We start from the raw sequence: 56,189 nt of genomic DNA on the forward strand, positions 1-56,189 counted from the left end.
GTAGCTGTAAATGCCGCGCGTGATGATGGCGCTATTCGGTACGGCAACACCGGTGCCGGTGTCCTGTTGTACGGAGGCGCGGACATACATTTCCGGCAGCAGTTTCGCATCTGGATTGTTCACGCGTGCCCTGACGGTCACACGCCGTGAATTTGGATCGACGGCCTGACCGAGTTGCACGATTTTCGCTGCGAACTGTTCGTTCGGATAAGCATCGCTGGCGATGGATACCGTGCTACCGAGTTTGATTTGCGACAGCAGTTTTTCAGGCACATCGATCATCAGCCACAGACGTTTGGGATCGGTGACGACGAACAGTGGGGAGGACATGCCAGGGCTGACTTCCAGCGATGGCGTTGCGGTACGTTCGGTAACCACGCCATTCATCGGACTGATCACGCTGATGCGCTGGCCGCGTATGACCAAGCCGTTCGGATTCAGGTTTTTCAGGCGCAGTTCGGCGCGTGCAGTTTCTGCCTGGGCCTGCGTGTAGTCGGCCAATGCGTTTTCAACATCCTTGGCAGCGATGGCTTCGCCTTCACCGAGGTCCTTCGCACGTTCGTAGACGCGACGTTTGTGTTCGAGGTCTGCCTTGGCCTTGTTGATATCGGCATAGGCGGTACCGACATCAGGCGAATCGATTTCTGCCAGTACCTGGCCCGCTTTCACAGCGGTGCCGGGTTCGGCCTTGAGGGCGACGATGCGACCGGAGATGCTGACGCCTATGCGCGCAGTGACGTCTTCGTCATAGACCAGATGTGCGCTCAATTGATCGCCCAGCGGTACCGGGGAAGCAGGGATGACTTGCGCTTCTATCATCGTCAATTGTGGTGCGCCATGCGGATAGCGCAGCGAATCGGTGGAATTCTTGACCGCGGATACGGCGGCGCGTGCTTCCTGTACTTCCTGCGACGATGCTCCCTTATCGCCACAGCCAGCCACCAGCAGGCTTGTCCCCATTGCTGCAGCTATCGTTATTTTTTTAATTCCTTGCATGTTCCTTCATCCTTTGAGTCGCGAGTACATGGCATTTTGTTATTTCTGCAGCGGACAGAAAGACGCAGCCTATGCGATACCAATCTTACGAGGACTAGGGGTGAAAGCCGAGGATGTAGGCATTACCATTCGGTAACGTGTTGGCGGGTGGATACATAGCGCCCCGCTGCGGCAACCGCTTTTTACACCGGGTTGGGGGCCAGGGTCATGCGGACGATCAGCCCGGGGTGGGCGTCCGAGAATTCGAGGTTGCCGCCGTGCAGGCGGGCTATTGCCATCACGCTGGCCAGACCCAGGCCATAACCGGGGCGGCTGCGGTCCAGGCGATAGAAGTGGGTGCCTATGCGCGACAACTCGGTGGCGGGGATGCCTGCACCATTATCGCGCACGATGATGGCTGCGCCATGTGCATCTTGCGTGGTGCGGACTTCAACTGCGGCATTTTCTCCGGCATATTTCAGCGCATTGTCGACCAGATTGGCTATCGCGCTGGCCAGTAGTTCGCGGTCGCCATTGGTGACGGGGTCGGCATCGAACACCGAGGTCAGGCGTACGGACTTCTCTTCCGCCACCGGCTCATACAGTTCCAGTACGTCAGCGACGACGTCATTGAGCGAAATCGAGCTGAAGCTCTGGCGGCGGGTACCGGACTCGACTTCGGCCAGATTCAGCAGCTTGTTGAACATGACGCTGAGTTCTTCCATTTCCTGCAGCGCGAACTGGAGTGCTTCGTCGCGCGCCTGGGCACCTTCCCGTTCGCTTTTGCGCAAACGCAGCAAGATACGCGTCATCGGTGTGCGCAGATTGTGCGCGATGGTGTTGGAGATATGACGCACGCCATCCATCAGCCGCTGTTGCTGGTCCAGCATGCTGTTGATGTCGCGGCTGAGGCGGGCGAACTCGTCTTCCTGCGGCTGCAGCGGGATACGCTGGCTGAGGTCTCCGGCTTCGATATGGGTCACGATTTGCTGGATACCGCTCAGACGCAGCCTGAGCTCGCGGCGGAACAGCAAGGCTCCGCCTATCGACATGAAGAGGCCGATCAGCCCTGCGATCAGGCTGGCGCGATCGAACAGCCTCTCGATTTCGAGCTGATGGTTGATGTCGCTGCCGACTACCAGCTTGCTGCCATCCGGTAATTGCTGGATATACATGCGTCCTATCGCTTCGCGGCCACTGCGCATGACGCGGGTTTCGACCATGCCTTCCTTGTTCTTGGCCTTGTGCGGGATGGATGGGATATTGCCTATGACTTTTTCACCATAAGGATTCACCAGTAAATAGATTTCGGTATCCGAATAGACGCCATCACGCAGGATGTCCTTGATTTGCTGGGCGACCGAACCTTCTCCGTTTTCGATGAAGTCGTTCAGCAGGCGTTGCGAGTTGGAGGCGATATGGCGGTCGATCTGGCTTTTCAGCACATTGACCGTCTGCGTATAGAACACTGCCAGCAAGACCAGCATGGATAGCACTAGCAGGGCGCTGTAATTGAACGCCATGCGAAAGGCGACGGAATTCCATAGTTTGAAACCGGGTAGTTTCATGGCGCTGGTTTAGCCGTGTTTTTAGCGTGTTCGTGATCGTCAGGCGTGTCTGCCTGCGGATTGGGGGTCAGGACGTAACCCAGGTTGCGCCGGGTGTGTATCAGCGGCACGGCGTAACCCTTGTCTACCTTGTTGCGCAAACGGCTGATATGGGCGTCGATGACATTGGTTTGCGGATCGAATTGATAATTCCACACCGATTCCAGCAACATGGTGCGGGTCAGTACCTGGCCCTTGTGCGTCATCATGTACACCAGCAGGCGAAATTCGCGCGGTTGCAGGCTGAGCGGACGGCCGCCGCGTTCGACGCTGCGGGTGAGTAAATTGACTTTTAAATCTTCTACGCAGAGTTCGCGTATGACTTCATTGGGCTGCGTCCAGCGCAGCAGGGCCTCGACGCGCGCCGCCAGTTCCGGGAAGGCGAATGGTTTGGTCAGATAGTCATTACAACCGGCTTGCAGGCCACGTACGCGTTCATCGATCGCGGACAGGGCGCTGAGTATCAGCACCGGAGTGCGCTTACCCATTTCGCGGATCGCGGCCAGGATGGACAAGCCGTCTACACCTTGCGGCAACATGCGATCCAGGATGATGACATCCCATTCACCGCTCACGGCCAGCTCCATGCCATCGATACCATCCGCGCAGACGGTCGCATCGTAGCCTATCTCTTTCAGCCCTTTGGCTATATAGAGCGCATTGTGCGTATCGTCTTCTATGATCAGGCAGCGGTGCATCTGGACTCCGGGTTTGCTACGGGATGTGCTGAGTATATACGGACTGGATTCTACGATGGATAGCTTGAGATATTGTGGATATTGAAGGGGCTGGGGTATTGGCTTGCTGGTATTGCGGGACCGGCAGGTAATAAAAAAGGCACCCGAAGGTGCCTTTTTTTGAAGTTCAAACCAAGCGAGCTAGGCTCGCCGGGAATTAGAACTTGTGACGGATACCGACGGTGAATGTCGAAGCGCTTTCGCCAACTGGTGCGGCAGTGACCAAGCCAATACGCGAACCGTCATCATTCGATGTGTACGAGTAACCAGTGTACAGGTTAGTACGTTTCGACAGATCGTAAGTGTACATGACGGATGCTTTTTGAGCATCTGCGTCATTCGTTGTACGGTTTTCGTTGACAGCGTACGAAGCAAACAGGTTGCCTGCTGCGCCCAGTGGTACGCTTACACCAACCAAGTAGTTACGGTATTTAACTTCTGTGGCTGCGGTAGTGTTTTCCAGTTTGGTGTCAGCATATGCACCGTGCAATTTAACTACGCCGAAGTTGTAAGTTGCGCCCAAGAACATCAACTTGTTTTCGTTAGTTTGAACCAGAGCAGCAGTGGAACGGTCTTGATTGTGATACCCGAACTGTACACTTAATGGGCCGTTTGCATAGCCCAAGCCGAGGCCATAGTTGCTGCTAGCGCCAGTATCGCCAGTGGCCTCACCAAAGCCGTATGCTGCGGAAGCTTTGAAGCCGCCGAACGATGGTGTCGAGTATTTAACCGAGTTGGAGATACGACCATAATCGCCAGCTAAAGCGCCATTGAAGAAAATAGTGCTGATAGGAGCAATATTGCCGCCGTCACCGTATGGATCGACGATGTCATACGCGTCTTTGATTACAGAAGTTTGACGACCCAGATTAACAGTACCGAAAGCTTTGCTCTGCAGACCAACGGTAGCGAAACGGTTGAAACCGCCAAAGCCGGCAGCTACACCATTATTTGGGCCGCTAGTCGGAGTTGTGGTTGTTGGAGCTCCAAATGCTGCACCGGTGTCACTTTGCAGCGTAGCTTCCAATTGGAAAATCGCATTCAAACCGCCGCCCAGATCTTCAGTACCTTTGAATCCGATGCGGCTAGTGTTTTGGCCGCCTCCTCTGATGCCGTTTATGCTACCGGCTGGAGCGCCGCTGTCGGTGTTATCAAATCCCAAGTCAACGATACCGTAGACGGTAACCGACGATTGTGCCGATGCTGCACCAGCGAATGCGCCTAAAACGGCAAGAGCCAAAAGCGATTTTTTCATTTAGATGTTCCTCAAATGTTGTTTAGAAATACACCATTGCTAAGAAGGGCGTACATATTCTGCGAAGCTGCCTGTCTTGCTTAACCTCATTGCAAGACGACAGATTGATTGAAACAAAATACGCCAAGGCTGACAATCAAAATATCAAAAGGGCATGGATGAATTGCCGGGAGTGACGTTTTTTTGCAACAGGATAGTGCGTTCAAATTCCAAAATGAGGCGGAGATGTTTGGTATTGATGCATTGCAATGGATTAATAAGATGCGATTTTGATATTTCTCTGGCGTTGTCAAGCAGCCTTCATTTCCTTTGATCGGATTGACGGTCGCCAAGCCTCTTGAAGCCAGTTTGTGTTGCGCCATGTTTTGGATATCAAAACATATGATTGATGCCGATCGATGTTCCGGTCTGCCGTGTTTGTTCGCCAGCCTTTAGCGCGACGATTCCATGCAAGATGGCTTGGTCGATATCTGCATACAGGCTGGTTCGCGATGACAGAGCGTAAGTTGCGCCGACAATGAAGAAATTGCGTCTGGCGATTTCGCCGCGGTCTGATGTCTCTAGTGTGGTGCGGTAATAGCCCGTCGTTACACTGACTATAGACGTGACGTCATAGCGTGCGCCTAGCCAGATATTTTTGGCCTGGTTGGTGACAGCGGTTTCGGTGGTCGTATTTATATAGCCACCGGCAATACGGATCGCGTCTATTTTATATGCGCCACCGAATGTGATTTGGTCCTGATCCCGGTAGTCAGGGGTTCCGGTAGCGGCAACATTTGGTTTTTGCCTAGTGTAGGCGCCACCGATTGTAAATGTGCCGTCTGTATAGCCGAGTCCGACGGCTTTGGCACTTGCATCAGTGCTGCTGCCCGCGACTTCGCCCATCACATATTCAGCGCTGACGGTAAATCCGCCAAATTTCCCCAAATACTGGGCGCCGTTGCTGAAACGGGGACCGTCCACCGTTCCAAACGGTCTGCTGACCTTGCTGTCGATATTGCCGGCGACTGCACCAGCCAAGGGGATGATCTGGACGTAGCGATACTGAAAGGGCTCGTAAGCATAAACAGCTTTGCATGCCACCGATGGTTGCCGGCCAAAGTCAATGGAGCCGAAAGGACCGGCGAAGCCCACCGATGAAATCCGGTTAAAGAAGCGGCCGTCCGTATTATCGAGCGCGCCGGTGCCGGTATTGAAGCCGGTTTCGAGATGGAAGTGGGCATTCATGCCGCCGCCCAGATCTTCTGTCCCTTTGAAGCCGAGGCGATTGTTGTAATACTCGCCGTTCGAACCTATCTTCGTGCGGCTACCGGCTGCCGTCGCATTTGTTAAGTGGCGTATGCCGCCGTCTATCGTGCCGTAAATACTGATCGATGATTGCGGGACTAGAACGGTTTGGCGAAACTGGCTGCCTTCTGGTTCGGCGGATGGCGAACGGGGATCGCGCTCAAAGGTTCCATAGATAGTCATGGAAGGCGCTTGTGCGTATGCCGAGCTAATGAGAGTGCTTGCGATAACGAATGCAATGCGCAGAGGTTTCATCGAAGGGGAAGTGGGGCGTACGGTTCTTTTCATTCTTGTATAACGTCCAGTAAATCAATTTCTGTATGGCAAGCGCAGACTAAACGCAATTCATATAATCTTCTTTTGATGTCGGTTAGCATTTGCCAAATCAGAGCATGTGACGTGATAGTCTGTCGCTCGGATGCAACAATCTTTTAGTTTTGACATGGTTTGAAATTTCATGACACTTTTGGATCAATTTATTCAGCGTTTCGATAGCGCTTTGCGCGTCATCAGCGGCGTTTCCGTCGCGTCGCGCCCTAGTCCTGCCGCCGATCTTGCTGATGGTGCGTTGGCGGATGCCGAGCGTCGTCATAGCGCCGGCTTGATGCGTGTTAATCATGTGGGTGAGGTTTGTGCTCAAGCCTTGTATCAAGCGCAGGCGCAGTTTGCGCATACGGATGCAATACGTCAGCAGTTTTTGATTGCCGGTCGTGAAGAAGAAGATCACTTGGCCTGGACGGCGCAGCGCTTGCGCGAATTGGGTTCGCATACCAGTCTGCTTAATCCGCTTTGGTATGCAGGCGCTTATGCGTTGGGCGCGGTTGCTGGCAAATTAGGTGATGCGCGTAGTTTGGGATTCGTTGTGGAGACCGAACGTCAGGTCGAAGCTCACTTGAATGAGCATTTGCAGAAATTGCCGCCGCAAGATGTCAAGTCGCTGGCGGTGGTTGCGCAAATGAGTGCGGATGAAGTTGCGCACGGCGCGGCAGCGCAAGCCTTGGGCGCGCAAGTGGTGTCGCCTTTGGCGCAAAAAGGCATGCAAGCCATGTCGAAAATCATGACGACTACGGCTTACTATATTTAGTGCTGTAGTTGGTAAGCGAGTTCGCGACTAGCAAGGCAGACGCGAAGTTGTCGTGCTCTAATATATATAAGAAGCAAGAAGCGGCCGCATCTGCCTTAAGGCGATAGCGGCTGTTTTCTATTTAATATCAGATAGCAGCAGGTGCTGACGCTGCGTCATCCACGATTTCGAATGAGTGCGTAATTTCTGCAGTCTTTTCCATCATGATGGACGCTGAACAGTACTTGTCGTGCGACAGCTTGATCGCGCGTTCCACCACGTTAGGTTTCAGGTTGCGGCCGGTGACCGTGAAGTGAAAATGCACTTTGGTGAATACTTTTGGATCGGTTTCTGCGCGCTCTGATTTGAGTGTCACTTCGCAGCCGCGCACGTCCTGACCACTTTTGCGCAAAATCACCACTACGTCGTAGGCGGTGCAGCCGCCGGTGCCGAGCAAAACGACTTCCATCGGGCGCGGCGCCAGATTGCGGCCGCCACCCTCAGGCGCGCCATCCATCGCGACGACGTGGCCGGAGCCGGTTTCAGCCAAAAATGTCATGCCGGACAAGCCGGTCCAGCGTACTGTGCATTCCATGGTTTTCTCTTTGTTTGCGATTAGTTGTGTCATTGTAACTGTTTGGCGAGGACGGGATAAGCGCTAAAAATGTAGAGCAAAGACAGATTTGCCACGGAAAGTAGCTAAATCACAGCGATTAGCCAAGCAAATGGGTGGTTTTTTGTGATTAGGTTTGACGCTAAGTCCTTGAAAAGACTATAATCTGCGGTTCTTTCGTTTGCTCAGGAAGAGATACAAGGCCGAGTACGTGGCATCACTGCACGTAACCACCATTTGAGCGATTTAATTATTTAGGAAGTCATCATGAAAACCTTCTCCGCTAAAGGACACGAAGTCCAGCGCGATTGGTTCGTGATTGACGCGACGGACAAAGTCCTCGGACGTGTTGCCAGCGAAGTGGCACTCCGACTGCGCGGCAAACACAAACCGGAATTTACTCCTCACGTCGACACCGGCGATTTCATCGTCGTGATCAACGCAGGCAAACTGCGCGTGACCGGTACCAAAGCAACAGAAAAAACATACTATCGCCACTCGGGTTACCCAGGCGGTATCTATGAAACCAACTTCCTGAAAATGCAACAGCGTTTTCCGGGTCGCGCGCTTGAGAAAGCGGTCAAAGGCATGTTGCCTAAAGGCCCACTCGGCTACGCGATGATCAAGAAGCTCAAAGTGTACGCTGAGGCAACTCATCCGCACGCTGCGCAGCAACCTAAAGCACTTGAACTCTAAGGAATAGACATGATCGGTAACTACAATTACGGAACCGGCCGTCGCAAGAGTGCAGTGGCTCGCGTCTTCATCAAATCCGGCTCCGGCCAGATCGTCGTCAACGGCAAGCCAGCGAATGAATATTTTTCGCGCGAAACCGGTCTGATGGTGATTCGCCAGCCTCTGGAACTGACCAACAATGTTGAAACATTCGACATCATGGTCAACGTTAACGGCGGCGGTGAATCCGGCCAAGCGGGCGCTGTGCGTCATGGCATCACCCGTGCACTGATCGACTACGATGCAACACTGAAATCGGAACTGTCCAAAGCAGGCTTCGTTACTCGTGATGCACGTGAAGTTGAACGTAAAAAGGTCGGTCTGCGCAAAGCACGCCGCGCCAAACAGTTCTCCAAGCGTTAATCTGCGTTTTCAGAGCATCGAAAAGCCGCCTGGTTTACGCCTGGCGGCTTTTTTTATCCTTGTTTGCAGTTGGAAACGATGGTGGGGCGAGCGTATGCAGCCCATCGCCTGTTAAAATAAAACGAAGTAAATTTTGCTAGGAAGAAACATGATCAAGGTTGGCATCGTCGGCGGGACCGGTTATACAGGCGTGGAATTGTTACGCTTGTTGGCAACGCATCCGGAAGTCAAACTCACCGCGATTACCTCGCGCAAGGAAGATGGTTTGCCGGTGGCAGACATGTTTCCATCGCTGCGCGGACGTGTGGACCTGGCGTTTTCGGCGCCGGAAAAAGCCAAGCTGACCGAATGTGATGTTGTTTTCTTTGCCACGCCGCACGGTGTGGCCATGGCGCAAGCGCCGGAATTGCTGGCCGCTGGCGTCAAGGTCATCGACCTTGCAGCTGACTTCCGTTTGCAAGACATCGCTTCCTTTGAGAAGTGGTACAAGATCCCGCACACCTGCCCGGAGCTGTTGAAAGAAGCTGCTTACGGTCTGGTTGAATTGAATCGCGACACCATCCGCAAAGCGCGCATCGTCGGCAACCCAGGCTGCTATCCGACCACCATGCAACTCGGTCTCGCGCCTTTGTTGCAGGCTGGTGTGATTGATGCGTCGCACCTGATCGCCGATTGCAAATCGGGCGTATCCGGTGCCGGTCGTAAAGCTGAAGTCGCGACGCTGTTCTCCGAAGCGGGCGATAACTTCAAAGCCTACGGTGTGTCTGGTCATCGTCACTCACCAGAGACCCTCGAACGTTTGCGTTTGTTGACCAATGATAAAGTCGGCCTGCTGTTCACGCCGCATCTGGTGCCTATGATACGTGGCATGCATTCGACCCTGTATGCACGCCTGACCAAGGACATAGACAACGCAGCGCTGCAAGCCCTGTTTGAAAAGGCGTATGGCAATGAACCGTTTATCGACGTAATGCCTTTCGGTTCGCATCCTGAAACACGTTCGACACGTGCGTCGAATATGCTGCGTATCGCCTTGCACCGGCCGGATAACGGCGACACCGTCGTGGTACTGGTGGTACAGGACAACCTGGTCAAGGGCGCTTCCGGCCAGGCGGTGCAATGTATGAATCTGATGTTCGGCCTGGATGAAACGGCCGGTTTGATGCACATCCCTGTTTTGCCGTAATGATGCGCATCTGATACATGAGTAAGCCCAAACCGGTATTTAAGTCCCTGCAACGCAAGCTATGGTTGCGTCGCTGGTCGATATCAGCGCCGCGCATGACCATCAAGAATCACCTGCCGTGGCCATTGCGGGCGGTATTCATCGCGATTGTGGTGGGTTTGGGTGGTGCGATGGCGATGTGGGCCTATGACCTGGGGCGCAGTTTTACCGGTTTCAAGCCGGGTGCGACCACAGCTCAACTAGCAGAAGTGCAGGAGCAACTCAAACAAATCACCACTGAGCGCGATAAATTTGAAACCACGGTGAATGCGGCGGAGAGCCAGCTCAATATAGAGCGTTCGCTGCAGTCACAACTGGCGCGCCAGATCAAAATGCTGGAATCGGAAAACACCAAGCTGAAAGAGGACCTGGCTTTCTTTGAAAGCCTGTTGCCGACCGATACCGGGGCACAAGGGATTACGATACGACGCCTGAAGGCGGAAATGCTGGAGCCTACGCAATTGCGTTACCGCTTGCTATTGATGCAGGGTGGCAAGGTAGCCCACGATTTCGCAGGGAATTACCAGCTTATTGTGACGCTGGTGCAGGACGGCAAAAGTGCTATGATGACTTTCCCGAAGCCGGATGAAGCGGATAAATTCAAGCTCTCATTCAGGCATTACCAGCGTATAGAGGGCGTCCTCACGATACCTGCAGGCGCAGTGCCCAAGTCGATCCAGATCAAGGTCCTGGAAAAAGGCACGTTGCGCGCGCAACAGTCTTCAAATTTGTAAAGGAGCGTCATCATGTTTAGCCGTAAAGCAAAAAGTACGATAGATAGCCTGATAGGCGCTTCCACCATCATCACCGGCAACGTCCATTTCAAGGGCGGTTTGCGTATCGATGGTTGCGTCAAAGGCGACGTGATTGCCCAGGCAGATGAAATCAGCATGTTGGTGATTTCCGAGCATGCGCGGGTCGAAGGTGAAGTGCGGGTTGCGCATTTACTTGTCAATGGGGAAATTATCGGACCGGTATTTTCGTCAGAATTGCTTGAATTGCAGCCGAAAGCCCGCATAACTGGTGACGTAAACTACAAAGCGCTGGAAATGCACGGCGGCGCCGTAGTTTCCGGCAAGCTGACCCATGAGGTCGATGAACCGATTTTGAAGTTGGCTGTACCTATACTTGCCGCGAACAATACGTAAAACGCGGCTTAGGTCTATAATGAACTACCGTTTTCCAGCAGGAGCCTGAAATGAATGCAGTTGCCGAAATGCCATCCCCTATCGTTTTCAGCGACAGCGCTGCGCTGAAAGTTGCAGAGTTGATCGAAGAAGAAGGTAATCCAGATCTGAAATTGCGCGTATTTGTGCAGGGCGGCGGTTGCTCCGGCTTCCAGTACGGCTTTACGTTTGACGAAATCGTCAACGAAGACGACACCACCATGACCAAGAACGGCGTGCAGTTGCTGATCGACTCAATGAGCTACCAGTATCTGGTCGGCGCAGAGATCGATTACAAAGACGACCTGGAAGGTGCGCAATTCGTGATCAAGAATCCGAATGCAACAACGACGTGTGGTTGCGGTTCTTCGTTCTCGGCTTAATAGCGTAACGACGCAGCTCGGTCTCCAATAAAAAAGCGCAGAATCTTCTGCGCTTTTTTTACGTCCGTAAACTTTGCGTGTTCAGGCCAGGTACAGCGCGCCCAAGATCCGCAAGCCGCGTGCGCCGGTCACCGATGGCAGGTTACCCGGCTCACGTACAGTGAAGCGTTGCGCCAGCCATGCAAAGGCGAGCGCCTCCACCTGATTCGGCGCCACGCCCAGCGTCACTGTCGACTCTACCTTGATCGTCGCCTGATGCAGCTTCAACGCATAGTGCAATAGCGTCAGCAGATAGTGATTGTAGGCACCGCCACCGCATACATACACCGCCTGGGTGTGTGGCGCATACAGTTTGATCGCATCCGCCAGCGTGGTCGCCGTGAATACTGCCAGCGTGGTTTGGACATCGGCACTCGCGAGTCCCGGGAAGTTGCTTAGTTTTTGCGCCAGCCAGGCTGGATGAAACAAATCGCGTCCGGTGCTTTTCGGTGGTGCAGCCGCGAAGAATGCTTCATCACGCAGTGCTGCCAACAATTCTGTGTGCACATTGCCAGTCTTGGCCCATGCGCCATCTGCATCGTAAGGCTGACCATTGTGTTGTGCTATCCATGCATCCATCAATACATTGCCTGGCCCGGTGTCGAAGCCGATGACGGGCGCGTTTTCATCTTTCGGCAGGATGCTGATGTTGGCGATGCCGCCTATGTTTACCAGCACGCGGTTTTCAGTCGTTGATCCGAACAGTGCTTGATGGAAGGCTGGTACCAGCGGTGCGCCCTGACCACCGGCAGCGATGTCGCGGCTACGCAGGTCGGCGATGACATCGATGCCGGTGAGTTCTGCCAGCAAGGCCGGGTTGTTGGTCTGCCGTGTATAGCCGACCTCGGGCCGATGCCGTATGGTTTGACCATGCACGCCGATGGCGGCTACGCGCGCGGCATCAAGCTGTGTCTGTTGCAGCAGGTCGCCTACGCATTCCGCGTAGTGAGTGACCAGCGTATTGGCGGCGATCGCTTCACGATGAATTTCATCCGGACCTGCGCTTTGCAGCGCCATCAGTTCGGCGCGTAACGCATCGGGAAAGGGCACATAGGCTGCGGCCAGAGTCTGGCGCACGCTGCCGTCTGCAGAGAACTCGGCGAGGATGCCATCGACGCCATCGAGGCTGGTGCCGGACATCAGGCCTATGAAAAGGGAGGAATCAGTAGACATAAAAAAACCGTTCGTCAGGGTAGTTCACTCTACACTGGACGAACGGTTTTGTGGAGCCGGATCAGACAGATCCGGCTCGGAAGCGCTGCTTATTTTGCTGCGAGGCGGACGTTGCTATTTTCCGGTGACAGCAAGGCAAAGCGATGTGTCATGTCGGTGGCGACAGTGCGGAATTTTTGCATTTGCGAAGCGGTCAACGGCTGTGCATTCGGGATATCGACAGACATCGGATCACGTGCTTCATTGTTGACGCGGAACTCATAGTGCAGATGCGGACCGGTCGACCAGCCCGTCATGCCGACATAGCCGATGACTTGACCCTGGCTGACTTTGGTACCTTTGCGCAGGTTGGTGGCAAAGCGGCTCATGTGCGCATAAGCGGTCGAGTACTTGGACCAGTGCTTGATGATGACGACGTTGCCGTAACCGCGCTGGGTGCCAGCGAAGTCGATCACGCCATCGCCGGAAGCACGGATAGGTGTGCCGATCGCTGCTGCGAAGTCGACGCCTTTATGTGCTTTCCACAAACCGGAGATAGGGTGCTTGCGCACCGAGAAGCCGGACGAGATACGCGAGAATTCCAGTGGCGATTTGAGGAAGGCTTTTTTCAGTGACTTGCCGTCAAAGCCATAGTAACCGCCGCTCGAAGCAACGCTAGGATCATCGAACCAGACCGATTGATAGGTTGCAGGGCCATTCATGAATTCGCCTGCCAGTACGCGACCAGCGTAGACGTATTCGCCGTTTTGCCAGAAGGTTTCGTACACTACGTTGAAGCGGTCACCACGACGCAGGTCGGAGCCGAAGTCGATGTTGGTGGAAAACATATCGACGATTTGCGAAGCGACGTTGTCCGGGATTTGTGCGGCGTCAGTGGCAGCAAACAGCGAAGATCTGATTTCGCCGGAGCGCATTTCTATGCGTTTTTCCAGCGCGATGGCTTTTTCGGTAGCCTTGAAACCCTTGCCTTCGCGGCGGATTTCTATGTTCTTCAGGTTGCCTGCACCAGTACCGACGGTGCTGCTGAGCCAATTCAATTCGCCGTCTTCAGTGGTTTGCACCTGTACCCGTTTGCCGGCTTTCAGTTGCATCACATTGCGCGCGATGGCATCGGATTTGATGAAGTTGGCAGCGTCTGCGTCGTCTACACCCAGGCGATTCAACAAAGTGGCGAGGGTGTCGCCCGAGCGCACGCGCTCTTCGCTGATGTAGTTTTGCTGGAGGGTGTCGAGTGCGGCGATCTGGTCGGCCAGATGAGGCAGCTGCAATTCCTGTGTAATGGACTTGATCGGCAAATCATCTGCATCAGGGGCCATAGGGGCCACGCCTGCTGCACCAAACGCGCACACTGCCAACAGCAATGCGGAGGCGGAAACGATGCGGGTTTTACGGGATGATCCGAGTAGTAGTTTCTTACTGGCTGAGCTTGCGCTAAGTAATTTATTTAATGTGAACATGCAATAAGTTAAAATCTGCCGCTTGTTCGGTTTCTCTTTCTTGTGTTTTTATAAGTTGATGAACGGCAAGGTTAGAGTAGCTGGAATTAAATTAAAAAAGCATTGTACCGATTTCTGTTTTTCTTACCCCTTTTTTTACAATTTACTTTTACGATATGGACGTTTCTTCTAGCAGCAAAGCTGATCAATTGCCTCTCTCAGACAAGGTGCAAGAGGCCTTGGCGGTCACTAAGCGCGGCGTTGAAGAATTGTTAATCGAATCAGAGTTCGCGCAGAAGCTCGCGCGGTCTGAACAAACTGGCAAGCCTTTACGCATCAAACTCGGTCTGGACCCGACTGCACCAGATTTGCACCTGGGCCACACCGTCGTATTGAACAAGATGCGTCAGTTGCAAGATCTGGGCCATCAGGTGATCTTCCTGATCGGTGATTTCACCTCCATGATCGGCGACCCGTCCGGCCGTAATATCACCCGCCCGCCGTTGACGAAAGAACAAATCGAAGAAAACGCGAAGACCTACTTCTCGCAAGCCAGCCTGGTGCTGGATCCGGAACGTACCGAGATCCGCTACAACTCGGAGTGGTGCGATCCGCTGGGGGCGCGCGGCATGATCGAGCTGTCGGCCAAATACACGGTGGCGCGCATCCTCGAGCGCGAAGACTTCACCAAGCGCTTCAAGGCGAATACGCCTATCTCGCTGCATGAATTCCTCTACCCGCTGATGCAGGGCTACGACTCGGTCGCCCTGAAATCCGACTTGGAGCTGGGCGGTACTGATCAAAAATTCAACTTGCTGGTGGGTCGCGAGTTGCAAAAAAGCTATGGCCAAGAACAGCAATGTATCTTGACCATGCCTTTGCTCGAAGGTCTGGACGGCGTTGAAAAGATGTCGAAATCCAAAGGAAATTACATCGGCATCACCGAACCGGGTAACACCATGTTCGCCAAGCTGATGAGCATTTCCGATGTGATGATGTGGCGTTACTACGAATTGTTGTCTTTCCGCTCACTCGCTGAAATCGCCCAGTTCAAGCAAGATATCGAAGGCGGCCGCAATCCGCGCGACGTCAAAGTCTTGCTGGCGCAGGAAATCGTCGCACGCTTCCATTCCGTGCAAGCGGCGGAAGACGCGCTGACCGACTTCGTCAATCGCTCCAAAGGCGGTATTCCGGACGACATCCCGGAAGTTGCGCTGACCGGCGCGCCTTTGGGCATAGGCCAATTGCTCAAGCAGGCGAACCTGTGCGCGTCGACTTCGGAAGCCTTGCGCATGGTAGAGCAGGGCGGCGTCCGTATCGACGGTACGGTCATCAGCGACAAGGGTTTGAAAGTGGAAGCGGGTACAGTGGTCGTGCAAGTCGGCAAGCGCAAGTTTGCACGCGTATCACTGGCTTAAGCAGGACTGCATGATTGCACTCTTGCAGCGGGTAGCGCATGCCAGCGTTGTGGTGGATGGCGCAACCGTAGGCGCGATCGATGCCGGGCTGATGGTATTGCTATGTGCAGAGCGCGGCGATACTGAGAAGGAAGCAGATGCCTTGCTCGGCAAATTACTGTCGTATCGCGTGTTTTCGGATGCGGCAGGCAAGATGAATTTGAGCGTGGTTGATACCGCCGGTGGCGTATTGCTGGTGCCGCAGTTCACGCTGGCAGCAGATACGCGCTCCGGCACGCGTCCTTCATTCACGCCCGCGGCAGCACCGGATCTGGCGCGTGCCCTGTTTGATTACTTTGTCGCGCAGGCACGCGGACGACATGCCAATATCGCGACCGGGCAATTCGGCGCAGATATGAAAGTTTCACTCACCAATGACGGACCGGTGACGTTTTGGTTGCAGGTTAAACCGGCGGTTTGAAATATCCATGCGGCATGATTTGCTTGCTGCCGCTACAATGTTTTCAACTAAATTAAACAGTCGAGTGCACGATGAAACTATGGAGTGATTCTTTCAAGGATGGTGCGGCAATCCCGGGCGAGTTCGCTTTTTGCGTGATCGACCCGGCGACGCATGTCACCTTGTCCAGCAATAAAAATCCGCATCTGGCCTGGAGCGGTGTGCCCGCAGCGACCAAATCGCTGGTGCTGGTCGTGCACGATCCGGATGTGCCTTCACGTGGCGATGATGTGAATCAGGAGGGCAAGACCGTGCCGGCCGATTTGCCGCGTGTCGACTTCTTCCACTGGACGCTGGTCGACCTGCCGCCGGACACGCAGCAAATTGCAGCCGGATCTTTTGCACATGGCGTAACCCCACGCGGTAAATCCGGTCCGGCGATTGCGAACTCGCCGGTTCCGGGCGCTCGTCACGGCATCAACGATTACACCGGCTGGTTTGCATCGGATGCCGATATGGCAGGCGCATACTTTGGCTATGACGGTCCATGCCCGCCGTGGAACGATGCGATCGTGCATCGCTATGTATTCACTCTGTATGCGCTGGATATTGCCAGTGTGCCGCTGGATGGTGAATTCACCGGCCAGCAAGTGCGCGCTGCGATCGCCGGGCATGTGCTGGATCAGGCCAGTGTCAGCGGTAGCTACACGCTGAATCCGGCACTGGCACCAGACTAGTAACGAGGAAGATGTGACAGAAATATTATTGATACGCCACGGCGAAACCGAGTGGAATGTCGGCAAGCGTTTGCAGGGGCATACCGACGTTGCGCTGAACAATGAAGGTCGGCGGCAGGCGGCGGCGCTCGGACGCGTCTTGCTGGATGAGCCGCTGGACGCGATTTATTCAAGCGATCTGTTGCGCGCCTACGATACGGCACAGGCAGTAGCGAATCCGCGTGGCATGCAAGTGCAGTCCGAGCAGGGTTTGCGTGAGCGCTGCTTTGGTGCCTTCGAGGGTTTGAACCACCCGGAAATCAAGGAAAAGTTTCCGGAAGATTACGCCGCATGGCAGCGTCGCGATATCGATGCGCGCTATCCGGACGGTGAGCGTCGTGCGGAAACCTTGCGTGAATTTGCAGCACGGGCGGTGGATTGCATTTCCCGCCTTGCGAGTATGCCGGGTAACCGCAAGATTGCGGTCTTTACGCATGGCGGCGTGCTGGATTCGGTGTACCGTCGTGTGAAAAGCATGGGCTATGAGCACCCGCGTGATTTTGACGTGCTGAACGCCAGCATCAACCGTGTGAGCTTTGATGGTCAGAATTTCCAGATCCTGCAATGGGCAGATGTCTCGCATCTGGCGCATGCGTCGCTGGATGAAAATGACAACCCCAAGTAACAGCTGCAAATAAAAAATTGAAATAAGCCAGGCGAAATAGGCAAACTGGCAATAAGTTGCCTGGAAATACAACGTTTGGTGCATTGCTTCATAAGTCACGGGCGGATGCGGCTAAAATAGCGGTTTTCCTCCGCATGCTGCTGTCGTGAACATCGGTCCTTATTCCCTTCCGAACAATGTTTTTGTCGCCCCCATGGCCGGGGTGACGGATCGGCCATTCCGCCAATTGTGCAAACAATTGGGCGCGGGCTACGCCGTATCGGAGATGGCAGCCTCGAATCCAAGGTTGTGGGCCAGCGATAAATCCACGCGTCGTACCAATCACGATGGCGAAGTCGAGCCGAAAGCGGTGCAGATTGCCGGTGCCGATCCGGTTTTGCTGGCCGAGTGCGCCAAATTCAATGTGGATAAAGGTGCGCAAATCATCGATATCAACATGGGTTGCCCGGTCAAGAAAGTGTGCAATAGCTGGTGCGGCTCGGCCCTGTTGCAGCATGAAAGCCTGGTCGCGGAAATCCTGGAAGCCGTGGTCGCATCGGTCAACGTACCGGTCACGCTGAAATTCCGTACCGGCTGGGACCGGGCGCACAAGAATGCGCTGAATATCGCGCGCATCGCTGAACAAAGCGGCATCGCCATGCTGACCCTGCACGGGCGTACCCGTGCCGATGGTTACAGCGGCGACGCTGAGTACGAGATGATTACTGCAGTCAAGGCGTCAGTTTCTATACCTGTAGTGGCGAATGGCGACATCACGACGCCGGAGAAAGCGCGCTATGTGCTGGATGTGACCGGAGCGGATGCCATCATGGTCGGTCGCGCGGCACAGGGGCGGCCGTGGATTTTCCGTGAAATCGAGCATTACCTGCGGACCGGGACTTATTTGCCGCCACCTATGATTGCCGAAGTGCAAGCCCTGATGGATGAGCATTTGCGTGCGCATTATGCTTTTTATGGTGAATATCTCGGGGTACGTACCGCGCGCAAGCATATAGGCTGGTACGTGCGGGAACTGGTTGGTGGCGAAGCATTTCGTCAACAAATGAACAAGCTGGAAGACTGCGAGCAGCAATTGGCTGCCGTAAATACATTCTTTGAAATGCAGTTGGCCCACGGCGAACGGTTACAATATCGTCCGACCGCAGAAAAGTTGGCCGCCTGATACGGGGTTGGTGTCTTGTCATGTAAGTGGCAGAATGCGAGCCCGACAAATTATAAAAACGCGCAATCAACTAAGCACAATGAGCAAAGATAATATCCAAGAAGTCGTCAAGAAAAGCCTCGAGAAGTATTTCAAGGACCTCGGCGAGCAAATGCCATCGAATGTTTATGAGATGGTGGTCTTCACCGTAGAAAAACCCATCCTCGAAGCAGTGATGGAACGTGCTGAAGGCAACCAGTCGCACGCGGCGGACATGCTGGGCATTAACCGCAACACCTTGCGCAAGAAATTGCAGCAGCACGATTTATTGTAATTTCCAACCTTCTTCCCGCACTCGCGGCGGGAAGTGAATAAGCTAAGGGCAGTGGCGTCGCGGCCTGTTTGAACTCTGCTTACGACGCGCCTTTATCTTATTTAATTTACTTCCACTATTTTCATCATGATCAAACAAGCTCTCATCTCGGTCTCCGACAAAACTGGCGTTCTGGAATTTGCCCGCGCCCTGTCAGGCATGGGTGTCAACATCCTGTCGACCGGCGGCACCGCAAAACTGCTGGCTGAGAACGGCATCAGCGTGACCGAAGTGGCCGACTACACCGGCTTCCCTGAGATGCTGGATGGCCGCGTCAAAACCTTGCACCCGAAAGTACACGGCGGCATCCTGGCGCGTCGCGATTTTCCTGAGCATGTCAGCGCACTGGATAAGCACGCGATCCCGACCATCGACATGGTGGTCGTCAATCTCTATCCATTCCAGCAAACCGTGGCACGTGCAGAGTGCTCGCTGGAAGATGCCATCGAAAACATCGACATCGGCGGTCCTGCCATGTTGCGTTCGTCGGCCAAGAATCACAAAGACGTCGTCGTCATTTGCGATCCGACTGACTACAGCCAGGTACTGAGCGAGCTCGGTGCGAATAAGGGCGAAGTCACTTACGAAACCAAATTCACATTGGCGAAAAAAGTATTCGCACACACCGCGCAATACGACGGTGCGATCACCAATTACTTTACTTCGCTGGGTGCAGACAAACAGCACGCCACACGCAGTGCTTATCCGTCTACCCTGAACCTGCATTTCGAAAAAGTGCAGGAAATGCGTTACGGTGAAAACCCGCATCAATCGGCAGCCTTCTATCGCGAAAGCAATCCGCAAGTCGGCGCGTTGGCCAACTACACGCAATTGCAAGGCAAGGAACTGTCGTACAACAACATCGCCGATGCAGATGCAGCATGGGAATGCGTAAAGACTTTCGACGAATCCGCATGCGTCATCATCAAGCACGCGAATCCTTGCGGCGTGGCAGTCGGCATCAGCCCGCTGGAAGCGTATAGCAAGGCTTTGCAAACCGATCCGACTTCGGCCTTCGGCGGCATCATCGCCTTCAATCGCGAGCTGGATGGCAATGCAGCAGAAGCCGTGGCCAAACAATTCGTTGAAGTCCTGATTGCGCCGTCCTTCAGTGAAAAAGCCAAACAGATTTTTGCTGGCAAACAAAACGTACGCCTGCTGGAAATCCCGCTCGGCAATGCAGTCAATGCACATGACTTTAAACGCGTAGGCGGTGGCTTGCTGGTGCAATCGCCGGATGCGAAAAACGTCTTGCTGTCTGAAGTGAAAGTGGTCAGCAAGAAGCAACCGACCCAGCAACAATTGCAAGACCTGATGTTTGCATGGCGTGTGGCGAAGTTCGTTAAATCGAACGCGATCGTGTTCTGCGCAAACGGCATGACCATGGGCGTAGGCGCAGGCCAGATGAGCCGCATCGACTCCGCGCGTATCGCCTCGATCAAGGCGCAGAATGCAGGCTTGTCGCTGGCTGGTACCGCGGTCGCGTCGGACGCGTTCTTCCCGTTCCGCGATGGCCTCGATGTCGTGGTTGCGGCCGGTGCGACTTCAGTCATCCATCCGGGTGGTTCGATGCGCGATCAGGAAGTAATCGATGCAGCGGATGAACAAGGCGTCGTGATGCTGATGACAGGCACACGCCACTTCCGTCACTAATCAGCAAAGTCATGCGACACTAGTCGCGTGACTTGCTTATAGCTACTTCCTACTCCATGAAAATTCTCGGTATCGACCCCGGCTTGCGTACTACCGGCTTTGGCGTGATCGAGAAGCATGGCAACAAGCTCAGCTACATCGCATCGGGCACCATCAAAACGCCCGATGCCGATTTGCCGCAGCGCCTCAAAACCATACTCTCCAGCGTCTCCGAAGTCATTGCGACGTATCGTCCAGATTGCGCGGCGATAGAGAAGGTATTCGTCAACGTGAATCCGCAATCGACGCTCTTGCTTGGACAGGCACGGGGTGCGGCGATATGCGCGCTGGTGCATGCAGATTTGCTGGTGGCGGAATACACCGCGCTGCAAGTCAAGCAAGCAGTGGTCGGGCAGGGCAAGGCGCAAAAAGCACAGGTGCAGGACATGGTGCAGCGCTTGCTGAAGTTGTCGGGTATGCCCGGCACCGATGCCGCCGATGCATTGGGTGTGGCGATCTGCCATGCGCACAGCGGCGAAACCCTGAGCGTGCTCGGTGCATTGGCACCGGAGCTGGCACGCAAAGGTTTGCGCGTGCGCGGCGGCCGCCTGGTCGGTTAGGTCGGTTAGTATTAGTCTTTCCTCTTTTCCCAAGGTCACAGCGAGATGATAGGTCGTCTTTCCGGAGTATTGCTCGAAAAAAATCCACCGCAATTGCTGGTCGATTGCAACGGCGTCGGTTATGAAGTCAACGTGCCGATGAGCACCTTCTACAACCTGCCGGGTTTGGGTGAAAAAGTTGTGCTGCTGACCCATCTGACGGTGCGTGAAGATGCGCACATCCTGTTTGGTTTTGGTACGAACGAAGAACGTAACGTCTTCAAGCAACTGGTAAAAATTACTGGCATAGGCGCGCGCACTGCATTGTCTATCCTGTCGGGCATGTCGGTGGCTGACCTGGCGCAATCGATCACCTTGCAGGAAGCAGGGCGCCTGACCAAGATCCCCGGCATCGGTAAGAAGACCGCTGAGCGTCTCTTGCTGGAACTGAAGGGCAAGTTGGGTGCCGACCTTGGCGGAGCCGGTGCGGTCGCGACCGATGCGACTTCGGACATCCTGAACGCTTTGCTTGCTCTGGGTTATTCCGACAAGGAAGCGATGCTGGCACTCAAACAAGTACCATCCGGTACCGGTGTCTCTGACGGCATCAAGCTCGCGCTCAAGTCCTTGTCCAAGGCTTAAGGCCTGTCCTATTAACTTTCGCCGCCGCCACGCTACAATGCGACCATGAGCATACAAACCGACGATTTCAGCGAACAACGCATCATAGCCGCGACCCCAGCCTCCGCCAACGAGGAGGCGATAGAGCGCGCGCTGCGTCCTAAGCAACTGGACGAATATGTAGGCCAGGAAAAAATCCGTGGCCAGCTGGAAATCTTCATCACTGCAGCACGGCAACGCCACGAAGCGCTGGATCACACCTTGTTGTTTGGTCCGCCGGGTTTGGGCAAGACCACGCTCGCACACATCATCGCACGTGAAATGGGCGTCAACCTGCGCCAGACTTCCGGTCCGGTGCTCGAACGCGCTGGTGACCTGGCAGCACTGCTGACCAATCTCGAAGCCAACGATGTACTCTTCATCGATGAAATCCACAGGCTGTCGCCGGTAGTTGAAGAAATCCTGTATCCGGCGCTCGAGGATTACCAGATCGATATCATGATCGGCGAAGGCCCTGCCGCGCGCTCGGTGCGCCTGGATTTACAGCCGTTCACACTGGTTGGTGCAACCACGCGTGCCGGCATGCTGACCAATCCTTTGCGTGATCGCTTCGGTATCGTTGCACGTCTCGAGTTTTATACACCGCTGGAATTGGCGCGTATTGTTACCCGTAGTTCTTCTTTGCTGAATGCGCCTATCGATGACGATGGCGCATTGGAAATCGCCAAGCGCAGCCGAGGCACGCCGCGTATCGCGAACCGCTTGTTGCGTCGCGTACGTGATTACGCTGAAGTCAAAGGCAACGGCAAGATTACCAAGGCAATGGCCGATGCTGCACTGGTCATGCTGGATGTCGATCCGGTCGGCTTCGACCTGATGGATAGAAAGCTGCTGGAAGCGGTACTGTTCAAATTCAATGGCGGTCCGGTCGGCCTCGACAACCTCGCCGCAGCCATCGGCGAAGAGCGCGACACCATAGAAGACGTGCTCGAACCTTATCTGATCCAGCAAGGCTTTTTGCAACGTACGCCACGCGGACGTATCGCCACGCCGGCTGCCTATACCCATTTCGGCGTGACCGCGCCGCAGACCGGGCCGACTGGCGACTTGTGGGCAGGGCAGTAAACGTCGCATGCAAATCTGGGTTGATGCGGATGCCTGTCCCAATGTGATCAAGGAAGTCTTGTTTCGCGTGGCGGACCGACTGGAAGTGCAGGTCACGTTGGTAGCCAACAAACTACTGCGCACACCGCCCTCGCGTTACATCAAGGCGCTGCAGGTGCCTGCCGGTTTCGATGTGGCAGACAATGAAATCGTGCGCCTGGTGCAGCCTGGCGACCTGGTAATTACCGCCGATATCCCGCTGGCGGCCGATGTGCTGGAAAAAGGCGGACATCCGCTGAATCCACGCGGCGAGTTTTATACCAAAGACAACATCCAGCAACATCTCACCATGCGCAGCTTCATGGATGACTTGCGTAGCAGCGGCGTCGATACCGGCGGCCCGGCCGCCTTCAGTCAGGCTGATACGCGCAATTTTGCCAATCAGCTGGACCGTTACCTTGCGCGCCAGCGCGGCAAAAACTGATCACATTGTTGATAGTAGCCACTGTTGCACTGTGTCATTAGTCAAATGACATGTCCGCATTAAAAAATTTCATCTGATACGGTCGTCCTGAGACAAATTGCTCCTTTTCAGGGCGTAATCCTTGTGTGAGAATGTTGCATCGCAAATAAGGCTTTATTTCCTTTATTCAACTTCTCTGCGCGAGCTAGCCATGTTGATGTCTACCCAAGCCAATCGATACGCGCACCAATTACTGACCGCGCGAGCGGATGCGCAACAAATTCCCTGCCTGACCAAAGACGACAATCTCACGATAGCCGATGGCTATGATGTGGCCAAATGCATCGTCGATATCCGTACCGCGCAAGGCGAGACGCCGATAGGACGCAAGATCGGTTTCACCAATCGCCGTATCTGGCCGAACTATGGTGAGCGCGAACCGATCAACGCACCGATCTGGGCGCATATGTATGACGATACCGTGCGTTATTCAGAAAATAACCACGGTTTGCAGGACTTGACCGGTGCCGTGCAGCCACGCATAGAGCCAGAGATCGTGTTCAAGCTGGCCAAGGCGCCGCCCAAGGATGCCACGCTGGAAGATATTACGGATTGCATAGAATGGATGGCGCACGGCTTTGAGCTGGTGGTCTGTCCGTTTGCAGACTGGAAGTTTGAAGCTGCGGATGCAGTTGCCGCTTTCGGTTTCCACGGCGCACTGATCCTGGGTGAGCCACACGTGTTGTCGTCGGCTACGCGTTTGCACTTGGCAGACATCCTGACTGCGGCCAGTGTTTCGCTGTCGTATAGCGAAGGCGAAGAGTTCCGCTTGCATAGCGCAGGCTTTGGCAGCAATGTGCTGGACAGCCCGGTACATGCTTTGCTGAACCTGCACCAGACCTTGCAGACGCAACCGCAATTCGCACCACTGGCAGCCGGTGAAATTATTGCGACTGGTACTTTGACCGATGCTTATTCAGTCAAGCCGGGACAAACATGGTCGACTGCGTTTTCTGGTGTGGCTTTGCCAGGACTGACTTTATCGTTCGTCTGATCCTGCATTAGTCACATGAAAAAAGCGGCTGACGTATTGCTACGTCAGCCGCTTTTTTATTGCCGACCAGTCTCGCAGGGCGGCTCAGTTTGCACGCTTACAGTTTGGCAAATTGCTCGCGCAGTTTGTTCAGTGTGGCCGAGAAGTTGGCAACGCGTTCCTTCTCCTGTGCCACAACTTGTGCCGGTGCGCGGGCGACGAAACTTTCATTGCCGAGCTTGTTGTTGGCCTTGGTGATTTCGCCATCCAGACGTGCGATTTCCTTGCTCAGGCGTTCGCGTTCTGCAGCCACATCGATTTCCACTTTCAGCATCAGCTTGGCGGTGCCGACGATGGAAACAGGTGCCGGTGATTCCGGCAACTGGTTCGCAACATTCACTTCCGACAGTTTGGCCAGTGCTTGCAGATACGGTGCGAACGACTGCAGGCGTTCGGCCTGGGTGGTGTCGCCTGCTTCCAGGATCAGCGGTACGCGCAGTGCTGGTGACAATTGCATTTCACCGCGCAGGTTACGGCAGGCATCGGTCATCGACTTCAGTTCTGCCATCCAGTTCTCTGCCTGCTCATCGATCTTGCCAGCCTGTGCTTCAGGGTAAGGCTGCAGCATGATGGAATCGCCGGCAGGATTAGCTTTGTAACCTGTCAGTGGCGCCACGGTTTGCCACAAGGCTTCCGTGATGAACGGGATCACCGGATGTGCCAGGCGCAAGATGGTTTCCAGTACGCGCAACAGGGTGCGACGTGTCGCGCGCTGCTGTGCTTCGGTACCGGTCTGGATCTGTACCTTGGCAACTTCCAGATACCAGTCGCAATATTCATCCCAGATGAATTGATATAAGGACGCCGCGATATTGTCGAAGCGATAGTCGGCAAAGCCTTTGGCGATGTCGGCTTCGGTGCGCTGCAGTTTGGAAACGATCCAGCGATCCGCTTGCGAGAAGTCGGTGTAACCACCCGGATCGCAATCACCGGCTGCACATGGCGCATCGCGGAAACCACAATCGTGGCCTTCGCAATTCATCAGCACGAAGCGGGTTGCATTCCACAGCTTGTTGCAGAAGTTGCGATAGCCTTCGCAGCGGCTCAGGTCGAAGTTGATGTTGCGACCCAGCGACGCATAGCTCGCCATCGTGAAGCGCAGCGCATCGGTACCGTAAGCCGAGATACCGGCCGGGAATTCCTTGCGTGTTGCTTTCTCGATGCTGGTCGCCTGCTTAGGATTCATCAGGCCGATGGTGCGTTTGCCTACCAGATCGTCGACGTTGATGCCGTCGATCAGGTCGATAGGGTCCAGCGTGTTGCCTTTCGACTTGGACATTTTTTGTCCGCTGCTGTCGCGTATCAGGCCGTGCACGTACACCGTTTTGAACGGGACTTTGCCGGTGAAGTGCGTGGTCATCATGACCATGCGCGCGACCCAGAAGAAAATAATGTCGAAGCCGGTGACCAGTACTGACGATGGCAGGAAGGTTTTGAAGTCCGGTGTTTCCTCCGGCCAGCCCAGCGTCGAGAACGGCACCAGTGCCGACGAGAACCAGGTGTCGAGCACGTCTTCGTCGCGTGTCAGCGGGCCGTTGTAGCCAGCTGCAGCAGCCTTGGCTTTTGCTTCTTCTTCATTGCGGGCGACATAGACTTTGCCTTCGCTGTCATACCAGGCCGGGATTTGATGGCCCCACCACAGTTGACGCGAGATACACCAGTCCTGGATGTTGTTGAGCCACTGGTTGTAAGTGTTGGTCCAGTTTTCCGGCAGCATCTGGATTTCACCGTTCGCGACTTTTTCCAGTGCGACTTCGGTAATCGATTTGCCCGGGAAGTAAGTGCCTTCCGGTGCCGGTTTGCTCATGGCGACGAACCACTGATCGGTCAGCATAGGCTCGATCACGGTGTTGGTACGGTCACCGCGAGGCACCATCAATTTGTGCGGCTTGACCAGTTCCAGCAAACCTTGTGCATCGAGATCAGCAACGATTTGTTTGCGCGCGGCAAAACGGTCGAGACCCTGATAGGCGGCAGGTGCGTTTTCATTGATCTTGGCATCCAGTGTCAGGATGCTGATCTTGTCGAGGTTGTGACGCTGGCCGACGGCGTAATCGTTGAAGTCATGCGCAGGCGTGATCTTCACGCAACCGGTACCGAATTCCTTGTCGACGTAATCGTCGGCGATCAGCGGAATGTCGCGATCGCACAGCGGCAGCTTCAGCAGCTTGCCGACCAGGTGCTGATAACGGGTGTCGGTCGGATCGACCGCAACGGCAACGTCGCCCAGCATGGTTTCTGGACGGGTGGTGGCGACCACGATGAAGTTGCGCTCTTCCCACTCGGTGGCATTGCCCTCGTCATCAAACGCGATCGGGAATTTGTAGCTGGAGCCATCCGCCAGTGGATAGCGGATATTCCACATCTGGCCGTCTTCTTCTTCCGATACCACTTCCAGGTCGGAAACAGCGGTGCCGAGTACCGGGTCCCAGTTGACCAGGCGTTTGCCGCGGTAGATCAGGCCTTGTTCCACCAGGCGCACGAATACTTCGGTCACGGTCTTGGAGCGTGGCTCATCCATCGTGAAGTATTCACGGCTCCAGTCAGGCGACGCACCGAGGCGACGGATCTGGCCGGTGATGGTGGAGCCGGATTTTTCTTTCCATTCCCACACTTTTTCGACGAATTTTTCGCGGCCGAGGTCATGGCGCGTAATCTTTTGCGCGTCGAGCTGGCGCTCTACCACGATCTGGGTCGCGATACCGGCATGGTCGGTACCCGGGATCCAGGCAGTGTTGTAGCCGCGCATACGGTGGTAGCGCGTCAGGCCGTCCATGATGGTCTGATTGAATGCATGGCCCAGATGCAGGGTGCCGGTCACGTTCGGCGGCGGCAACTGGATGCTGAAAGCGGGTTTGTCTGCGTCGGTGGTGGCGGTGTAGTAACCGCGGTTCTCCCATTCGGTGCGCCAGAACGCTTCAATGTCGGCGGGATCGAAAGACTTGGCTAATTCCATGATTGAGTATGAATTGAATCGAATCAAGCATTATAAGTGACGATGAGGGGGTGTATTGCCTCTGATAGCTCAAATGAAGGTAGAATTCTGGTCTTCTTTGCTGGTCTGAGCCTGTACGCCTCGCCTGAAGTTGAGTTTTAACTGGATGACAAGATGGGCGTCTTCGCCTGTGCGACTGACCGCAACGTCCGTAAACAATTGCCGCACAGCTGCGGCAGCCCGGATGCAAAGCCGTAAGCCTTAAATAAATGACAAGGCAGCCAACGGCACGCAGCCACCATGGAAAATAGTGAAGTGATGCTAGAGATCGAATTGAACGGCGCTGCGCGCCAGGTAAGGGATGGCCAGAACGTGGCCGACCTGATAGAAGAATTGTCACTGTCCGGCAAAGCCGTGGCAGTAGCCATCAACCGTGAAATCGTCCCGCGCGGTGCGTGGGCAGAGCGCCAGTTACAGGCGGCTGATCGTATCGATATCGTGCGCGCCATAGGCGGCGGCTGATCTCGGCCCGTGTCGGCAGCTCAAGCTGCCATGCATGTTAGCCATTGTTTACTTTAATTCCCACGCAGTTTGCCCCATCCTGCACCCACGTACCCGGAACCCATCATGACCAGCGCCCATTTCCCTGACGAACAATTGACGATCGCAGGTACCACTTACCGTTCCCGCCTCCTGGTAGGCAGCGGTAAATACAAAGACCTCGAGCAGACCCGCGCTGCCAGCGAAGCAAGTGGCGCACAAATCGTCACCGTTGCTATCCGTCGCGTCAACATCGGCCAGGACCCGAACGCACCTAGCCTGCTCGACGTGCTGCCACCATCCGAATACACCTTGCTGCCGAATTCGGCTGGTTGCTACAACGCAGCAGATGCCGTTTATACCTTGCAACTGGGTCGTGAAATCCTCGGCGGCCACAAGCTGTGCAAGCTGGAAGTGCTGGGCGATGAAAAGACCCTGTTTCCGAACATGCCGGAAACCCTGAAAGCAGCAGAAACGCTGGTCAAGGATGGCTTTGATGTCATGGTCTATTGCAGCGATGATCCTATCCAGGCGCGCATGCTGGAAGACATCGGTTGTGCCGCCATCATGCCGCTGGCTTCATTGATCGGCTCGGGCATGGGCATCCTCAACCCTTGGAACCTGTCGCTCATCATTGAGCAAAGCAAAGTCCCGGTCATCGTCGATGCGGGTGTTGGTACTGCTTCGGATGCAGCGATTGCGATGGAACTGGGTTGCGACGGTGTGCTGATGAATACAGCCATTGCTGGTGCGCAAGATCCGGTGCGCATGGCGCATGCAATGAAACTGGGCATAGAAGCCGGACGCAACGCTTACCTGGCAGGTCGTATCGCTCGTAAATTCGCCGCTTCCCCATCGTCGCCGATGGCCGGACGCGTGGTTTAAGTTCTTTAGTAAGAAAGCATAGACGCATGGACAAGGTATCTCATCTGCACGGTCTCTATCTCGTTACTCCGGATTGGGACGACACCCGCAAGCTGCTGGAAATCACTGAACTGGCGCTGAAAGGCGGCGTCAGCCTGCTGCAATATCGTCACAAGACCGCGGATGCCGCCTTGCGCCAGGAACAGGCGGAATGCCTGCAGGCTCTGTGCCGTAGCTACCAGGTACCGTTCATCATCAACGATCACATCGACCTGTGCCTGAGCATCAACGCCGACGGCATGCACGTCGGTGGTACCGATAAATCGGTGGCAGAAGTGCGTGCGATTATCGGCTCGGACAAAATCCTCGGTTCGTCCTGCTACGGCGACCTGGCGCTGGCGCATGCAGCACAGGCGGCGGGTGCCAGCTATGTGGCCTTCGGTGGTTTCTATCCATCCAAAGTGAAAAAGTATCCGGTCACCACCGCGCCTACCATCGTCAGCGACTGGAAAGCCCAAGGTAAAGTACCGAGCTGCGTCATCGGCGGCATGAACAAGGAAAATTCTGCGCCACTAGTGGCCAACGGTGCCGATATGGTGGCCGCGATCAGCAGCGTCTACCTGGCGGGCGATCCGCAAGCGGCAGCACGTGCTTTCGTCAATTTGTTCCCGGCCTGATCTGGCACCTCTTGTTTGTTGCTGACCGATCCGGTCGGCAACAAATATCGTTTTCCCTGCATTAATTCCCTTACTATCGGCTGCCATCAGGCAAGAGACGCGTAATCAGCGGCATGTCACCTGCTGTCGCGGCTATAATCGATAGATGCAAAATCTTCTTCACAATCTCAATCCCGAACAACTCGCTGCAGTCACCTTACCCGCGCAACCAGCGTTGATCCTGGCAGGTGCCGGTTCCGGTAAAACCCGTGTACTGACAACGCGCATAGCCTGGCTGATCCAGACCGGACAAGTATCGCCTGCAGGCATACTCGCGGTAACCTTTACCAACAAGGCCGCGAAGGAAATGATGACGCGCTTGTCGGCGATGATGCCCATCAACACACGCGGCATGTGGATAGGGACCTTCCACGGATTGTGTAATCGCCTGCTGCGCGCGCATTATCGCGACGCTGCCTTGCCACAGACTTTCCAGATCCTCGATTCGCAGGATCAGTTATCGATGATCAAGCGTTTGCTCAAGGCAAACAATATTGATGACGAAAAGTATCCGCCGCGTAACCTGATGTACTTCATCAACGGTGCGAAAGACCAGGGTTTGCGTGCGAATGCGGTAGAAGCATTTGATGATTACAACCGCAAGATGGTCGAGCTGTATGACCTATACGACCAGCAATGCCAGCGTGAAGGCGTGGTCGATTTTGCCGAGCTGCTGTTGCGCACCTATGAATTACTGAGCCGCAACCAGCCGCTGCGCGAACACTATCAATCGCGCTTCCGTCACATCCTGGTCGACGAATTCCAGGATACCAATGACTTGCAATACAACTGGCTGAAGCTGATGGCTGGTACGCAAGGTGCGGTGTTTGCAGTCGGCGACGACGATCAAAGTATCTATGCATTCCGTGGTGCCAACGTCGGCAACATGAGTGCCTTCGAGCGCGAATTCAAAGTCGAGAACCTGATCAAGCTGGAGCAAAACTATCGCTCGCATGGCCACATCCTCGACACGGCGAATACGCTGATCGCGAACAACAGCAAACGCCTGGGCAAGAATTTGCATACCGATGCCGGTCACGGTGAGCTGGTGCGCATCTATGAAGCGACCAGCGATTTGCAGGAAGCGCAGTGGATCATCGAAGAAACCAAGAGCCTGATCGCAGAAGGTGCGGCGCGTAGCGAGATCGCTGTACTGTATCGCTCGAATGCGCAATCACGTGTGATCGAACACGCCTTGTTCTCTTCCGGCATTCCTTATCGTGTGTATGGCGGCCAGCGCTTCTTCGAGCGCGCTGAGGTCAAGCATGCGATCGCGTATCTGCAGTTGATGGACAATCCGCATAACGATTCCGCTTTCTTGCGCGTGGTGAATTTCCCGACGCGCGGCATAGGCGCACGTTCGCTCGAGCAATTGCAGGATGCGGCCAAACAATATGGCATCTCCTTGTATGCAGCCGTGCCCTATGTCACAGGCAAGGCCGGTTCGGCACTGGGCGCGTTCATCAAATTGATAGAAGCCACCCGCTTCGAAACACAAAATCTGCCCCTGCCGGAAATGGTGCAGGTCGTGATCGAAGCCAGTGGTTTGATCACGCATTACCAGAATGAAAAAGAAGGCGCTGATCGGATAGAGAATCTGGAGCAGGTAGTCAGTGCGGCGACCCTGTTTGTATCGGAAGAAGGTTTTGGCATAGATGCGCCTGCCTTGCTCGGACCAAGCAGCCAGCAAATGGCGGGCCCTGCCATCGTCACGCAGGATGGCGTCGAAGTGCTGGATGCTGATGCGCCTTTGCCAGTCGTGATGTCGCCGTTGTCGGCCTTCCTGTCGCACGCGTCGCTGGAAGCAGGTGACAATCAGGCGCAGGCTGGCCAGGATGCTTTACAACTGATGACAGTGCACTCGGCCAAAGGTCTGGAATTCGATGCCGTATTTATTACCGGCCTCGAAGAAGGTTTGTTCCCGCACGAAAATTCGCAGAAAGAAGAAGGCGGCGTGGAAGAAGAGCGACGCCTGATGTATGTCGCGATTACCCGTGCCAAACGCCGTCTCTATATCAGCTTCTCGCAGACGCGCATGTTGCACGGTCAGATGCGCTTCAACCTGAAATCGCGCTTCTTTGAAGAGATGCCGGAAGATTCATTGAAGTGGCTGTCGCCCAAAGTGCAGCAGCATCACTGGACGGCGCAGCCGAAAGCGGCGTGGGAAGATGCACTCGGTGCCGGTACCAATCAGATCGCGCAAAACATCACGAAAAAAGATATAGGCTGGCGCATAGGCGAATCTGTCGCACATGCGAAGTTTGGTGAAGGCGTCATCGTCAATATCGAAGGCAGTGGTGGCAATGCACGTGCGCACATCAACTTTGGCCGACATGGCATGAAGTTGCTGGATTTGAGTGTCGCCAAGCTCGAGAAGGTGTGAGTGGCAGGGTAGGACAGCAAGCGCAGATATTCTGCGCTTGCCGTTGATGGTCAGAACGACAGATTTTCCGGCGGTTCACCGAACAGGTGGGTGTAAGTCGGGAAAAACGAGCAATACATAATCACGGTCAGTACCAGCGACAGCGGCAGCAGGATAAAGATGGACGCTGAAGCCGAGTTCAGCAAGATACCCAGTATCGAGCTCACCACGACCGGGAAAATCATCCCTATGCTGACCCAGGCCAGGCCGTAAATCAGGAAGGCTTTGCCAGCGCGGCGTACTGCAAAGAAGCTGTAAAAAATCGCTTTGCCCACGCCCATGCCTTGCCATGCGATCAGCGGTGCGGCGTACCAGAACGCCATCGCCGCAGGAATATATACCAGAGCAGCAAAGAACATCGCCGAGGTCATGCTGGAGCCACGTACGGTTTCTGCATCGAGTACGATCTGGCCGGTAATTGCCTGCCAGAACACGCCGCCGTCGATCAGGCTGGAAGCACCGATCGCGACGATGGCTGCTACCAGGTACAAAGTCCCCAGTTTGATCAGCGTGCGTTTCGCAGGTGAGCGGAAGCCGACCAGCAGCAGGTTCGGATACACCCGTTTACCCGCTTTGACGTAAGCACATGCGTGCATGAAAGTCATCGAAAACAGCGGTACCAGGATCAGCGGCAGCAATTGCCCGATCACAGGAATGATGCCTACGCCCAGCATCAGGAACATATAGGCAAAGAAGAGCGTCGATAATTCAGCCGGTTGTTTGCGGAAGATGGCAAAGCCTTCCTTGACCCAAATCCAACCGGTTATTGCAGGCAGTTTTTCCATCATCCAGCCGAAGTAAAAAGAGGGGGAGTCGCTTGTTCGATGCGCAAGCGCAAGATACGTTCAAAATGCCCCGGGTCATGCGGCGTCAGCATTTCTGCATCGCGCGGCATGTGGAAATCATATAAGCGTGACAGCCAGAAGCGCAAGGCACCAGCGCGCAGCATAGGCTGCCAGGCCGCTTGCTCAGCGTCTGTGAACGGACGCACGTGGTGGTAAGCATCCAGCATCGCGCGCACGCGTTCCAGATCCAGCACGCCAGTCTCTACATCGATACACCAGTCATTCACGGTCACTGCGACATCGAACAGCCAGGTATCGCAACCGGCGAAATAGAAATCAAAGAAGCCGGTCAGGTGATCGCCGTTGAACATCACATTGTTGCGGAACAGGTCGGCGTGTATCGGGCCGTTCTGTAATTGGCGATACGTATCCGATTCAGCGAACGCGTTCTGGAATGCCATTTCTTCTGTCAGCAGCTGTTTATTGCTGTCGGACAGGTAAGGCATGACCAGTGGTGCGGTTTCATTGCGCCATGCCAGGCCACGCAGGTTAGGCTGACGGATAGGGAAGTTCTCTGCGGCGATATGCATGCGTGCCAGCATTGCACCGACGGCGGCGCAATGAACGGCTTGCGGGTCCATCTGCGAGCTGCCTTCCAGCTTGCTGACGATCGAAGCCGGTTTGCCGTGCAAGGCATTGATCAGGTCACCCTTGTGATTCGCGATAGGAGCAGGCACCAGCACGCCGCGCTCGGCCAGATGACGCATCAGGTTCAGGTAGAACGGCAGCTGCTCGAAGCTCAGGTTCTCGAATATGGTCAATACATATTCGCCGAACTCGGTCGTGATGAAGAAGTTGGTGTTTTCTATGCCGGATGGAATGCCCTTGATCGCGAGCGCTTTGCCCAGATCGAATTGGGTGATCCATTGAGAGAGGTCATCCAGAGTGACCGGGGTAAATACTGCCATGAGGAAATATGAAAGAAATACGTATCATCAAAAAACAAAAAATAACGCACCGGGGTGCGTTATTGGGAGACAGTTGCGCTAACTAAGTAGCTTACTTGCCAGCTGGTGCCAGGGTTTGTACTGGCTCAGCTCCTGGCTGGCTTTTCGGTGGGCCGAATTCGCCGATCTGGAATTGCACCGGACGCGAGCTATCGCTTTGACCATCGCCGCGCATCGCGCTGCCAGCCGGATCGTTAGGATGGGCATAGTAAGTGGTGCGACCAGTTTGTACTTTTACTTCGGTGACGCGACCCTGGGAGCGCTTTTCGGTAATCTTTTCTTTGGTGTCCGGTTGACGGATAGTCACCTCCGGTGCCGCACCTTCTTCCAGGCGTTGCATTTGCGGTGGCGGCGGAGCGGTGTCATTGCCAGGTGCATTTTGTGCGTTTACAACCATAGGCGTAGCGAAGACTGCCGCGGTAATCGTGATGAGGGACCAGATTTTGGATGTGCGCATGATGTATGTATGAGCCCGTCGTTAAAAGGAAGTTAAATAAGATAGTTCATTGTAACAAACAGGGCTAAGCCTGCTGAAAATAGTTCATTTTGTGAGGAAACGTTCCATAAATACAATTTGCCGTGGCCAGACGCAGAATTTGCCTGCCGAAACTCTGCCATAATCGTAGCCGTTTGCCATCAGATGCTAGCTGTGTGGCCCGCTTTATCCGGCAGCCTGATTGCTGCCCCTGTTTCCCTGACTAAATTCCTATGAATAAAACCCTGTTGTTAGTTGATGGTTCCAGCTATTTGTATCGTGCTTTCCACGCGATGCCGGACTTGCGCGGCCCGAACGGTGCGCCGACCGGAGCCATCTACGGCATGATTAATATGCTGCGCCGCCTGCGCAAGGACTATCCGGACGCGGAATACATGGCCTGCGTGTTCGATGCCAAGGGTAAAACCTTCCGTGATGATTTATATGCCGAGTACAAGGCGCAGCGTGCGTCCATGCCGGATGACCTGGTCAAGCAGATCGAACCTATCCATGAAGCAGTGCGCGCAATGGGTTGGCCCATCCTGATGGTGGAAGGCATAGAAGCAGACGATGTGATCGGTACGCTGGCGGTGGAAGCGGTCAAGCATGGTATGAACACCGTGATCTCGACCGGTGACAAGGATCTGGCACAACTGGTGAATGACCACGTCATGCTGATCAATACCATGAGTAATGAAAAGCTGGATCGCGACGGTGTGATTGCCAAATTCGGTGTGCCGCCGGAGCGCATCATCGATTACCTGACGCTGATAGGCGACACCGTGGATAACGTGCCGGGTGTAGATAAGGTTGGACCGAAAACTGCGGTCAAATGGCTGACCCAATACGGCACGCTGGACGGCATCGTTGAGCATGCCGCAGAAATCAAGGGCGCGGTCGGTGACAACCTGCGCCGTGCACTCGACTGGCTGCCCCAAGCGAAGACCCTGATCACGGTCAAAACGGATTGCGACTTGTCCGACCACATGGAAGGCATCATCGAATCGCTGACACAGCGCCCGGAAGACAAGGACGCGATGGTCGACTTCTTCACGCGCAATGGTTTCAAAACCTGGTTGCGTGAGTTGACCGATAAGCCAGAAGCAAGTGAGACCAGCGCAGCTGCCACGGGTGGCGATAGTGCACCACAAGGAGCCTTGTTTGCCGATGATGCGCCGGAAGTCGAAAAGCACTACGAAACCATATTGACCGAAGCTGATCTCGAACGCTGGTTGCAGAAGATCGATGCGGCTACATTGACTTCCATCGATACTGAAACCACCTCGCTGATTCCGATGCAGGCGCAACTGGTCGGCATCTCTTTGTGTTGTGAGCCTGGCGTCGCTGCCTACATACCAGTCGCGCATCATTATCAGGATGCACCGCTGCAGTTATCACGTGAATACGTGCTGGGGAAAATGAAGGCATGGCTGGAAGATGCGGGCAAAGCCAAGGTCGGGCAAAACCTCAAATACGATAGTCACATCTTTGAAAATCATGGCGTTCATCTGCGCGGCATCGTGCACGACACCCTGCTGGAATCCTATGTATTCGAATCGCACCGCAGCCACGATATGGATAGCCTGGCCTTGCGTCATTTGAATCGCAAGACCATCAGCTTCCAGGATGTGTGCGGTAAGGGCGCATCGCAGATAGGTTTTGACGAAGTTGAAATTGATCGCGCCACAGAGTATGCAGCGGAAGATGCGGACATCACCTTGCAATTGCATCAACGCATGTGGCCGCAAGTGGCAGAAGACAAAGGCCTGACCTTTGTTTATGAAAACATCGAATTGCCGACTGCGGTCGTACTGCAAAAGATAGAGCGCAACGGTGTCCTGATCGATCCGGATTTGCTGGCCAAGCAATCGAACGAGCTGGGCAAGCGCATGCTGGAAATAGAGCAGAATGCGTATGAACTTGCAGGCCAGCCATTCAATCTGAATTCGCCGAAACAGTTAGGTGAAATCTTCTTTGAAAAACTCAAGCTGCCGGTCGTCAAAAAGACGCCATCCGGCTCACCATCCACCGATGAAGAAGTGCTGCAAAAACTGGCAGAGGATTATCCATTGCCTAAGGTGTTGCTTGAGTATCGCAGTTTGTCGAAACTGAAATCGACCTACACTGACAAGCTGCCGAAGATGATAGACCCGACCACTGGTCGCGTGCATACCAACTATGCGCAGGCAGTCGCAGTAACCGGTCGCCTCGCATCCAATGATCCAAATTTACAAAACATTCCTATCCGTAATGCTGAAGGTCGTCGCATCCGCGAAGCCTTTGTCGCAGCACCGGGCAATGTGATTGTCTCTGCCGATTACTCGCAAATTGAGCTGCGCATCATGGCGCATATTTCCGGCGATGAAAACATGCTGCAAGCCTTTGCCGATGGCGAGGATATCCATAGGGCGACCGCTGCTGAAATTTTCGGTATAGAGCGTGCTGCGGTAGATAGCGAACAGCGTCGTTATGCCAAGGTAATTAACTTTGGCCTGATCTATGGCATGAGTGCTTTCGGCCTGGCTGGCAACCTCGGCATAGAACGCTCGGCTGCACAAAGCTATATCGAGAAATACTTCTATCGTTTCGCTGGCGTGAAGCGCTATATGGATGAGACGCGCCTGGAAGCAAAAGCGCGTGGTTATGTGCAGACTGTTTTCGGTCGTCGCTTATGGCTGCCGGAAATCAATTCGCCGAACGGCCCGCGTCGCCAGGGAGCCGAGCGTGCTGCGATCAATGCTCCTATGCAGGGCACAGCCGCTGACCTGATCAAGCTGGCGATGATCGCGGTGCAAGGCTGGCTGGAAACAGAAAAGCTGCAATCCAAAATGATCATGCAAGTGCACGATGAATTGGTGCTGGAAGTGGCGGAAACCGAGTTGGCACTGGTTCGTGAGAAACTGCCAGAGCTGATGCGTAATGTCGCACAATTGAAAGTGCCGCTGATCGCGGAAGTTGGCGTCGGCAAGAACTGGGATGAAGCACACTAAGTACGCATTAAGGCAAAGCATCGCCGCTGTACGAGTTTCGCCGTTTGCTGTCGATATGCAGGGCAGCAAGTATTTTTTCAATTGAGATGCAATCACTATCTACTGGAGGATGGGAATGGATAATTTGAAAGAGGACTTCGCTAGCCTGGTCGCAAAAACACCGATCTCGGATGGCGTCGACAGACGTGGTTTTTTGAAGACGGCTTTGGGTAGTGGTTTTGCTGCAGCGGTATTGCCTATCGCTGCGCACAGCGCAGTGGCGACCGATAGCAAGGGTTTGACGGTAGGCGAAGTCACCGTCAATGTGAATGGCCAGGCAGTGCCGGTATATCGTGCGCAGCCCGCAGGCAAAACCAATCTGCCGGTGGTGCTGGTGATTTCTGAAATCTTTGGCGTGCATGAATACATCGCCGACGTCGCGCGTCGTTTCGCCAAGCTGGGTTATCTGGCGCTGGCACCGGAATTGTTTGTGCGTCAGGGTGACCCGGGTTCATACGGCACCATCGCCGAACTGCAAAAAGAGATTATTTCCAAAGTGCCGGATGCGCAGGTCATGACCGACCTTGATGCAGTCGTGGCCTGGGCCAAGGCGAATGGCGGCAATACCGATAAGCTCGGCATCACCGGTTTCTGCTGGGGCGGTCGCGTGACCTGGTTGTACTCGGCGCACAATCCCAAGGTTAAAGCTGGCGTGGCCTGGTATGGCCGCCTGGTCGGCAATAACAATGAATTGACGCCCAAGAATCCGGTCGACATTGCTGCCAAACTGAAAACCCCGGTATTGGGTTTGTACGGCGCGCAGGATGGCGGCATTCCGGTTACGACCGTCGTGCAGATGCAGGATGCCTTGTCCAAGGGCAGCAGCAAGTCGGAATTCGTCCTGTTCAAAAATTCCGGTCATGCTTTCCACGCCGACTATCGCGCCAGCTATGTAGAAGCGGATGCGAAAGAAGGCTGGCAACGTTGCTTAGACTGGTTTAAAACCCACGGCGTGAGCTAACCCCCCCTAAGCCACATCTGTGGCAAAGACGCGACGGTGGATGTATTTATACCGTCGCGTTTTTATTTGCTGAAATAGCCGGGATATGTTTTAATTTGCAACCTTGTTGCATTAAGCCCGGAGCCTAAAATTAATTCCACGCTCGTTTCTATTCTGTTGACCACCGCCATTTCGGGCGTCTTCAGCATTTCTGCCGCGGCTTTGTTTTCGTTCTCGCTGCTGTCCAAACTGGTCGATCGCATGGTCAGCCTGTCGGTCGGTATCCTGCTGGCGACTTCGCTGCTGCATGCCTTGCCGGAAGCGTTTGAGTCAGGTGCCGATACGCATGCGCTGTTCGCGCTGCTGCTTGCTGGCTTGCTGGGCTTTTTCCTGCTGGAGAAGTTTGCCATCCTGCGCCACTCGCACCACCACGAAGACGACGGTCACGGTCATGAGCATGGACATGATGCGAAAGAGGCGGGTGCTGCTGGCTGGATGATCCTGGTCGGCGACAGCCTGCATAATTTCACCGACGGTATCCTGATTGCCGCAGCTTTCCTGGCTGATCCGCACCTCGGCATCCTGACCGGCCTCGCTATCATTGCGCATGAAATCCCGCAGGAAATCGGCGACTTCATCGTCTTGCTGAATGCCGGTTTCAGTCGTAAACGCGCATACGCCTACAACATTATTTCGGGTTTGACGGCAGTAGTCGGCGGCCTGGTTGGTTACTTCATGCTGGATCGTTCGCAGGAATGGATACCGTATGTATTGGTATTCGCTTCATCCGGCTTTATCTACATCGCCGTCAGCGACCTGATGCCGCAGATGCAGCGTCGTGCATCGATGCGAGAAACCATACCGCAGATCGTGTTGATCGCACTGGGTGTGGCTATCGTCTTATTCCTGACAGGACATGCGCACGCTCATTGAGCGTAGTCGTGCGCATTAGTCCTTCATAAGCCCCTCATGCCCGGTGCGCCTCAGGCAACCGGGCGTGCCGGATCGGCACACCATTCACTCCATGATCCCGGATACAGTGCAGCGCCTCGCAGGCCTGCGATTTCCAGTGCCAGCAGGTTGTGGCAGGCTGTTACGCCGGAGCCGCATTGCATGACGGCTTGCGTCGGATCTGCGACGACAGCACTGAATTCCTGACGTAATTGCTCGGCTGACTTGAAGTTACCGTCGGCTTGCAGATTCTCTTTGAAGAAACGATTTTTCGCACCGGGGATATGGCCGCCGACCGGATCTATCGTTTCATTTTCGCCGCGGAAGCGATCCGCTGCGCGTGCATCTACCACGGTCAATTTTTCATTCGACAGATTCGCCAGCAAGTCATTTGCGCTGACGGTAGTGACCAGGCTGGTACGTTCAGTCAGTGCGCCCAGTACACGTGGCGACTCTTCGGTCGACAGCCACATGCCGCTGGCCAGCCATGCGGGCAGGCCACCATCCAGTACTGCGACTGATTCATGTCCAACCCAGCGCAGCATCCACCACAGACGTGCGGCAAACATGCCGCCTTGCGCATCGTAGACCACGACTTGCGTATCGTTATTGATGCCCCAGCGTTGCAGGGTAGCGATGAAGGCAGCGCGATCCGGCAACGGATGACGACCACGGAAGACGCCATCGGCGCCGACTTTCTCACCTGCCAGGTCTTTATCCAGATGGGCGAATTGCGCATTCGGCAAATGACCTTCTGCATACGCACGTGCGCCTGCTTCCGGGTTCGCCAGATCATGGCGGGTATCGAGGATGACCCAGCCAGGTTCAAAAATATGTTTGGATAAATCAGCTGCTGAAATGATGGTGCTATAGCTCATGTCGGTTTCCTGTCGCTGCTGGTTTAGAGTTCGGTCGAAATCGGATCGGCGGGGGTTACCGTTTTTACGGTCGCCGAATTGCGAATATTGTAGAACGTGGCGACGATACCGCTGACCAGTATGATCGCGATCCCGAGCCAGCTCAAAAAGCCGAGGATATCACTCCAGATCAATACACCCCAGATACTGGAAAATACGATGCCGGTGTATTGCAGGTTGGCAGTCACCAATGTGTTGCCGAGGCGGTAAGCACGTGTCATCGCCATCTGCGCGATGGCTGCCAATACACCTATGCTTAGCAGCAGGAACAAGCCGTAGGTCGAGTGCGCGCGTGCCAGGGTGATCGCTTCTCCATTCAGGCCCGGACCGAACAGGCAGCCACCCAGGCCTGCGATGAAGCCGGTTGCAGAGAAATAAAACACGACGCGCGATTCCGGTTCGCCCAATTGTCCGAGGTGACGCACCTGGAGATAGGCAAGGGCCGACAGCGCACCCGAGCACAGGCCGAGGAAGCCGCCCAGCCATTGGTCTGCATGTATCGATGGACGCAGCAATAAGGTCACACCGACGAAGCTGGCCGTAATCGCCAGCACCAGGCCCCATTCAAAACGCCGTTTGCCGGCACGCCACGCAGCCACGAAAAGGATGCCGGAGATCCAGATCGGTGCCATGTAATTGAGCGTCATCGCTGTTGCCAGTGGCAGCAGGCCAATCGCGCAAAACCAGAGCCACAGCGCAGTCACGCCAACCACGCAACGCCATAAGTGTTGCCAGATCAGGTGTGTGCGCAGGCTGCCGCCTTGCTGCAGGATCAGGATGTAGATAAAGATCACGCCTATGAAGCCGCGATACATGATGATTTCTGCGACCGAGTAGGTTTCGGATGCGAGCTTGACGCACACGCCCATGATGGAAAACATCAGCGTTGCGACAAGCATCCAGAGTGATTGCATGAGAAGTGAAGAGTGTTACTGCGGGTTGATGCTGCGGGATCTTACTAAACGGAGGTTACTAAACTAAAACTGCATGCCGGGACCGCAGCTGTGCAGTCCCGGCTGGTGATACTGGTTAAACGTCGAGCTGACGGCGATACCATTCATGGAAGTGCTGCATGCCGTCTTCCATCGGTGACTGGTAGGGCCCGACTTCGTTTTCGCCGCGATCGAGCAGGATCTTGCGACCTGCATCCATGCGCAGCGCGATTTCATCGTCCTCTTCGCAGGTTTCCATATACGCCGCACGTTCCGCCGCGACGAATTCGCGTTCAAACAAAACGATTTCTTCCGGATAGTAGAACTCGACCACGTTACGTGTTTTTTGCGGACCGTTAGGCCAGACCGTGGATACCACCAATACATGCGGGTACCACTCGACCATGATGTTCGGATAAATGGTCAGCCAGATCGCGCCGTAAGGTGGAGCTTCACCGTTGCGGAATTGCAGGATTTGTTCCTGCCATTTTTGATATTTTTCCGAGCCGGATTTGGCCAGCGCGTGGTGCACGCCCACGGTTTGTACGCTGTACTCGTCACCGAACTCCCACTTCAGGTCGTCGCAGCTGACAAAGCTGCCGAGGCCAGGGTGGAAGGGCTCGACGTGGTAATCCTCCAGATAGACTTCAATGAAAGTCTTCCAGTTGTAATCGCACTCGTGGACTTCGACGTGGTCCAGCATATAGCCGCTGAAATCCAGGTCTTTGGTCACACCGAGCTTGCTCAGGATTTTGGCGACGTTGACGCCGTTTTGTTCAAACAGCAAACCGTTCCAGCTTTGCAACTGCGTGTTGGACAGGTTCAGGCAAGGCGTTTCACCGAAATGCGGTGCGCCTATCAACTCACCCTTGAGGTCATAGGTCCAGCGATGCAGCGGACAGACGATGTTTTTCGCATGGCCGCGACCATTGAACATTTTCGCCTGGCGATGACGGCAGACGTTAGAAAGCAACTCTATTCCCTGCTGACTGCGGACCAGCATGCGGCCTTCGTTTTCCCACGCGAGCGTGGCAAAGTCGCCGACATTCGGCACCATCAGTTCATGCCCTGCGTAACGCGGGCCTGCACGGAACAACTGCTGGATTTCCTGCTTCAACAGTGCTTCGTCGAAATAGACGTTGACTGGAAGCTGCGCGTTAGAACGCGCGAGTTTGGCGAGATTAGCCAGATCGGACATCCCCACCCCCAAATTAATTTGCACCCCCTGTAATCCCTGTAGGGAGGGAGCATCCGCTTGCAGGCGGACGCTGTTACGCAGGCGATGAGCATGCTCATCGAATTATCTGCTGCACCCTAAGAGGAAAGAATCCGCAAAAACCTAAATCAAACGAGATAAAGAGGCAATTTTGGACAGAACCGAGGATTATACCCCAGACTTTTATGCGCCGACGAGCCGCTAGAGCCAACTGCCATGCGATGATTTCAATTGTTGGTAAAAGGAAAATATTTCTTTGCCCATGGTGGCCCGTCAGCACGAAAATCGCCGGTTGAGGCCATATATGCCCGTTTTCTGCCCAAAAATGCAGATTTTCCGTATGGGAAACCGACGGATATGCTGCGTTTATCCACCGTGCAGAGTGGTTTGCTCTAAAATAACGGGCTAAACCTTTTTCCTGCTCTTATGTCAAAAAAACCTACCTCTGCCGCTTTGCCTTCGTCGTTTGAAGAAGCGATGGCAGAACTCGAACAACTGGTCGCGCGCATGGAAGCGGGCGAACTGCCGCTGGAAGCATCGGTCGCGGCCTATAAGCGCGGCTCCGAGCTGGTCAAGTACTGCGCCGCGCAACTCGAAAAAGTCGACAATCAGGTCAAGGTACTGGAAGGCGATATGCTCAAACCGTTCAACGCAGATCGTGCGATCGAGGCGGATGAATGACGACTATGCAATCGTTTGATGTCTGGATGAAATCCACGCAGGCTGAAATGGAAGTGGCACTGGTGCAGCATTTGCCGCCGGTGGCTGTCACGCCTGCACGCCTGCATGAAGCCATGCACTACGCTGTGCTGGATGGCGGCAAGCGTGTACGTCCGTTGCTGGTGTATGCCGCTGGTGCGTTGTTCGATGCAGATGCCGCTGAACTGGCGCGTGCCGCCGCCGCAGTTGAAATGATCCATGCGTATTCGCTGGTGCATGACGATATGCCGTGCATGGATGATGATGCCTTGCGTCGCGGCAAGCCGACCGTGCATGTGAAGTATGACGAAGCATGTGCGTTGCTGGTCGGTGATGCCTTGCAGTCGCAGGCTTTTGAAGTATTGGCTGATGGTGGCCTCGATCCAGTACGACAACTGGCGATGGTGCGCTTGCTGGCAAAAGCATCCGGTTCGCTCGGCATGTGCGGCGGACAGGCGATCGACTTGGCGAGCGTAGGACTGAGCTTGTCCTTGCAGGAATTGGAACAGATGCACCGTTTGAAAACTGGTGCGCTGTTGCGCGTTTCGGTTTTGCTGGGCGCACTCGCCGGCAAGGCTTTGAGCGAGGAAGAAACAGAGGCGCTGGATACTTATGCGGCCGCTATCGGCCTCGCATTCCAGGTCGTCGATGATGTGCTGGATGCGACTGCGGATTCAGCCACGCTGGGTAAAACCGCGGGCAAGGATGCGGCAGACAACAAGCCGACCTATGTATCGATACTCGGTCTGGAGCAATCGCAGGCCCTGGCAGAAAAATTGCGCAACGATGCCCATCGTGCGCTTGAGCAGTTTGGAGAAAAAGCACGACGCTTGCGAGAACTCGCAGATTTGATCGTGCAGCGGAAGGCTTAGTATGAATTTGCTGAATACCATTAATGACCCGGCCGAAATACGGCACCTGACACGTCCGCAGCTGAAGCAGCTGGCCGACGAGTTGCGCGCGTTCGTGCTGGAATCCGTGTCGGCTACCGGCGGCCATTTGTCGTCGAATCTCGGTACGGTAGAACTGACGATCGCCTTGCATAACGTTTTTAATACGCCGGAAGATCGCATCGTCTGGGACGTCGGTCACCAGACCTATCCGCACAAGATACTGACTGGTCGTCGTGACCAGATGCACACCTTGCGTCAGATCGATGGCATCTCCGGTTTTCCGCAACGCGCTGAAAGCCCTTACGATACTTTCGGTACCGCACACTCATCGACCTCCATCTCTGCTGCACTGGGTATGGCACTCGCTGCCAAGACCAAAGGCGAGGATCGTCATGCGATCGCTGTGATCGGCGACGGTGCAATGACCGCAGGCATGGCGTTTGAAGCGATGAACAATGCCGGTATCCATGACGACATCAACTTGCTGGTCGTGCTGAACGATAACGATATGTCGATCTCGCCGCCGGTGGGTGCGTTGAATCGCTATCTGGCGCGCCTGATGTCCGGACAGTTTTATGCAGCAGCGAAGAACGTCGGCAAAACAGTATTGCCGGCGCCTATGCGCGAACTTGCCAAGCGCATAGAAGAACACGCGAAGGGCATGATCGTTCCGGCGACCATGTTTGAAGAATTCGGTTTTAACTACATCGGCCCTATCGATGGTCATGACCTCGACTCGCTGATTCCGACGCTGCAAAACCTCAAGCATTTGAAAGGCCCGCAATTCCTGCACGTGGTCACACGTAAAGGCCAGGGCTACAAACTGGCGGAAGCCGATCCGGTGCTGTATCACGGCCCGGGTAAATTCGATCCGGCTGAAGGCATCAAGCCTAGCACCGCCAAGAAAGTGACCTACACCAGTGTATTCGGCGACTGGCTGTGCGATATGGCCGCTGCAGACAAGCGTCTGGTCGGCATTACACCGGCGATGCGCGAAGGTTCCGGCATGGTGGAGTTTGAGCGTCGCTTCCCGGATCGCTACTACGATGTCGGCATCGCTGAACAACATGCAGTGACTTTCGCTGCTGGTATGGCGTGCGAAGGTTTGAAACCAGTCGTCGCCATCTATTCGACTTTCCTGCAACGCGGTTACGATCAACTGATACATGATGTCGCTTTGCAAAACCTGGATGTGACTTTCGCGCTGGATCGCTCCGGCCTGGTCGGTGCCGATGGTGCAACCCATGCCGGTAACTACGACATCGCCTTTTTGCGCTGCATCCCGAATATGGTCATCATGGCCGCATCCGATGAAAACGAATGCCGTCAAATGCTCTCGACCGGCTTCCAGTATCAGGGCCCAGCTGCCATACGCTATCCACGCGGCGGCGGTATAGGTGCGACAGTCGGCACCGATCTGGCGACGATACCGCTGGGTACCGGTGAAATCAAACGTGAAGGCAAGGGCATCGCCATCCTCGCGTTCGGCACCATGGTTGCGCCTAGTGTGCAGGCAGGGAATGAGCTGGATGCAACGGTTGCAAACATGCGTTTCGTCAAACCGCTGGATGTGGAATTGCTGAAACGCCTGGCAACAACGCATGACGCCATCGTCACGGTAGAAGAAGGTTCCATCATGGGTGGTGCCGGTGCAGCAGTCGCGGAAGCGATGGCAGCAGCAGGCATCGTCAAACCATTATTGAATCTCGGCTTGCCGGATGAATTCATAGACCACGGTGATGCACCTACCTTGCTCGCATCGTGCGGCCTGGATGCCAAGGGCATCGCTGCATCTATCCGCAAACGCTTTGGCAAGGATCAGCCACGTCTGGTCGTGAATCAGTAAGCAGCAGATTTCGTATGTAAAAATGCCTTTCAGTTGTAAGACTGAAAGGCATTTTTTATTGCGCGCCTGGCAGGTGTCGAACGCGACTCAATGTTGATGGCCTGGCGCTGCGTGATCATGCTCATCAGTGTGTGGCGCAGTCGTTTGCAGGCTGCACGCATTCTCATCAACATCCGAATTCCAGTCTATCCCTATCGTTGCGTGTTCTATGCTGAACTGGTCACGTAGTGCCTGCTCGACGCGTTTGACGACAGCGCGTGCTGCATCATCCGTGTCCGGGCGTATATGCAGCGTCGCCATGGTGCGACCGGAAGTCAGTTGCCACACGTGTACATGGCTGACTGCTGCGAGGCCGCGAACGGCCTGCATCAAACCTTGTTCGACTTTCTCTGGCGTTGCATGATCGGGCGCACCTTCCAGCAAGATGTGAATGGACTTAAGCAGCAACTTCAATGCGCTGCGCAAGATCAATGCAGCGACAAAGACCGAGAGTATCGGATCGATAGGCGTCCAGCCGGTGTAGTAGATGACGATGGCTGCGACGATGGCGCCGACCGAGCCCAGCAAGTCACCCATCACGTGCAGGATCGCGCCTTTCACATTGACATGTTCAGTCTCGCCGCGCGTCATGATCCACAGCACCAGCATGTTGACCAGCAGGCCGAGCACGGCGACGATGAACATGGGGCCAGCCAGGATGGTGGGTGGGGAAGATAAGCGTACCCATGCTTCGTAAGCGATCCACACCACGATGCCCAACAAGGTCAGTGCATTGACGAAGCCGGCGATGACTTCGAAGCGCAGATAACCAAAGGTACGCTTGCTGTCGGCGGCACGACGGCCGAAACGGAATGCGGCATAGGCCAGTGCGAGCGCTACGGCATCGGTCAGCATGTGACCGGCATCAGCCAGCAATGCCAGCGAGCCGGACAGCACGCCACCTACCGCTTCCACTAGCATGAAGCTAAAGGTCAGGACGAAGGAGAGGAGTACCTTGCGTTCGTTATCGCTGGTTACGGTAGGCGTGTGTTCATGATCGTGATCATCGCCATGTGCGTGTTCGTCGCCTGATGTATGTGCAGTCATTTTTCTATCATTTCTGCGCTGGTGAAATCAGGATGCGATATCCCGCACCCTATCTTTTTCCCACCACACGTCCGTGCCACCCGCATAGCGATTCAATATGCGGGACAGGACAAACATCAAATCCGACAAGCGATTCATATACTGGCGCGGATTGTCATTAAGTTTTTCCGCTTTGCCGAGGCTGACGATAGTACGTTCCGCGCGGCGGCAGACTGTACGGCAAATATGCGCTTGCGCTGCTGCACGTGAACCTGCAGGCAGGATGAATTCCTTCAGCGCAGGCAGGGTGCTGTTGTACTTCTCCAGCAAGCCGTCCAGGCGCGCGACTTGTTCATCATGGATCAGCGTGTAGTCGGGTATGCACAGCTCGCCACCGAGGTCGAACAAGTCGTGCTGGATCGAGATCAATTCTTCACGCAAGGCAGCAGGCAGGTCTTCGCACAGCAACAAGCCTATGTGTGAATTCAATTCATCGACGTCGCCCATCGCATGTACGCGTAGCGCATCCTTGTCGACACGGCTGCCATCGCCGAGGCCGGTGGTGCCTTTGTCGCCGGTGCGTGTTGCGATTTTTGAAAGTCGGTTGCCCATGAGATCAGTAGTGAGTAGAGGAGAGTTGTGAGGATACGGTAAAACCGGCAGGCGGAATCCGGCCCGGCGGCGCTGATTTGTTTATTTTGCAGTGCAAAAGAGTTTAAATATTATCAAAATAATACTTTTAATGAGCTCGGCATGCTTTAAAACAAGCACTAGTTCGATAAGAAAGCGGTGAAAACGGTAAAATCATGCCTTGATAACCGAAGATTGATTGACGCAATGGCAATAAGACTTCCTCCTGTGCACGCACTGTCCGCTTTTGAAGCCGCTGCACGCCACGGTTCATTTGCGATTGCAGCAGAAGAGCTGTGTATCACGCCATCGGCGTTTTCCCATCGTATCCGCCTGCTGGAAGAGTTCGTCGGCGAACGCCTGTTCCTGCGTGACGGGCGCAGCGTCAGCCTGACCGAATTTGGCCGTCGTTATCTGGATGTGGTGCGTGATGCCTTGCGTTCACTGGCAGACTTTCCTTTGCCGCATCGGCATCCGCTGGCGCAGCCACGCGTCAAGATCACGGTGCCACCAACTTTTGCGCGTTATCTTTTCCTGCCGCACCTGGCCGATTTCACAGCCTTGTATCCGGATATCACGATAGAGGTTTTCCTTTCGGTCCCGCTGTACGACATGGCGCTGTCGGAGACCGATCTGGAGATACGTTTTGGGGCTGGCAAATATCCGGACACTACCACCGAGAAGCTGTTTGAAGAACCGGTATTTCCGGTCGTCAGCCCGGCTTACCTGGAAAAAATCGGTGGCCTGAAAACCCCGGCCGACCTGCAAAAAGCGCAACTGCTGCGTTCTGCGCTCGAACCCTGGCAGGCATGGTTTGAAGTGGCTGGGCTGGACTGGCCGGAACCTGCGACCGGCTTGCGCATCGATGACCTCGGCTTGCTGCTGGAAGCGGTGCGCCACGGCTATGGCGTGGCCCTGACGCGCAAGCATTTTGCCGAAGAAATGATCGATAAAGGCGAAGTCGTTCCCTTGTTCGATATCCAATTAACGACACCACAACATGCTTACTACATGGTCTATGAACAAAGTGTGCGCGAGCGCCCGGAAGTCGTATTGTTCATGAACTGGATGATGGAGCGTTTCAATATGCAAAGGATGGCCTAGCCGTTCTCGCGCACGCAATGCTGCATCGCAGTATGGTGCGCAGCAGTTTGCTGCAGTATTGTGTGAATTACTGCATTTTTCTCATCACTTGAATAATTTTCACCCCGGCGGCTAAAGCTTTCAGTCCAGCCGGGGCGTGGTTTAGTTACACTCTGATCAGACCTTGTGCGTCTCTCAATTTGTTAACCGACGCGAAAATTGCAATCAGGATTGATGATGAATACAACTTCGGCACCTCCATTTACAGCGGCGTATCAGCGCACGGTAGTGGACGCATTGCGTGCCGTACTCCCTGAACGTTGCGTGCTCTTCAATGAAGAAGATACGCGGCCTTACGAGTGCGATGGTCTGGCTGCTTATGCCCAGTTGCCCATGGTGGTGGTCCTGCCTGACACCGAGGCGCAAGTCATCGCTGCCATCAAGGTATGCCATGCATTGAAGGTGCCTATCGTGCCGCGCGGTGCCGGTACCGGTTTGTCCGGCGGCGCATTGCCGATCGCCGATGGCATCGTCCTCTCCACCGCACGTCTCAACAAAATCGTGAAAGTCGATGCATATGCGCGTACCGCAGTGGTACAGCCTGGCGTACGCAATCTGGCTATCTCGGAAGCGGTTGCACCGCTGGGCCTGTACTACGCACCAGATCCTTCTTCACAGATCGCCTGCACCATAGGCGGCAACGTCGCGGAAAACTCCGGCGGCGTGCATTGCCTCAAATACGGCCTGACCGTACACAACGTGATGCGCGTGCGCGTCGTCACGATAGAAGGCGACGTGGTCGAACTCGGTAATGCCGCACTTGATGCACCTGGACTCGATTTGTTGTCGGTGTTCGTCGGTTCCGAAGGCATGCTCGGCATGGTGACGGAAGTCACCGTCAAACTGATTCCTAAACCTAAACTCGCACGCGTGATCCTGGCTTCCTTCGATGACGTAGTGAAGGGCGGTAACGCCGTCGCCAGCGTGATCGCCGCAGGCATTATCCCGGCCGGTCTGGAGATGATGGACAAGACTTCGTCGCGCATGGTCGAGCCGTTTGTTAAAGCAGGTTACGACATTGATGCGGAAGCATTGCTGTTGTGTGAATCGGATGGCATACCGGAAGAAGTCGACGAAGAAATCGCGCGCATGACCGAAGTGCTCAAGCACTCAGGCGCAACTGCGATTGCCGTTTCGCAAAACGAAGCAGAGCGCCTGCGCTTCTGGTCTGGTCGCAAGAATGCATTCCCGGCCGCAGGCCGTATCTCCCCTGATTACTACTGTATTGACGGCACGATTCCGCGTCGTAGCCTGGCGGATGTGTTGCTCGGCATCGCCGAGATGGAAGTCAAATACGGCTTGCGTTGCGCCAACGTATTCCACGCCGGTGACGGTAATTTGCACCCGTTGATTTTGTTCGATGCCAACCAGGAAGGTGAATTCCACCGTGCCGAATTGTTCGGCGCAGAAATCCTCGAGATGTGCGTCGCAGTTGGCGGGACGATCACCGGTGAACACGGTGTCGGCCTGGAAAAAATCAACCAGATGTGCGTGCAGTTTTCACGTGCCGAGATCGATGCTTTCCTCGCAGTCAAACGCGCTTTCGACCCGGTCTCGTTGCTGAATCCGACCAAGGCTATCCCGACGCTCCAGCGCTGTGCCGAGTACGGCAAGATGCACGTCAAACGTGGCATGCTGAAGTTTCCTGATTTGCCGCGCTTCTAATTTTCTCAAGGCCAGTATGGAACAGGTAATCGAACAATTTAAAGAGCGCATCCTTGCGGCTGCTGCCAACAAGCAGCCTTTGCGCATACGCGGCGGCGGTACCAAGGATTGGTACGGCCAGACTCCGGTCGGTGAGTTGCTGGATACACGCGCATACAGCGGTGTAGTTGCCTACGACCCGACCGAGCTGGTGATCACGGTACGGGCCGGGACGCCATTGGCGGAAGTGGAAGCCATCCTGGCAGAACAAAACCAGATGCTGGCTTTCGAGCCGCCGCATTTCGGTCCGGGTGCAACTGTCGGCGGTATGGTCGCCAGCGGCTTGTCCGGTCCTGGTCGTGCCGCAGTCGGTGCGACCCGCGACTTCGTACTCGGCGTGGTGCTGATGGATGGCAAGGGCGAGTCCCTGCACTTCGGCGGCCAGGTCATGAAGAACGTGGCGGGCTACGATGTCTCGCGCATGCTGGCAGGTTCGCTGGGCACGCTGGGTTTGTTGCTGGAAGTCTCGCTCAAGGTATTGCCCAAGCCGTACGCACAAACCAGTTTGCGTCTCGAGATGGATGAGAAGGATGCGATACGCCGTCTGAATGAATGGGGCGGTCAGCCTCTGCCTATCTCCGCCAGTGCATGGTGTGACGGTGCGCTGATGTTGCGCTTGTCCGGTGCCAAAGCAGCGCTGGCGGCAGCTCAGCAAACCATAGGTGGCGAAGAAATAAATGCTGATGATTTCTGGATTGCGATGCGTGAGCAAAGCAATGAATTCTTCACGCAATCCGATGTGTTGTGGCGTTTGTCAGTGCCTTCCACCACTGCACCTATCGCGCTGCAAGGCCAGCAACTGATCGAGTGGGGCGGCGCACAGCGCTGGCTGCGTACCAACGAAAGCGCAGACACCATACGCACAGCTGCTGCGGCGGCTGGTGGCCACGCGACCTTATTCCGTGGCGGTGACAAGGAAGTCGGTGTGTTCCATCCGCTGGCACCAGCGCTGGGTCGCATTCATCAAAACATGAAAAACAATTTTGACCCTGACGGTATTTTCAATCCGGGTCGTATGTACGCGCAGTACTAAGCTGCCGCAAGCGCGGTGCTACTTTCAGAAGAGTGTAGGAATCAATGCAAACCAACTTAGCCGATTTCATCAAAGATACCCGCGAAGGCCACGAGGCTGACGCGATTCTGCGCAGCTGCGTGCATTGTGGCTTTTGTACCGCCACATGCCCGACCTATCAGTTGCTGGGCGATGAGCTGGACGGCCCGCGTGGTCGTATCTATCTGATCAAGCAAGTATTGGAAGGCAAGACACCTACCGCGAAAACCCAGTTGCATCTGGATCGCTGCCTGACTTGCCGCAATTGCGAAACGACTTGCCCGTCCGGCGTGAAGTATGGTCGGCTGGTTGATATCGGCCGCAAGGTGGTCGAGGATCGCGTACCGTATTCGTTCTCGCAAAAACTGAAACGTACCGCGCTGAAAGAAATACTGCCGCGCAAATGGTTGTTTACACCTGCCATGAAAACCGGTCAGCTGTTCCGCCCATTGCTGCCGCAGGCGATCAAGAACAAAGTACCACGCGCAGAAAATGCAGGGACCTGGCCAGCACGTGCACATGAGCGCAAGATGCTGCTGCTTGATGGTTGTGTGCAGCCCGCGATGTCGCCCAATATTAATGCCGCGACGGCACGTGTGCTGGATGCACTCGGTGTGCAATTGGTCGTGGCACCGAAAGCCGGTTGCTGCGGCGCTATCCGGCATCACCTGAATGACCATGACGGTGCGCTGGATGATATGCGTCGCAATATCGACGCATGGTGGCCGCTGGTATTGGCTGGTGCTGAAGCGATCGTCATGACCGCTTCCGGTTGTGGCGCGACGGTCAAGGATTACGGACATTTGCTGGCGGCAGATCCTGCTTACGCAGAGAAAGCGACAGTGATTTCCAACATGACCAAAGACTTGAGTGAAATCATGCCTGCGTTTGAAGCTGAGCTGGAAAGCAAGCTGAACGGCAAGATTTCCAAACGCGTGGCCTATCATCCGCCTTGCACGCTGCAGCACGGTCAGCAGATACGCGGCAAGGTTGAAGGTGTGTTGCGTGCGGTGGGCGTCGATGTGCAATTGTGCGGTGACAGCCATCTGTGCTGTGGTTCGGCTGGTACTTATTCGGTGATGCAGCCTGAGTTGTCCTATCAGCTGCGCGATAACAAACTGGCCAAGCTGGCTGAGACCAAGGCAGAGATGATCGTATCGGCCAATATCGGCTGCCTGACCCATCTGCAATCGGGTACTGATACTCCGGTCAAGCACTGGATAGAATTGATAGACAGCGCATTGAGCGCAGCGCACTAAGCAAACTGCCTGCAATAAAAAACGCTGGCTTACCTGAGGGTATCGCCAGCGTTTTTATTTGTGCGGTGTGTTTATTCGGCGAGCAGCTTCTTGATGTCGTCTGTTAACTCTTCCGGCTTGGTTTGCGGTGCATAGCGCTTGAAGACAGTGCCATCCTTGCGGATCAGGAATTTGGTGAAATTCCATTTGATGCCTTCGCTGCCGAGCAGGCCGGGCGCTGCGTGCTTCAGGTATTTGTACAAAGGATCGGCGTTGTCGCCATTCACGTCTATCTTGGCAAACAGCGAGAAGCTGACGCCATAATTCTTTTCACAGAATGCGCCTATCTCGGCTGCATCGCCAGGTTCCTGGCTGCCGAACTGATTGCACGGGAATCCGAGTACTTCTACGCCCTGATCGCGGAACTGCTGGTACACCGCTTCCAGTCCCTGGTATTGCGGCGTGAAGCCGCATTTGCTGGCGGTATTCACAATCAGCAGTACTTTGCCGCGATACTGTGCGAGATCGACCGGCGAACCGCCCAGGCTATTCGGCGTAAAATCATAAACGGTGCTCATACTATCCCCAGGTGTTCAGTGCCTTTGCTCAAATCGCGGTGTTTGGCTTCCTTGCCATTGAGCTTGATCGACAGGCGCAAATCATTGACCGAATCAGCATTGCGCAATGCGTCTTCGTAAGAAATCTTGCCGCCTTCATACAAATCGAACAAAGCCTGGTCGAAGGTTTGCATACCGAGCTCGCGCGACTTCTTCATGATCTCTTTGATTTCATGCACATCGCCTTTGAAGATCAGGTCGGACACCAGCGGCGAGTTCAGCATGATCTCGACAGCGACGCAACGGCCCTTGGTTTCTTTCAAAGGAATCAGGCGTTGCGAAATCATCGCTTTCAGGTTTAGCGACAAATCCATCAGCAATTGCTGGCGACGTTCTTCCGGGAAGAAGTTAACGATGCGATCCAGTGCCTGGTTGGAGCTATTGGCGTGCATGGTGGCCAGGCACAGGTGACCAGTCTCGGCAAAGGCAATTGCATAGTCCATGGTTTCACGGTCGCGTATCTCGCCGATGAAGATGACGTCCGGCGCCTGGCGCAAAGTATTCTTCAGTGCCACGCCCCAGCCTTCAGTATCGACGCCGATCTCACGTTGGGTGATGACGCAGTTTTTATGCGGATGGACGTACTCGACCGGATCTTCGATGGTGATGATGTGGCCGTAGCTGTGTTCGTTGCGGTGACCTATCATCGCTGCCAGCGTGGTCGACTTGCCAGAGCCGGTAGCGCCGACCATGATGACCAGGCCGCGCTTGGTCATGACGATATCTTTCAGCGTCTCAGGCACGCCCAGGTCTTCCATGCGTGGGATAGCGGTGGTGATGGTACGTACCACCATGCCGACCTTGCCTTGCTGTACGAAAGCAGAAACACGGAAGCGACCGATGCCGCCCGGGCTGATCGCGAAATTGCATTCCTTGCTGGCTTCAAATTCCGCCGCCTGCTTGTCGCTCATGATGGCGCGCGCCAGTTCGATGGTGTGCGCAGCTGTCAGCGGCTGGTTGGACACTTGTGTCATCTTGCCGTCGATCTTGAATGCAGGTGGAAAGTCGGCAGTGATGAAAAGATCGGAGCCGTTCTTGCTGAGCATCAGGCGCAGCAAGTCGTACATGAATTTGGTGGCTTGATCGCGTTCCATAGTGACTCTCTCTTGGTCTGTTTTTTACACCAGCGTAACTTGTACTGCATTTCCACCTCGCAGCTTGCAAGCTGCTCCGATTCAGGCGGCGCAAAGCATGCTTTGCGCAAGCCCGCCTTCATCCTGGGAAGTTGTCCGGCGTCTTGGCAGCAGCACGTGCAGCAGCATTGGAAATCACATTGCGTTTTACCAGCTCGGTCAGATTGCTGTCCAGCGTTTGCATGCCGACATTTGCACCGGTCTGGATCGCCGAATACATTTGCGCGATCTTTGCTTCGCGGATCAGGTTACGAATCGCCGGAGTGCCGAGCATGATTTCATGCGCAGCGACGCGACCACTGCCATCCTTGGTTTTGAGCAGGGTTTGCGAAATCACGGCTTGTAGTGATTCGGATAACATCGCGCGCACCATTTCCTTTTCATCGCCCGGGAAGACGTCGATGATACGGTCGATAGTCTTGGCGGCGGATGAGGTGTGCAGGGTGCCGAATACCAGGTGACCGGTTTCCGCCGCAGACAGTGCCAGGCGTATGGTTTCCAGGTCACGCAATTCGCCGACCAGCACCACATCCGGATCTTCACGCAGCGCCGAGCGCAAGGCGTTTTCAAAGGAGTGGGTGTGTGGGCCGACTTCGCGCTGGTTGATCAGGCACTTCTTCGAGTCGTGTACAAACTCGATAGGATCTTCGATAGTCAGGATGTGTGCGTATTCGTTTTCATTGACGTGATTCACCATCGCCGCCAGTGTGGTCGATTTGCCGGAGCCGGTCGGGCCGGTCACCAGCACCAGGCCGCGTGGTTTCAATGCGAGATCGGCAAAGATCTTGGGCGCATTCAAATCTTCCAGGCTGAGGATTTTCGATGGAATGGTACGCAGTACTGCGGCGGCACCCCGGTCCTGGTTGAAGGCATTGACACGGAAGCGGGCGAGGCCGGGGATGGCGAAGGAAAAATCGATTTCCAGTCGTTCTTCATATACTTTGCGCTGGCCGTCATTCATGATGTCATAAATCATGCCGTGCACATCCTTGTGCTCCAGTGGCGGCAAATTGATGCGGCGGACATCGCCATGTACACGGATCATCGGCGGCAGCCCGGCTGATAAATGCAGATCGGATGCTTTATTCTTGACGGAGAACGCGAGTAGTTCTGAAATGTCCATTTATAATCCCTGAGCCTGCTGCAAAAAGGCGTAACGCCCTGTTTGCGTACCGATGTTATGGTGACGCTTTATTGATGCTTTAAAGAACTTTGATTATGTCTGTAATAGGCCAAAACTTGCAAGCTGTGCGTCAGCGGATCACCGACGCCGCGAACAGTGCGCAACGCGATGTGCACGGCGTGGAATTACTGGCGGTATCCAAGACGTTTGGTGCCGATGCCGTGATCGCCGCGGCCGAGGCCGGACAGGGTGCTTTTGGCGAAAACTACCTGCAGGAAGCGCTGGAAAAGATCGCTGAAGTAAAGGCAACACGCCCGGATTTGCAGCTGGAATGGCACTTCATAGGCCCCATCCAGAGCAACAAGACCCGTCCCATCGCCGAGCACTTCGACTGGGTACACTCGGTAGATCGCCTGAAAATCGCGCAACGTTTGTCAGAACAACGTCCGGACGGACTGCCGCCGCTGAATGTTTGTTTGCAGGTGAATATCAGTGGCGAAGCCAGTAAAAGCGGTGTTTTGCCGGAAGAAACGCTGGCGGTAGCGCAGGCGATTGCCGCTTTGCCGCGCCTGCAGCTGCGCGGCCTGATGGCGATACCCGAGGCGACCGGTGATGCAGAACAACAACGCGCACCGTTCAGGCAAATGCATGCTTTGCTTGATCAATTGCGCGAGCAGGGATTAAAACTGGATACTTTATCCATGGGGATGTCTGGCGACATGGCGGCAGCCATCGCCGAAGGCGCAACTATAGTGCGGATAGGTTCCGCAATTTTTGGTACAAGGGAATATGCAAAATAATTTGAAAATCAGTTTCATCGGTGGCGGCAATATGGCTGCTGCCCTGATCGGTGGTCTCGCAGGCAAATTGACTGCGGCGGCCAATATTCACGTAGTTGATATCAACGCCGATTCGCTGGCGAAATTACAGCAGCAGTTCCGTGTCCGCACTTCGTCCGATATCGATGCCACGCTGGC

Annotated in this window: 55 protein-coding genes (2 of these 55 cut by a window edge); 35 read left to right on the forward strand and 20 right to left on the reverse strand. The window is 54.9% G+C overall.

The genetic code is table 11. The annotated features are described in order from the left end of the window. From IXC47_RS06935 to IXC47_RS06955, 5 genes are all read right to left on the reverse strand, one after another. Nucleotides 1-996 carry the 5' portion of an efflux RND transporter periplasmic adaptor subunit gene (locus tag IXC47_RS06935; RefSeq protein WP_195875117.1) on the reverse strand. 171 nt of this gene lie to the left of the window's left edge, so the window shows 996 of its 1,167 coding nt (coding positions 1-996); the start codon lies at nt 994-996; its stop codon lies off the left edge, out of view. Between the two features lie 182 nt (nt 997-1,178). Next, nucleotides 1,179-2,543, reverse strand: coding sequence for a sensor histidine kinase (locus tag IXC47_RS06940; protein ID WP_230089443.1), 1,365 nt, complete (start codon nt 2,541-2,543; stop codon nt 1,179-1,181). Further along, nucleotides 2,540-3,280 carry a response regulator transcription factor gene (locus IXC47_RS06945; RefSeq protein WP_195875118.1) on the reverse strand — a complete coding sequence of 247 codons (741 nt, stop codon included), beginning with the start codon at nt 3,278-3,280 and terminating at the stop codon, nt 2,540-2,542. The genes IXC47_RS06940 and IXC47_RS06945 overlap by 4 nt, the downstream gene beginning before the upstream one ends. A 196-nt stretch (nt 3,281-3,476) precedes the next feature. After that, nucleotides 3,477-4,574: a porin gene (locus tag IXC47_RS06950; RefSeq protein WP_195875119.1), complete on the reverse strand. Its 1,098-nt coding sequence runs from the start codon at nt 4,572-4,574 to the stop codon at nt 3,477-3,479. Between the two features lie 372 nt (nt 4,575-4,946). After that, nucleotides 4,947-6,044 (reverse strand): porin, encoded by a 1,098-nt coding sequence (locus IXC47_RS06955; protein ID WP_195875120.1) that lies wholly within the window; start codon nt 6,042-6,044, stop codon nt 4,947-4,949. Nucleotides 6,045-6,318: 274 nt separating this feature from the next. On the opposite strand from IXC47_RS06955, the gene coq7 reads away from it, so the two are divergent. After that, a complete protein-coding gene (gene coq7, locus IXC47_RS06960; RefSeq protein ID WP_195875121.1) occupies nt 6,319-6,945 on the forward strand; it encodes a 2-polyprenyl-3-methyl-6-methoxy-1,4-benzoquinone monooxygenase in 627 nt (208 codons plus the stop codon). A 127-nt stretch (nt 6,946-7,072) separates the two neighbouring features. On the opposite strand, the gene IXC47_RS06965 is transcribed toward coq7, so the two are convergent. After that, nucleotides 7,073-7,519, reverse strand: a complete 447-nt coding sequence (locus tag IXC47_RS06965) for an OsmC family protein (protein WP_195875122.1) — start codon at nt 7,517-7,519, stop codon at nt 7,073-7,075. Between the two features lie 285 nt (nt 7,520-7,804). Here IXC47_RS06965 and rplM point away from each other — a divergent pair, with 285 nt between their 5' ends. The 6 genes from rplM to erpA all read left to right on the forward strand — a co-directional run bounded on the left by rplM (nt 7,805) and on the right by erpA (nt 11,409). Further along, complete coding sequence (rplM, locus tag IXC47_RS06970) at nt 7,805-8,233, forward strand: 50S ribosomal protein L13 (protein WP_012078159.1); 429 nt, start codon at nt 7,805-7,807, stop codon at nt 8,231-8,233. A 9-nt stretch (nt 8,234-8,242) separates the two neighbouring features. Beyond that, the gene (gene rpsI / locus IXC47_RS06975) at nt 8,243-8,635 is read left to right on the forward strand and encodes a 30S ribosomal protein S9 (protein ID WP_012078160.1); all 393 of its coding nucleotides are present in this window, start codon (nt 8,243-8,245) and stop codon (nt 8,633-8,635) included. Nucleotides 8,636-8,783: 148 nt separating this feature from the next. Beyond that, entirely contained in the window at nt 8,784-9,821 is a 1,038-nt protein-coding gene (gene argC / locus IXC47_RS06980) for an N-acetyl-gamma-glutamyl-phosphate reductase (RefSeq protein WP_175626925.1), read from the forward strand. Between the two features lie 17 nt (nt 9,822-9,838). Then, complete coding sequence (locus IXC47_RS06985) at nt 9,839-10,594, forward strand: DUF6776 family protein (RefSeq protein ID WP_195875123.1); 756 nt, start codon at nt 9,839-9,841, stop codon at nt 10,592-10,594. Between the two features lie 12 nt (nt 10,595-10,606). After that, entirely contained in the window at nt 10,607-11,008 is a 402-nt protein-coding gene (locus tag IXC47_RS06990; RefSeq protein ID WP_124574676.1) for a bactofilin family protein, read from the forward strand. A gap of 50 nt (nt 11,009-11,058) precedes the next feature. Then, complete coding sequence (gene erpA, locus IXC47_RS06995) at nt 11,059-11,409, forward strand: iron-sulfur cluster insertion protein ErpA (protein ID WP_124574675.1); 351 nt, start codon at nt 11,059-11,061, stop codon at nt 11,407-11,409. An 81-nt stretch (nt 11,410-11,490) separates the two neighbouring features. Here erpA and IXC47_RS07000 read toward each other — a convergent pair whose 3' ends face one another. Both IXC47_RS07000 and IXC47_RS07005 read right to left on the reverse strand, forming a co-directional pair. Continuing rightward, on the reverse strand, nt 11,491-12,621 hold the full coding sequence (locus tag IXC47_RS07000) for an anhydro-N-acetylmuramic acid kinase (protein ID WP_195875124.1): 1,131 nt from the start codon (nt 12,619-12,621) through the stop codon (nt 11,491-11,493). A gap of 89 nt (nt 12,622-12,710) precedes the next feature. Further along, the gene (locus tag IXC47_RS07005; protein ID WP_175626928.1) at nt 12,711-14,078 is read right to left on the reverse strand and encodes a M23 family metallopeptidase; all 1,368 of its coding nucleotides are present in this window, start codon (nt 14,076-14,078) and stop codon (nt 12,711-12,713) included. A 155-nt stretch (nt 14,079-14,233) separates the two neighbouring features. Between IXC47_RS07005 and tyrS the strand changes: the two genes are divergently transcribed. The 12 genes from tyrS (at nt 14,234) to IXC47_RS07065 (ending at nt 24,302) form a co-directional block, all read left to right on the forward strand. Further along, nucleotides 14,234-15,475 (forward strand): tyrosine--tRNA ligase, encoded by a 1,242-nt coding sequence (tyrS, locus tag IXC47_RS07010; RefSeq protein WP_195875125.1) that lies wholly within the window; start codon nt 14,234-14,236, stop codon nt 15,473-15,475. 10 nt (nt 15,476-15,485) lie between these two features. Next, the gene (dtd, locus tag IXC47_RS07015) at nt 15,486-15,935 is read left to right on the forward strand and encodes a D-aminoacyl-tRNA deacylase (protein WP_195875126.1); all 450 of its coding nucleotides are present in this window, start codon (nt 15,486-15,488) and stop codon (nt 15,933-15,935) included. A gap of 71 nt (nt 15,936-16,006) precedes the next feature. Next, nucleotides 16,007-16,651, forward strand: coding sequence for a YbhB/YbcL family Raf kinase inhibitor-like protein (locus IXC47_RS07020; RefSeq protein ID WP_195875127.1), 645 nt, complete (start codon nt 16,007-16,009; stop codon nt 16,649-16,651). 13 nt (nt 16,652-16,664) lie between these two features. Next, on the forward strand, nt 16,665-17,315 hold the full coding sequence (locus IXC47_RS07025; protein WP_175626931.1) for a histidine phosphatase family protein: 651 nt from the start codon (nt 16,665-16,667) through the stop codon (nt 17,313-17,315). 145 nt (nt 17,316-17,460) lie between these two features. Beyond that, nucleotides 17,461-18,477, forward strand: a complete 1,017-nt coding sequence (gene dusB, locus IXC47_RS07030; protein WP_195875128.1) for a tRNA dihydrouridine synthase DusB — start codon at nt 17,461-17,463, stop codon at nt 18,475-18,477. A gap of 79 nt (nt 18,478-18,556) precedes the next feature. Then, nucleotides 18,557-18,790 (forward strand): Fis family transcriptional regulator, encoded by a 234-nt coding sequence (locus tag IXC47_RS07035; protein WP_041296317.1) that lies wholly within the window; start codon nt 18,557-18,559, stop codon nt 18,788-18,790. A gap of 126 nt (nt 18,791-18,916) precedes the next feature. Further along, nucleotides 18,917-20,482: a bifunctional phosphoribosylaminoimidazolecarboxamide formyltransferase/IMP cyclohydrolase gene (gene purH, locus IXC47_RS07040; protein ID WP_195875129.1), complete on the forward strand. Its 1,566-nt coding sequence runs from the start codon at nt 18,917-18,919 to the stop codon at nt 20,480-20,482. 56 nt (nt 20,483-20,538) lie between these two features. Next, complete coding sequence (gene ruvC, locus IXC47_RS07045; protein WP_124574666.1) at nt 20,539-21,081, forward strand: crossover junction endodeoxyribonuclease RuvC; 543 nt, start codon at nt 20,539-20,541, stop codon at nt 21,079-21,081. Between the two features lie 45 nt (nt 21,082-21,126). Further along, nucleotides 21,127-21,702: a Holliday junction branch migration protein RuvA gene (gene ruvA / locus IXC47_RS07050; RefSeq protein ID WP_195875130.1), complete on the forward strand. Its 576-nt coding sequence runs from the start codon at nt 21,127-21,129 to the stop codon at nt 21,700-21,702. Between the two features lie 45 nt (nt 21,703-21,747). Further along, on the forward strand, nt 21,748-22,806 hold the full coding sequence (gene ruvB, locus IXC47_RS07055) for a Holliday junction branch migration DNA helicase RuvB (RefSeq protein ID WP_124574664.1): 1,059 nt from the start codon (nt 21,748-21,750) through the stop codon (nt 22,804-22,806). Nucleotides 22,807-22,813: 7 nt separating this feature from the next. Beyond that, on the forward strand, nt 22,814-23,269 hold the full coding sequence (locus IXC47_RS07060; protein WP_175626934.1) for a YaiI/YqxD family protein: 456 nt from the start codon (nt 22,814-22,816) through the stop codon (nt 23,267-23,269). Nucleotides 23,270-23,459: 190 nt separating this feature from the next. Next, entirely contained in the window at nt 23,460-24,302 is an 843-nt protein-coding gene (locus IXC47_RS07065; protein WP_175626935.1) for a 2-keto-4-pentenoate hydratase, read from the forward strand. A gap of 97 nt (nt 24,303-24,399) precedes the next feature. Here the strand turns inward: IXC47_RS07065 and IXC47_RS07070 are convergent, their stop codons facing one another. Continuing rightward, a complete protein-coding gene (locus IXC47_RS07070; protein WP_195875131.1) occupies nt 24,400-27,297 on the reverse strand; it encodes a valine--tRNA ligase in 2,898 nt (965 codons plus the stop codon). 297 nt (nt 27,298-27,594) lie between these two features. Between IXC47_RS07070 and thiS the strand changes: the two genes are divergently transcribed. From thiS to IXC47_RS07090, 4 genes are all read left to right on the forward strand, one after another. Beyond that, on the forward strand, nt 27,595-27,798 hold the full coding sequence (gene thiS, locus IXC47_RS07075) for a sulfur carrier protein ThiS (RefSeq protein WP_195875214.1): 204 nt from the start codon (nt 27,595-27,597) through the stop codon (nt 27,796-27,798). Between the two features lie 105 nt (nt 27,799-27,903). Continuing rightward, nucleotides 27,904-28,701, forward strand: coding sequence for a thiazole synthase (locus IXC47_RS07080; protein ID WP_195875132.1), 798 nt, complete (start codon nt 27,904-27,906; stop codon nt 28,699-28,701). A gap of 26 nt (nt 28,702-28,727) precedes the next feature. After that, entirely contained in the window at nt 28,728-29,357 is a 630-nt protein-coding gene (gene thiE / locus IXC47_RS07085; protein ID WP_195875133.1) for a thiamine phosphate synthase, read from the forward strand. A gap of 145 nt (nt 29,358-29,502) precedes the next feature. Then, nucleotides 29,503-31,779: a UvrD-helicase domain-containing protein gene (locus IXC47_RS07090; RefSeq protein WP_175626938.1), complete on the forward strand. Its 2,277-nt coding sequence runs from the start codon at nt 29,503-29,505 to the stop codon at nt 31,777-31,779. A gap of 50 nt (nt 31,780-31,829) precedes the next feature. Here IXC47_RS07090 and IXC47_RS07095 read toward each other — a convergent pair whose 3' ends face one another. The 3 genes from IXC47_RS07095 to IXC47_RS07105 all read right to left on the reverse strand — a co-directional run bounded on the left by IXC47_RS07095 (nt 31,830) and on the right by IXC47_RS07105 (nt 34,067). Beyond that, nucleotides 31,830-32,603, reverse strand: coding sequence for a BPSS1780 family membrane protein (locus IXC47_RS07095; RefSeq protein ID WP_175626939.1), 774 nt, complete (start codon nt 32,601-32,603; stop codon nt 31,830-31,832). Continuing rightward, entirely contained in the window at nt 32,603-33,571 is a 969-nt protein-coding gene (locus IXC47_RS07100; RefSeq protein WP_195875134.1) for a homoserine kinase, read from the reverse strand. Before IXC47_RS07100 ends, IXC47_RS07095 begins: the two co-directional genes overlap by 1 nt. Before the next feature lie 91 nt (nt 33,572-33,662). After that, nucleotides 33,663-34,067, reverse strand: a complete 405-nt coding sequence (locus IXC47_RS07105) for a DUF2782 domain-containing protein (protein ID WP_195875135.1) — start codon at nt 34,065-34,067, stop codon at nt 33,663-33,665. A 251-nt stretch (nt 34,068-34,318) separates the two neighbouring features. Here IXC47_RS07105 and polA point away from each other — a divergent pair, with 251 nt between their 5' ends. The 3 genes from polA (at nt 34,319) to IXC47_RS07120 (ending at nt 38,987) form a co-directional block, all read left to right on the forward strand. Continuing rightward, nucleotides 34,319-37,075: a DNA polymerase I gene (gene polA, locus IXC47_RS07110; RefSeq protein WP_195875136.1), complete on the forward strand. Its 2,757-nt coding sequence runs from the start codon at nt 34,319-34,321 to the stop codon at nt 37,073-37,075. Between the two features lie 115 nt (nt 37,076-37,190). Continuing rightward, a complete protein-coding gene (locus tag IXC47_RS07115; protein ID WP_195875137.1) occupies nt 37,191-38,075 on the forward strand; it encodes a dienelactone hydrolase family protein in 885 nt (294 codons plus the stop codon). A gap of 153 nt (nt 38,076-38,228) precedes the next feature. Continuing rightward, entirely contained in the window at nt 38,229-38,987 is a 759-nt protein-coding gene (locus IXC47_RS07120; RefSeq protein ID WP_175627110.1) for a ZIP family metal transporter, read from the forward strand. A 50-nt stretch (nt 38,988-39,037) separates the two neighbouring features. Here IXC47_RS07120 and IXC47_RS07125 read toward each other — a convergent pair whose 3' ends face one another. From IXC47_RS07125 to IXC47_RS07135, 3 genes are all read right to left on the reverse strand, one after another. Continuing rightward, nucleotides 39,038-39,883 (reverse strand): sulfurtransferase, encoded by an 846-nt coding sequence (locus IXC47_RS07125; RefSeq protein WP_195875138.1) that lies wholly within the window; start codon nt 39,881-39,883, stop codon nt 39,038-39,040. Between the two features lie 23 nt (nt 39,884-39,906). Further along, complete coding sequence (locus tag IXC47_RS07130) at nt 39,907-40,836, reverse strand: DMT family transporter (RefSeq protein ID WP_195875139.1); 930 nt, start codon at nt 40,834-40,836, stop codon at nt 39,907-39,909. Nucleotides 40,837-40,951: 115 nt separating this feature from the next. Next, nucleotides 40,952-42,052, reverse strand: a complete 1,101-nt coding sequence (locus IXC47_RS07135) for an aromatic ring-hydroxylating oxygenase subunit alpha (protein WP_175626945.1) — start codon at nt 42,050-42,052, stop codon at nt 40,952-40,954. Between the two features lie 444 nt (nt 42,053-42,496). Between IXC47_RS07135 and IXC47_RS07140 the strand changes: the two genes are divergently transcribed. From IXC47_RS07140 to dxs, 3 genes are read left to right on the forward strand one after another with little or no spacing between them, the layout of a single operon-like run. Continuing rightward, entirely contained in the window at nt 42,497-42,751 is a 255-nt protein-coding gene (locus IXC47_RS07140; protein WP_195875140.1) for an exodeoxyribonuclease VII small subunit, read from the forward strand. 5 nt (nt 42,752-42,756) lie between these two features. Further along, nucleotides 42,757-43,641, forward strand: a complete 885-nt coding sequence (locus IXC47_RS07145; RefSeq protein ID WP_195875215.1) for a polyprenyl synthetase family protein — start codon at nt 42,757-42,759, stop codon at nt 43,639-43,641. A 1-nt stretch (nt 43,642) separates the two neighbouring features. Further along, the gene (dxs, locus tag IXC47_RS07150; RefSeq protein WP_195875141.1) at nt 43,643-45,508 is read left to right on the forward strand and encodes a 1-deoxy-D-xylulose-5-phosphate synthase; all 1,866 of its coding nucleotides are present in this window, start codon (nt 43,643-43,645) and stop codon (nt 45,506-45,508) included. A gap of 87 nt (nt 45,509-45,595) precedes the next feature. On the opposite strand, the gene IXC47_RS07155 is transcribed toward dxs, so the two are convergent. Together IXC47_RS07155 and IXC47_RS07160 are read right to left on the reverse strand one after the other, a co-directional pair. After that, complete coding sequence (locus IXC47_RS07155; RefSeq protein WP_195875142.1) at nt 45,596-46,594, reverse strand: cation diffusion facilitator family transporter; 999 nt, start codon at nt 46,592-46,594, stop codon at nt 45,596-45,598. A gap of 27 nt (nt 46,595-46,621) precedes the next feature. Continuing rightward, nucleotides 46,622-47,185, reverse strand: a complete 564-nt coding sequence (locus tag IXC47_RS07160) for a cob(I)yrinic acid a,c-diamide adenosyltransferase (protein ID WP_195875143.1) — start codon at nt 47,183-47,185, stop codon at nt 46,622-46,624. A 225-nt stretch (nt 47,186-47,410) separates the two neighbouring features. On the opposite strand from IXC47_RS07160, the gene IXC47_RS07165 reads away from it, so the two are divergent. The 4 genes from IXC47_RS07165 to glcF all read left to right on the forward strand — a co-directional run bounded on the left by IXC47_RS07165 (nt 47,411) and on the right by glcF (nt 52,360). Next, entirely contained in the window at nt 47,411-48,307 is an 897-nt protein-coding gene (locus tag IXC47_RS07165; protein WP_175626950.1) for a LysR substrate-binding domain-containing protein, read from the forward strand. 216 nt (nt 48,308-48,523) lie between these two features. Beyond that, nucleotides 48,524-50,011: an FAD-linked oxidase C-terminal domain-containing protein gene (locus tag IXC47_RS07170; protein WP_175627112.1), complete on the forward strand. Its 1,488-nt coding sequence runs from the start codon at nt 48,524-48,526 to the stop codon at nt 50,009-50,011. Between the two features lie 16 nt (nt 50,012-50,027). After that, nucleotides 50,028-51,083, forward strand: coding sequence for a glycolate oxidase subunit GlcE (gene glcE / locus IXC47_RS07175; RefSeq protein ID WP_195875144.1), 1,056 nt, complete (start codon nt 50,028-50,030; stop codon nt 51,081-51,083). A gap of 44 nt (nt 51,084-51,127) precedes the next feature. Continuing rightward, nucleotides 51,128-52,360 (forward strand): glycolate oxidase subunit GlcF, encoded by a 1,233-nt coding sequence (gene glcF, locus IXC47_RS07180; protein WP_195875145.1) that lies wholly within the window; start codon nt 51,128-51,130, stop codon nt 52,358-52,360. 71 nt (nt 52,361-52,431) lie between these two features. Here glcF and IXC47_RS07185 read toward each other — a convergent pair whose 3' ends face one another. The 3 genes from IXC47_RS07185 to IXC47_RS07195 form a co-directional block, all read right to left on the reverse strand. Then, nucleotides 52,432-52,917 carry a glutathione peroxidase gene (locus IXC47_RS07185; RefSeq protein ID WP_195875146.1) on the reverse strand — a complete coding sequence of 162 codons (486 nt, stop codon included), beginning with the start codon at nt 52,915-52,917 and terminating at the stop codon, nt 52,432-52,434. Continuing rightward, a complete protein-coding gene (locus IXC47_RS07190; RefSeq protein ID WP_124575636.1) occupies nt 52,914-54,050 on the reverse strand; it encodes a PilT/PilU family type 4a pilus ATPase in 1,137 nt (378 codons plus the stop codon). Before IXC47_RS07190 ends, IXC47_RS07185 begins: the two co-directional genes overlap by 4 nt. A 118-nt stretch (nt 54,051-54,168) precedes the next feature. After that, entirely contained in the window at nt 54,169-55,212 is a 1,044-nt protein-coding gene (locus tag IXC47_RS07195) for a type IV pilus twitching motility protein PilT (protein WP_124575635.1), read from the reverse strand. Between the two features lie 95 nt (nt 55,213-55,307). Between IXC47_RS07195 and IXC47_RS07200 the strand changes: the two genes are divergently transcribed. Both IXC47_RS07200 and proC read left to right on the forward strand, forming a co-directional pair. Next, nucleotides 55,308-56,012 (forward strand): YggS family pyridoxal phosphate-dependent enzyme, encoded by a 705-nt coding sequence (locus tag IXC47_RS07200; RefSeq protein WP_175626954.1) that lies wholly within the window; start codon nt 55,308-55,310, stop codon nt 56,010-56,012. Beyond that, nucleotides 56,002-56,189, forward strand: partial view of a pyrroline-5-carboxylate reductase gene (gene proC / locus IXC47_RS07205; protein ID WP_195875147.1) — the 5' portion only. 637 nt of this gene lie beyond the right edge of the window; the window shows 188 of its 825 coding nt (coding positions 1-188); the start codon lies at nt 56,002-56,004; the stop codon falls past the right edge of the window. The genes IXC47_RS07200 and proC overlap by 11 nt, the downstream gene beginning before the upstream one ends.

The sequence above is a fragment of the Herminiimonas contaminans genome, assembly GCF_015645465.1.
GTDB lineage: Bacteria > Pseudomonadota > Gammaproteobacteria > Burkholderiales > Burkholderiaceae_D > Oxalicibacterium > Oxalicibacterium contaminans.

Excerpts from the sequence above, each read along its gene's own strand:
- tyrS (WP_195875125.1), top strand. The coding sequence starts at position 14,234 with ATGGACGTTTCTTCTAGCAGCAAAGCTGATCAATTGCCTCTCTCAGAC.
- IXC47_RS07125 (WP_195875138.1), bottom strand. The coding sequence starts at position 39,883 with ATGAGCTATAGCACCATCATTTCAGCAGCTGATTTATCCAAACATATT.
- IXC47_RS07200 (WP_175626954.1), top strand. The coding sequence starts at position 55,308 with ATGTCTGTAATAGGCCAAAACTTGCAAGCTGTGCGTCAGCGGATCACC.
- IXC47_RS07195 (WP_124575635.1), bottom strand. The coding sequence starts at position 55,212 with ATGGACATTTCAGAACTACTCGCGTTCTCCGTCAAGAATAAAGCATCC.
- ruvB (WP_124574664.1), top strand. The coding sequence starts at position 21,748 with ATGAGCATACAAACCGACGATTTCAGCGAACAACGCATCATAGCCGCG.
- IXC47_RS06940 (WP_230089443.1), bottom strand. The coding sequence starts at position 2,543 with ATGAAACTACCCGGTTTCAAACTATGGAATTCCGTCGCCTTTCGCATG.
- IXC47_RS07170 (WP_175627112.1), top strand. The coding sequence starts at position 48,524 with ATGAATACAACTTCGGCACCTCCATTTACAGCGGCGTATCAGCGCACG.
- IXC47_RS07130 (WP_195875139.1), bottom strand. The coding sequence starts at position 40,836 with ATGCAATCACTCTGGATGCTTGTCGCAACGCTGATGTTTTCCATCATG.
- glcE (WP_195875144.1), top strand. The coding sequence starts at position 50,028 with ATGGAACAGGTAATCGAACAATTTAAAGAGCGCATCCTTGCGGCTGCT.
- coq7 (WP_195875121.1), top strand. The coding sequence starts at position 6,319 with ATGACACTTTTGGATCAATTTATTCAGCGTTTCGATAGCGCTTTGCGC.
- argC (WP_175626925.1), top strand. The coding sequence starts at position 8,784 with ATGATCAAGGTTGGCATCGTCGGCGGGACCGGTTATACAGGCGTGGAA.
- IXC47_RS06955 (WP_195875120.1), bottom strand. The coding sequence starts at position 6,044 with ATGACTATCTATGGAACCTTTGAGCGCGATCCCCGTTCGCCATCCGCC.
- IXC47_RS07185 (WP_195875146.1), bottom strand. The coding sequence starts at position 52,917 with ATGAGCACCGTTTATGATTTTACGCCGAATAGCCTGGGCGGTTCGCCG.
- IXC47_RS07140 (WP_195875140.1), top strand. The coding sequence starts at position 42,497 with ATGTCAAAAAAACCTACCTCTGCCGCTTTGCCTTCGTCGTTTGAAGAA.
- IXC47_RS07065 (WP_175626935.1), top strand. The coding sequence starts at position 23,460 with ATGTTGATGTCTACCCAAGCCAATCGATACGCGCACCAATTACTGACC.
- IXC47_RS07060 (WP_175626934.1), top strand. The coding sequence starts at position 22,814 with ATGCAAATCTGGGTTGATGCGGATGCCTGTCCCAATGTGATCAAGGAA.
- IXC47_RS06950 (WP_195875119.1), bottom strand. The coding sequence starts at position 4,574 with ATGAAAAAATCGCTTTTGGCTCTTGCCGTTTTAGGCGCATTCGCTGGT.
- IXC47_RS07160 (WP_195875143.1), bottom strand. The coding sequence starts at position 47,185 with ATGGGCAACCGACTTTCAAAAATCGCAACACGCACCGGCGACAAAGGC.
- dtd (WP_195875126.1), top strand. The coding sequence starts at position 15,486 with ATGATTGCACTCTTGCAGCGGGTAGCGCATGCCAGCGTTGTGGTGGAT.
- IXC47_RS06985 (WP_195875123.1), top strand. The coding sequence starts at position 9,839 with ATGAGTAAGCCCAAACCGGTATTTAAGTCCCTGCAACGCAAGCTATGG.
- IXC47_RS07035 (WP_041296317.1), top strand. The coding sequence starts at position 18,557 with ATGAGCAAAGATAATATCCAAGAAGTCGTCAAGAAAAGCCTCGAGAAG.
- IXC47_RS07135 (WP_175626945.1), bottom strand. The coding sequence starts at position 42,052 with ATGTCCGATCTGGCTAATCTCGCCAAACTCGCGCGTTCTAACGCGCAG.
- rplM (WP_012078159.1), top strand. The coding sequence starts at position 7,805 with ATGAAAACCTTCTCCGCTAAAGGACACGAAGTCCAGCGCGATTGGTTC.
- polA (WP_195875136.1), top strand. The coding sequence starts at position 34,319 with ATGAATAAAACCCTGTTGTTAGTTGATGGTTCCAGCTATTTGTATCGT.
- IXC47_RS07165 (WP_175626950.1), top strand. The coding sequence starts at position 47,411 with ATGGCAATAAGACTTCCTCCTGTGCACGCACTGTCCGCTTTTGAAGCC.
- IXC47_RS07000 (WP_195875124.1), bottom strand. The coding sequence starts at position 12,621 with ATGTCTACTGATTCCTCCCTTTTCATAGGCCTGATGTCCGGCACCAGC.
- IXC47_RS06945 (WP_195875118.1), bottom strand. The coding sequence starts at position 3,280 with ATGCACCGCTGCCTGATCATAGAAGACGATACGCACAATGCGCTCTAT.
- IXC47_RS06990 (WP_124574676.1), top strand. The coding sequence starts at position 10,607 with ATGTTTAGCCGTAAAGCAAAAAGTACGATAGATAGCCTGATAGGCGCT.
- ruvC (WP_124574666.1), top strand. The coding sequence starts at position 20,539 with ATGAAAATTCTCGGTATCGACCCCGGCTTGCGTACTACCGGCTTTGGC.
- IXC47_RS07070 (WP_195875131.1), bottom strand. The coding sequence starts at position 27,297 with ATGGAATTAGCCAAGTCTTTCGATCCCGCCGACATTGAAGCGTTCTGG.
- IXC47_RS07115 (WP_195875137.1), top strand. The coding sequence starts at position 37,191 with ATGGATAATTTGAAAGAGGACTTCGCTAGCCTGGTCGCAAAAACACCG.
- IXC47_RS07080 (WP_195875132.1), top strand. The coding sequence starts at position 27,904 with ATGACCAGCGCCCATTTCCCTGACGAACAATTGACGATCGCAGGTACC.
- IXC47_RS06965 (WP_195875122.1), bottom strand. The coding sequence starts at position 7,519 with ATGGAATGCACAGTACGCTGGACCGGCTTGTCCGGCATGACATTTTTG.
- IXC47_RS07095 (WP_175626939.1), bottom strand. The coding sequence starts at position 32,603 with ATGGAAAAACTGCCTGCAATAACCGGTTGGATTTGGGTCAAGGAAGGC.
- IXC47_RS07105 (WP_195875135.1), bottom strand. The coding sequence starts at position 34,067 with ATGCGCACATCCAAAATCTGGTCCCTCATCACGATTACCGCGGCAGTC.
- IXC47_RS07005 (WP_175626928.1), bottom strand. The coding sequence starts at position 14,078 with ATGTTCACATTAAATAAATTACTTAGCGCAAGCTCAGCCAGTAAGAAA.
- IXC47_RS07090 (WP_175626938.1), top strand. The coding sequence starts at position 29,503 with ATGCAAAATCTTCTTCACAATCTCAATCCCGAACAACTCGCTGCAGTC.
- erpA (WP_124574675.1), top strand. The coding sequence starts at position 11,059 with ATGAATGCAGTTGCCGAAATGCCATCCCCTATCGTTTTCAGCGACAGC.
- IXC47_RS07155 (WP_195875142.1), bottom strand. The coding sequence starts at position 46,594 with ATGACTGCACATACATCAGGCGACGAACACGCACATGGCGATGATCAC.
- IXC47_RS07020 (WP_195875127.1), top strand. The coding sequence starts at position 16,007 with ATGAAACTATGGAGTGATTCTTTCAAGGATGGTGCGGCAATCCCGGGC.
- ruvA (WP_195875130.1), top strand. The coding sequence starts at position 21,127 with ATGATAGGTCGTCTTTCCGGAGTATTGCTCGAAAAAAATCCACCGCAA.
- rpsI (WP_012078160.1), top strand. The coding sequence starts at position 8,243 with ATGATCGGTAACTACAATTACGGAACCGGCCGTCGCAAGAGTGCAGTG.
- purH (WP_195875129.1), top strand. The coding sequence starts at position 18,917 with ATGATCAAACAAGCTCTCATCTCGGTCTCCGACAAAACTGGCGTTCTG.
- thiE (WP_195875133.1), top strand. The coding sequence starts at position 28,728 with ATGGACAAGGTATCTCATCTGCACGGTCTCTATCTCGTTACTCCGGAT.
- IXC47_RS07100 (WP_195875134.1), bottom strand. The coding sequence starts at position 33,571 with ATGGCAGTATTTACCCCGGTCACTCTGGATGACCTCTCTCAATGGATC.
- IXC47_RS07145 (WP_195875215.1), top strand. The coding sequence starts at position 42,757 with ATGCAATCGTTTGATGTCTGGATGAAATCCACGCAGGCTGAAATGGAA.
- thiS (WP_195875214.1), top strand. The coding sequence starts at position 27,595 with ATGCTAGAGATCGAATTGAACGGCGCTGCGCGCCAGGTAAGGGATGGC.
- IXC47_RS07190 (WP_124575636.1), bottom strand. The coding sequence starts at position 54,050 with ATGGAACGCGATCAAGCCACCAAATTCATGTACGACTTGCTGCGCCTG.
- glcF (WP_195875145.1), top strand. The coding sequence starts at position 51,128 with ATGCAAACCAACTTAGCCGATTTCATCAAAGATACCCGCGAAGGCCAC.
- dxs (WP_195875141.1), top strand. The coding sequence starts at position 43,643 with ATGAATTTGCTGAATACCATTAATGACCCGGCCGAAATACGGCACCTG.